The sequence below is a fragment of the Mesorhizobium sp. B2-3-11 genome (genome assembly GCF_006442215.1).
Lineage (GTDB): Bacteria > Pseudomonadota > Alphaproteobacteria > Rhizobiales > Rhizobiaceae > Mesorhizobium > Mesorhizobium salmacidum.
Genome location: NZ_VFVS01000021.1, coordinates 57672 through 115342 on the forward strand (window position 1 = coordinate 57672; position 57671 = coordinate 115342).

The 57671-nt window shown below is 60.3% G+C and carries 45 protein-coding genes and 2 pseudogenes (2 of these 47 cut by a window edge); 28 read left to right on the forward strand and 19 right to left on the reverse strand.

Annotated features, from left to right (window positions below; genetic code table 11):
* The 3 genes in view from nrfD to FJ960_RS24770 are tightly spaced (each overlapping or abutting the next) and all read right to left on the reverse strand, a layout consistent with a single transcriptional unit that may run on beyond the window.
* Positions 1-901, reverse strand: the 5' portion of a protein-coding gene (nrfD, locus tag FJ960_RS24760; RefSeq protein ID WP_140717493.1) for an NrfD/PsrC family molybdoenzyme membrane anchor subunit. The gene continues 479 nt to the left of window position 1, outside the view; only the first 901 of its 1380 coding nucleotides appear in the window; it begins with the start codon at positions 899-901; its stop codon lies off the left edge, out of view.
* On the reverse strand, positions 894-3872 hold the full coding sequence (locus tag FJ960_RS24765) for a TAT-variant-translocated molybdopterin oxidoreductase (RefSeq protein WP_140717495.1): 2979 nt from the start codon (positions 3870-3872) through the stop codon (positions 894-896). The genes nrfD and FJ960_RS24765 overlap by 8 nt, the downstream gene beginning before the upstream one ends.
* Positions 3856-4530: a cytochrome c3 family protein gene (locus FJ960_RS24770; protein ID WP_246672938.1), complete on the reverse strand. Its 675-nt coding sequence runs from the start codon at positions 4528-4530 to the stop codon at positions 3856-3858. The genes FJ960_RS24765 and FJ960_RS24770 overlap by 17 nt, the downstream gene beginning before the upstream one ends.
* 375 nt (positions 4531-4905) lie before the next feature.
* Here FJ960_RS24770 and FJ960_RS24775 point away from each other — a divergent pair, with 375 nt between their 5' ends.
* On the forward strand, positions 4906-6015 hold the full coding sequence (locus tag FJ960_RS24775) for a branched-chain amino acid ABC transporter substrate-binding protein (protein ID WP_140717497.1): 1110 nt from the start codon (positions 4906-4908) through the stop codon (positions 6013-6015).
* 42 nt (positions 6016-6057) lie between these two features.
* Here the strand turns inward: FJ960_RS24775 and FJ960_RS24780 are convergent, their stop codons facing one another.
* On the reverse strand, positions 6058-6987 hold the full coding sequence (locus tag FJ960_RS24780) for an NADP-dependent oxidoreductase (protein ID WP_246672939.1): 930 nt from the start codon (positions 6985-6987) through the stop codon (positions 6058-6060).
* A 491-nt stretch (positions 6988-7478) separates the two neighbouring features.
* Between FJ960_RS24780 and FJ960_RS24785 the strand changes: the two genes are divergently transcribed.
* Positions 7479-8132 carry a hypothetical protein gene (locus tag FJ960_RS24785; RefSeq protein ID WP_246672940.1) on the forward strand — a complete coding sequence of 218 codons (654 nt, stop codon included), beginning with the start codon at positions 7479-7481 and terminating at the stop codon, positions 8130-8132.
* 97 nt (positions 8133-8229) lie between these two features.
* On the opposite strand, the gene FJ960_RS24790 is transcribed toward FJ960_RS24785, so the two are convergent.
* Both FJ960_RS24790 and FJ960_RS24795 read right to left on the reverse strand, forming a co-directional pair.
* Positions 8230-9405, reverse strand: a complete 1176-nt coding sequence (locus FJ960_RS24790) for an acetate/propionate family kinase (protein WP_140717499.1) — start codon at positions 9403-9405, stop codon at positions 8230-8232.
* Positions 9402-11813 (reverse strand): phosphoketolase family protein, encoded by a 2412-nt coding sequence (locus FJ960_RS24795; protein WP_140717501.1) that lies wholly within the window; start codon positions 11811-11813, stop codon positions 9402-9404. Before FJ960_RS24795 ends, FJ960_RS24790 begins: the two co-directional genes overlap by 4 nt.
* A 194-nt stretch (positions 11814-12007) precedes the next feature.
* Between FJ960_RS24795 and FJ960_RS24800 the strand changes: the two genes are divergently transcribed.
* On the forward strand, positions 12008-12418 hold the full coding sequence (locus FJ960_RS24800) for a hypothetical protein (RefSeq protein WP_140717503.1): 411 nt from the start codon (positions 12008-12010) through the stop codon (positions 12416-12418).
* A 65-nt stretch (positions 12419-12483) separates the two neighbouring features.
* Positions 12484-13674: an NADH-quinone oxidoreductase subunit D gene (locus FJ960_RS24805; protein WP_140509328.1), complete on the forward strand. Its 1191-nt coding sequence runs from the start codon at positions 12484-12486 to the stop codon at positions 13672-13674.
* 159 nt (positions 13675-13833) lie between these two features.
* On the opposite strand, the gene FJ960_RS24810 is transcribed toward FJ960_RS24805, so the two are convergent.
* Positions 13834-14055, reverse strand: a complete 222-nt coding sequence (locus FJ960_RS24810; protein WP_027145652.1) for a hypothetical protein — start codon at positions 14053-14055, stop codon at positions 13834-13836.
* Positions 14056-14255: 200 nt separating this feature from the next.
* Between FJ960_RS24810 and FJ960_RS24815 the strand changes: the two genes are divergently transcribed.
* The 3 genes and pseudogenes from FJ960_RS24815 to FJ960_RS24825 all read left to right on the forward strand — a co-directional run bounded on the left by FJ960_RS24815 (position 14256) and on the right by FJ960_RS24825 (position 15880).
* Entirely contained in the window at positions 14256-14744 is a 489-nt protein-coding gene (locus tag FJ960_RS24815) for an Hsp20 family protein (protein ID WP_140509329.1), read from the forward strand.
* Between the two features lie 76 nt (positions 14745-14820).
* Positions 14821-15327, forward strand: coding sequence for an Hsp20/alpha crystallin family protein (locus tag FJ960_RS24820; RefSeq protein ID WP_140509331.1), 507 nt, complete (start codon positions 14821-14823; stop codon positions 15325-15327).
* A gap of 189 nt (positions 15328-15516) precedes the next feature.
* A pseudogene (locus FJ960_RS24825) lies at positions 15517-15880 on the forward strand (SPW repeat protein).
* Between the two features lie 92 nt (positions 15881-15972).
* Here FJ960_RS24825 and FJ960_RS24830 read toward each other — a convergent pair.
* The 3 genes from FJ960_RS24830 to FJ960_RS24840 all read right to left on the reverse strand — a co-directional run bounded on the left by FJ960_RS24830 (position 15973) and on the right by FJ960_RS24840 (position 19802).
* Positions 15973-18183 carry an amylo-alpha-1,6-glucosidase gene (locus FJ960_RS24830; protein WP_140717505.1) on the reverse strand — a complete coding sequence of 737 codons (2211 nt, stop codon included), beginning with the start codon at positions 18181-18183 and terminating at the stop codon, positions 15973-15975.
* The gene (locus FJ960_RS24835; protein WP_140717507.1) at positions 18164-19279 is read right to left on the reverse strand and encodes a glycosyltransferase family 4 protein; all 1116 of its coding nucleotides are present in this window, start codon (positions 19277-19279) and stop codon (positions 18164-18166) included. Before FJ960_RS24835 ends, FJ960_RS24830 begins: the two co-directional genes overlap by 20 nt.
* Before the next feature lie 304 nt (positions 19280-19583).
* Positions 19584-19802: a hypothetical protein gene (locus FJ960_RS24840; protein ID WP_140717509.1), complete on the reverse strand. Its 219-nt coding sequence runs from the start codon at positions 19800-19802 to the stop codon at positions 19584-19586.
* Between FJ960_RS24840 and FJ960_RS24845 the strand changes: the two genes are divergently transcribed.
* Together FJ960_RS24845 and FJ960_RS30210 are read left to right on the forward strand one after the other, a co-directional pair.
* Complete coding sequence (locus tag FJ960_RS24845; protein ID WP_140509392.1) at positions 19801-20268, forward strand: YbhB/YbcL family Raf kinase inhibitor-like protein; 468 nt, start codon at positions 19801-19803, stop codon at positions 20266-20268. The two genes, FJ960_RS24840 and FJ960_RS24845, sit on opposite strands and share 2 nt — an antisense overlap.
* A gap of 39 nt (positions 20269-20307) precedes the next feature.
* A pseudogene (locus FJ960_RS30210) lies at positions 20308-20424 on the forward strand (hypothetical protein); the annotation flags it as partial.
* A 12-nt stretch (positions 20425-20436) separates the two neighbouring features.
* On the opposite strand, the gene FJ960_RS24855 reads toward FJ960_RS30210, so the two are convergent.
* Positions 20437-20856 (reverse strand): FCD domain-containing protein, encoded by a 420-nt coding sequence (locus FJ960_RS24855; protein WP_246672941.1) that lies wholly within the window; start codon positions 20854-20856, stop codon positions 20437-20439.
* A gap of 982 nt (positions 20857-21838) precedes the next feature.
* Here FJ960_RS24855 and FJ960_RS24860 point away from each other — a divergent pair.
* From FJ960_RS24860 to FJ960_RS24870, 3 genes are read left to right on the forward strand one after another with little or no spacing between them, the layout of a single operon-like run.
* Positions 21839-23053: a glycosyltransferase family protein gene (locus FJ960_RS24860; protein WP_140717511.1), complete on the forward strand. Its 1215-nt coding sequence runs from the start codon at positions 21839-21841 to the stop codon at positions 23051-23053.
* Between the two features lies 1 nt (position 23054).
* A complete protein-coding gene (locus FJ960_RS24865) occupies positions 23055-24299 on the forward strand; it encodes a glycosyltransferase family 4 protein (RefSeq protein WP_140717513.1) in 1245 nt (414 codons plus the stop codon).
* A complete protein-coding gene (locus tag FJ960_RS24870; protein ID WP_140717515.1) occupies positions 24296-25492 on the forward strand; it encodes a glycosyltransferase family protein in 1197 nt (398 codons plus the stop codon). The genes FJ960_RS24865 and FJ960_RS24870 overlap by 4 nt, the downstream gene beginning before the upstream one ends.
* A 119-nt stretch (positions 25493-25611) precedes the next feature.
* Here FJ960_RS24870 and FJ960_RS24875 read toward each other — a convergent pair whose 3' ends face one another.
* On the reverse strand, positions 25612-26283 hold the full coding sequence (locus FJ960_RS24875; RefSeq protein ID WP_140717517.1) for a class I SAM-dependent methyltransferase: 672 nt from the start codon (positions 26281-26283) through the stop codon (positions 25612-25614).
* 176 nt (positions 26284-26459) lie between these two features.
* On the opposite strand from FJ960_RS24875, the gene FJ960_RS24880 reads away from it, so the two are divergent.
* From FJ960_RS24880 to FJ960_RS24890, 3 genes are all read left to right on the forward strand, one after another.
* Entirely contained in the window at positions 26460-29174 is a 2715-nt protein-coding gene (locus FJ960_RS24880) for an ABC transporter ATP-binding protein (protein ID WP_140717519.1), read from the forward strand.
* A gap of 79 nt (positions 29175-29253) precedes the next feature.
* Positions 29254-29703: a cyclic nucleotide-binding domain-containing protein gene (locus FJ960_RS24885; RefSeq protein WP_140661343.1), complete on the forward strand. Its 450-nt coding sequence runs from the start codon at positions 29254-29256 to the stop codon at positions 29701-29703.
* Between the two features lie 168 nt (positions 29704-29871).
* Entirely contained in the window at positions 29872-30726 is an 855-nt protein-coding gene (locus FJ960_RS24890) for an MBL fold metallo-hydrolase (RefSeq protein ID WP_140717521.1), read from the forward strand.
* Here the strand turns inward: FJ960_RS24890 and FJ960_RS24895 are convergent.
* Entirely contained in the window at positions 30706-31458 is a 753-nt protein-coding gene (locus tag FJ960_RS24895; RefSeq protein WP_246672942.1) for a polysaccharide deacetylase family protein, read from the reverse strand. The two genes, FJ960_RS24890 and FJ960_RS24895, sit on opposite strands and share 21 nt — an antisense overlap.
* A 29-nt stretch (positions 31459-31487) precedes the next feature.
* Complete coding sequence (locus FJ960_RS24900; RefSeq protein ID WP_140717525.1) at positions 31488-32576, reverse strand: glycosyltransferase family 4 protein; 1089 nt, start codon at positions 32574-32576, stop codon at positions 31488-31490.
* Positions 32577-32668: 92 nt separating this feature from the next.
* Here FJ960_RS24900 and FJ960_RS24905 point away from each other — a divergent pair, with 92 nt between their 5' ends.
* The 8 genes from FJ960_RS24905 (at position 32669) to FJ960_RS24940 (ending at position 43706) form a co-directional block, all read left to right on the forward strand.
* Complete coding sequence (locus FJ960_RS24905) at positions 32669-33829, forward strand: DUF3095 domain-containing protein (protein WP_140717556.1); 1161 nt, start codon at positions 32669-32671, stop codon at positions 33827-33829.
* A gap of 114 nt (positions 33830-33943) precedes the next feature.
* Positions 33944-35287 carry a nucleotide sugar dehydrogenase gene (locus FJ960_RS24910; RefSeq protein WP_140717527.1) on the forward strand — a complete coding sequence of 448 codons (1344 nt, stop codon included), beginning with the start codon at positions 33944-33946 and terminating at the stop codon, positions 35285-35287.
* Positions 35288-35546: 259 nt separating this feature from the next.
* Complete coding sequence (locus FJ960_RS24915) at positions 35547-36887, forward strand: adenylate/guanylate cyclase domain-containing protein (protein ID WP_140504465.1); 1341 nt, start codon at positions 35547-35549, stop codon at positions 36885-36887.
* Positions 36888-37048: 161 nt separating this feature from the next.
* On the forward strand, positions 37049-38944 hold the full coding sequence (locus FJ960_RS24920; protein WP_140717529.1) for an ABC transporter ATP-binding protein: 1896 nt from the start codon (positions 37049-37051) through the stop codon (positions 38942-38944).
* Positions 38941-40839, forward strand: a complete 1899-nt coding sequence (locus FJ960_RS24925; RefSeq protein WP_140717531.1) for an ABC transporter substrate-binding protein — start codon at positions 38941-38943, stop codon at positions 40837-40839. The genes FJ960_RS24920 and FJ960_RS24925 overlap by 4 nt, the downstream gene beginning before the upstream one ends.
* Before the next feature lie 2 nt (positions 40840-40841).
* Positions 40842-41840 (forward strand): ABC transporter permease, encoded by a 999-nt coding sequence (locus FJ960_RS24930; protein ID WP_140504472.1) that lies wholly within the window; start codon positions 40842-40844, stop codon positions 41838-41840.
* The gene (locus FJ960_RS24935; protein WP_140504474.1) at positions 41837-43018 is read left to right on the forward strand and encodes an ABC transporter permease; all 1182 of its coding nucleotides are present in this window, start codon (positions 41837-41839) and stop codon (positions 43016-43018) included. Before FJ960_RS24930 ends, FJ960_RS24935 begins: the two co-directional genes overlap by 4 nt.
* A gap of 208 nt (positions 43019-43226) precedes the next feature.
* Entirely contained in the window at positions 43227-43706 is a 480-nt protein-coding gene (locus FJ960_RS24940) for a class I SAM-dependent methyltransferase (protein WP_140504476.1), read from the forward strand.
* Positions 43707-43831: 125 nt separating this feature from the next.
* Here the strand turns inward: FJ960_RS24940 and FJ960_RS24945 are convergent, their stop codons facing one another.
* Positions 43832-45247, reverse strand: a complete 1416-nt coding sequence (locus FJ960_RS24945) for an adenylate/guanylate cyclase domain-containing protein (RefSeq protein WP_140504478.1) — start codon at positions 45245-45247, stop codon at positions 43832-43834.
* A gap of 34 nt (positions 45248-45281) precedes the next feature.
* Between FJ960_RS24945 and FJ960_RS24950 the strand changes: the two genes are divergently transcribed.
* The 3 genes from FJ960_RS24950 to FJ960_RS24960 all read left to right on the forward strand — a co-directional run bounded on the left by FJ960_RS24950 (position 45282) and on the right by FJ960_RS24960 (position 48447).
* Positions 45282-46277, forward strand: a complete 996-nt coding sequence (locus tag FJ960_RS24950) for a hypothetical protein (protein WP_246672943.1) — start codon at positions 45282-45284, stop codon at positions 46275-46277.
* Positions 46278-46347: 70 nt separating this feature from the next.
* On the forward strand, positions 46348-46869 hold the full coding sequence (locus FJ960_RS24955) for a GNAT family N-acetyltransferase (protein ID WP_140717533.1): 522 nt from the start codon (positions 46348-46350) through the stop codon (positions 46867-46869).
* 384 nt (positions 46870-47253) lie between these two features.
* Positions 47254-48447, forward strand: a complete 1194-nt coding sequence (locus tag FJ960_RS24960) for a hypothetical protein (protein ID WP_246672944.1) — start codon at positions 47254-47256, stop codon at positions 48445-48447.
* 22 nt (positions 48448-48469) lie between these two features.
* Here FJ960_RS24960 and FJ960_RS24965 read toward each other — a convergent pair whose 3' ends face one another.
* Complete coding sequence (locus FJ960_RS24965; protein WP_140717538.1) at positions 48470-50233, reverse strand: adenylate/guanylate cyclase domain-containing protein; 1764 nt, start codon at positions 50231-50233, stop codon at positions 48470-48472.
* Positions 50234-50471: 238 nt separating this feature from the next.
* Here FJ960_RS24965 and FJ960_RS24970 point away from each other — a divergent pair, with 238 nt between their 5' ends.
* Positions 50472-53771, forward strand: a complete 3300-nt coding sequence (locus FJ960_RS24970) for an adenylate/guanylate cyclase domain-containing protein (RefSeq protein WP_181174311.1) — start codon at positions 50472-50474, stop codon at positions 53769-53771.
* A 19-nt stretch (positions 53772-53790) separates the two neighbouring features.
* Positions 53791-54471, forward strand: coding sequence for a redoxin domain-containing protein (locus FJ960_RS24975; protein ID WP_140717540.1), 681 nt, complete (start codon positions 53791-53793; stop codon positions 54469-54471).
* Positions 54472-54585: 114 nt separating this feature from the next.
* Here FJ960_RS24975 and FJ960_RS24980 read toward each other — a convergent pair whose 3' ends face one another.
* The 3 genes from FJ960_RS24980 to FJ960_RS24990 form a co-directional block, all read right to left on the reverse strand.
* Entirely contained in the window at positions 54586-55656 is a 1071-nt protein-coding gene (locus FJ960_RS24980; protein ID WP_140504488.1) for an adenylate/guanylate cyclase domain-containing protein, read from the reverse strand.
* Positions 55657-55659: 3 nt separating this feature from the next.
* Positions 55660-56154: a Rab family GTPase gene (locus tag FJ960_RS24985; RefSeq protein ID WP_140504490.1), complete on the reverse strand. Its 495-nt coding sequence runs from the start codon at positions 56152-56154 to the stop codon at positions 55660-55662.
* 11 nt (positions 56155-56165) lie between these two features.
* Positions 56166-57671 carry part of the coding region annotated (locus FJ960_RS24990) for an OmpA family protein (protein WP_140717542.1) on the reverse strand (this coding region is incomplete at its 5' end). 68 nt of the annotated region lie beyond the right edge of the window, so 1506 of the 1574 annotated nt are shown.

Below are 57671 nucleotides of genomic sequence, written 5' to 3' on the forward strand. Positions count from 1 at the left end.
GGCGCAACGTGATCAGGTCTTCGACCGCGAAGGCCCAGCGCAAGGGAATGGCGATGGTCAGCACCATGGCAAAGCCGGAGAGCAGCGCGCCGGCGACGAAGTAAGGCGGGAAGATCGTCGAGTGATAGCCCGGCGTGATGGCATAGGTGAAATCGAGCGCGACGATCGAATGCACCGACACGACGAGCGGTGTGGCAAGGGCCGCCATCAGGAAATAGACGGTCCGATAGCGCGCCCAATGGTAGGCCGAGCCGCGCCAGCCAAGCGCCAGGATGCCGTAGAAGAGTTGGCCGGCGCGCGATCTGGCGCAGTCGCGCAGCACGCCGAGATCCGGCAGCAGTCCCATGTACCAGAACAGCAGCGACACGCTGGCGTAGGTGGAAATCGCGGCAAAATCCCAGACCAGCGGGCTGCGCCATTGTGGCCAATGCATATGGGTGTTGGGCAGGGGCAGCAGCCAGTAGAAGAACCATGGCCGGCCGAGATGCAGGATCGGGTAGAGCCCGGCCATCGCCACGGCAAACAGCGTCATCGCCTCGGCGAAGCGGTTGATCGAGGCACGCCAGGGCTGGCGCAGCAAAAGCAGCACCGCCGAGATCAGCGTGCCGGCATGGCCGATGCCGATCCACCAGACGAAGCTGGAAATCATCGTGCCCCAGACGACAGGAATGTTGACGCCGTAAGCGCCCACGCCGACCGAGATCAGGTAGGTGATGGAATAGAGGAACAGCAGCACGAAGGCGAAGCAGACGAAGAACGCCGCCCAGAAGAAGCGCGGCAGCTTGCCTTGCAGGACGATCGCGCTGATACGGCCGCTGATCTCGGGAAAATCATGGCGCCCCCGCAGCACCGGCGCTTGCGGCTGGGCTTTTCCGGCTCTGAGGGCGACCGCTTCAGCCATCGCCGGTCTCTGTGCCTGGCTTGCCGCCGATCCCGGCGTTCGGATTGGTGATCTTGCCGAGATAGGTGGTGCGCGGCCGCGTGTTCAGCTCTTCGAGCAGGGCATAGTTATGCGGCGCGGCTTTCTCGCGCGATACCTGAGAACCCTTCCTGTTGAGGTCCCCAAAGATGATGGCCTGTGTCGGGCATGCCTGCTGGCAAGCGGTGACGACTTCGCCATCGGCGATTTCGCGGTTCTCGATCTGCGCGCGGATGCGCTTTTCGGCGACGCGCTGGACGCAATAAGTGCATTTTTCCATGACGCCGCGCGAGCGCACGGTGACGTCAGGATTATGCACGGCCTGCCGTGGCCCGGCGCTGTCCTTGTCGAACTCCTGGTACTCGAGGAAATTGAAGCGGCGCACCTTGTAGGGGCAGTTCTGCGAACAGTAACGCGTGCCGATGCAGCGGTTGTAGACCTGCGCGTTCAGGCCGTCATGGGTGTGGATCGTCGCGTTGACCGGACAGACCGCCTCGCAGGGCGCCTTCTCGCAATGCATGCAAGGCACGGGTTGGAAGAAGGTGTCGGGGTCGTCGACCGCGCCGGCGTAGTAACGGTCGATGCGCAGCCAATGCATTTCGTGACCGCGGGCGGCTTCATCCGGTCCGACGGTCGCGATATTGTTCTCGGCCTGGCAGGCCGATACGCAAGCCATGCAGCCGATGCAGGCCGAGAGGTCGATCGACATGCCCCAGGCTTCCTGGTCGTAGGTCCAGTCGCGGTACAGCGATTCCGTCGGCGCCGGCGGCACGCCGTCGCGAACGAAATGCGGATCTTGCCTGAAGGCGTCGAGCGTCGCGTGCCGCACGATCGCCCTGCCCTCCATCGCCTGATGGTGCTGGGTCGTCACCACCCGCGCCGACCCGTCGCGCGGGGTCAACACGAGGCCATCGGCAAACCACGGAGCCTCTGTGGTACGCAGAATGAAGGCATCGTAGCCACCGGACAACGCGGCGACCGAACCGATCTTGCGCCTGAACCCGAGCGACAGCGTCACCGTGTCGTCAGGCTGTCCGGGCATGATCCAGGCCGGCGCGTCGAGATCCTTGCCGCCTCGTGCCAGATTGACCACTTGCCCGTTTTCGAGCCCCAGGCGCTGTGCGGTCGCCGGCGAGATCAGCGCCGCATTGCCCCAGACGAGCTTGCTCAGCGGGCGGGGCAACTCTTGCAGCCACGGCGAATTGGCGTTGCGGCCGTCGCGAAGCCAGGGATCGGCCTCGAAGCGGACCTCCAGCCGATTGGCAACAGGAGCATGCGGCGCGGGATCGCCGATATCCGCCGGCATCGAGACGACGACAGGAGCAATGACGCTGTTCGGTATGACGCCATCGCGCAATGCCTTTCGCCAGCCTGCCTCGTCCATGTCAGCCCATGTCTGGCGCACCAGGGCTTGCATATCGGCATCGAACTCACCGCCGAGCGCCGCCAGCAGTTGATGCAGGCTCTTGCCTCCGAACAGAGGCTGGATCAGCGGCTGCACGATCGAGGCCGTGCCGTCATAGGCACGGATGTCGCTCCAGCTCTCCAACTCGTGCGCGGCGGGAATGTGCCACTGCGCCAGAAATGCGGTCTCGTCGCGATAGAGTCCCCAGTGGACGAGAAGCTTCAGCTTCAAAAAGGCCTTGCGCACATCGACGTCCGACGGCGCCGTGTGCAAGGGATTGGAGCCGAGCACGATGGCGGTGTCGACCGATCCGCTCGTGACGGCCTGGCAAAGCGCGGCAAGATCGCCGTCGATCGGCATGGCGTGCGGCGGCTCGATGAAATCCAGCGTGTTGCCGACGGCTCCGAGCCTGACATTCGCGGCAAAGGCCACCGCATGCACGAACAGCGTCTGGTGCGCGCCAGGCACCACCAGGGCGTTGCGGCCGGCCTCGCGGAGATCGTCGACAAGCGCGTATTCCATGCCGAGCGACGGCAAACTCGCCGCATCGTGCCCGCCTTCGAGAGCTGCCTTGATCGCCGCCGCAATGCCTTCCACCAGACTCGGTCTGACGGCACGGCGATGATCCGCCGCCGCACCCGTGATTGTGGGCGTCGACTCGACGACGTAGAGACGGTTCATCATGTCCGTCGGCTTGCGCACGCGCCGCCGCTGCGCGAAATCGCGGGCATAGGCCAGACGTCCCGGCCCTTCGCCGAGGAAATCGGCATCAAGGCTGACGATCACATCGGCGCGGTCGAAATGGTAGACCGGTGTCAGCGGCCTGCCGAACAGTTTGGCCGTTGCCTGCTCGTTCGCGCTGGCCGCAAGCGGATCGTGCCTGAAGACGCGAAGTTTGGGGTAGCGCTGCTTGAGCGATCCGATCTGCGCCTTGGTCGTCGGCGATGTTGTCGCCTCGATCAGCAGTGCCAAACCTTGCCCGCCCGAAGCGGCCAATCCGCCGGCAAGCTTCGCCATGTCTTTGAGAAAGTCGCCGTAACTCGCAGGCTCGCCTTGCCTGAGCGGGGTGCGAGACCGTTCGGGATCGAACAGCGACAGCACCGCCGCCTGCATGATGGCGTCGGTAGCGCCGCGCGAGGCCGGATGATCCGGATTGCCCTCGACCTTGGTCGGCCGCCCTTCATGGCTCTCGACAAGCGCGCCGATGCCGTAGCCATCGTTGGAAAGGGCCGTCGCATAATAGAGCGGCTTTCCGGGAATAATGTCTTCCGGCTGGCGCACGTAAGGCACGATGCGTTCGGCCTCGCTGCAGGCGGTCAGACCGGCCAGCGAGAGTGACGCGCCCATCAGCTTCAACAAGGTGCGTCGGTCGAGGCCGAACGGCAGGCGTTCGGCGATGGCCGGAAATTCCGCCTCGACGAAGCGCCGGAACTCGGCCGTATCGGCCAGTTCATCCAGGCTCCGCCACGGCTCGCGTCCCGTCGCAGCTCGCCGCAATGCCGCTAGATCGGAGACCGAGACTGGCTTGATGTCAGCGATGGCAGACATAGCAATCCGTCATCGTCTCGGGGTGGATATCAAGGATGCTGATCAGGGAACGCCTGACCTGTTCGATGTCCTGCGGCGGATTCCAGTGCAGCAGGAAAACGTCCTGCGGCGGACGGAGATTGGGACCGGGATCGCGATGACAGCCCAGGCACCATTCCATCGACAAAGAATGCGCGCGCTGCATCAGCGGCATGTCGTCGACATCGCCGTGGCAGGTCTCGCAGGCGACGCCCTTGGCGATGTGGATGGAGTGGTTGAAGTAGACGAAGTCCGGCACCGAATTGACGCGCTGCCATTGCAGCGGCTGTCCTGAGGCAAGGCTTGCGCGCACCGGCGCCAGCATGTCGGCATTGGTGAATATCTGCGAGTGGCAGGTCATGCACACCTCGGTCGCGGGCAATCCCGCGGACGTCGATGTCTCGACGCCATTGTGGCAATAGCGGCAGTCCAGCCCGATATCGCCGACGTGGTGCTTGTGACTGAACGGGACTGCCTGTGCCACGGGACGGCCAACACCGGTGATAAACCCCGAACGCAAAAGTGCCGTGCCGCCGATGGCCGCGAAAATCGCGAAGAAACAAAGTCCCCACAGTATGAAGCGGGCAATCCCGTTGGCATTGCTGGAAAAGACCTGCGGCATCCCCTCGCCGGTTTTCATTCATTTTTGGATCGAGCGCCTAACGGCTGCGACGTGACAAAGGTTCCGCAGGCGCGGACTGCTCACAAAATGGTGACCCTCGAGCACGCAGCCGAAAACCGCCGGGAATCGCAACCCTGCGCAATCCCCGGCGTTCGAAATCATCACGATCGATGCTACGCGGGAATGTTGCCATGAAGTCGGATGGGAACATAAACGCCGTACTTCGGTTAGACCGACAAACGCGCCACCACAGAGGCGACAGCCCATGAGACAGGACATAGTGCCGGGAGAGGCATTGCCTGACCATGTTCTTGCCGACCATGCAAAGGCGCCTCGTCGCCTGGCCGGGGCGGTCGCTCGGTACGCAGGCCGGGCCGACGAGAGTTGACCGCTTTGACCGACACACCACTGAAGATTGGCGTCGGCGTGCCGCTCGGCGGGATGGGCGAGACGCTCGGTCGCGAAATGGCCAACGCCATCCAGCTCGCTGTCGATGGCGCGAACGAGGCCGGTGGCATCAACGGCCACCGGATCGAAGCGGTCGTCCTCGACGACAAAGGTCGCGAGGAAGACGGCGAGCGGGTCGTGAAGGAATTCGTTCGCAATGCCGCTGCCGTCGCGGCGATCGGCCATTACAACAGCAATGTTACCCTGCACGTCGCGCCTCTCTATGCCGCGGCCGGTCTGCCGTTGATCGGTCCGATCGTCTCCAACCCGGCACTAACGCACTCCGGATGGAGCAACGTTTACCGTTTCACCAACAGTGACGATGCGACAGGGCTCGCCATCGCCCAATACATGGTCCGCCAGTTGGGCAAGAAAACTGTTGTCGTCATCCAGACCGACACCGTCTATGGAAGGAGCATGAGCAAGGAGTTCGCCGCCGCATTTGAAGCTGCCGGCGGCTCTGTTCTGCGGCGGCACACCGTTCAGGAAGGCGAAAGAAATTTCGCGGACCTCGTGGCCTCCTTGCCTCGGGAAGCGAGCGCCATCTTCTATGGCGGGACCTTCGAGGGTGCCCCTCTGGTGAAGGAAATGCGGACCCGGCAGGATGATCGCCTGTTCGCCACCGGCGATGGTTGCTGGGACGTCGGAAATTTTCTTGAGCCGGCCGGAGCCGCCGCCGAGCAGGGTGAAGGCGTGCTCGTTCTTTCAGCATGTCCGCAACTGGGTGAAATTGCCGGATCGCTGGAAATGGCCGATCGATACGAGCGGCGTTTCGGACGGATCAGGAATTATGCCGTCAATGCCTTTGACGCCGCGGCGACGTTGATCGATGCCATCCGGGTCGCCTCCAACAACGGCGACCCGACCCGGGATCGCGTCGCGGACGCGCTGCGCGGGGTACATCGCCAGGGGATTGCGTACGAACAAAAGATTTCCTGGGATGCCAACGGCGATAATCGCGCCGCGGTTACGGCCTTGCATAGGATCGAGAGCGGTCGATTCCGGCAGGTAGCCGTTGTGAAGAAGGAGGGCAACCAGGACGAGCCAGAAGACTGAGGCGCTTGTGAAGGACAGCCCAGGCTACATCTGGCCTCGAAATCAGGGCGCAACTTCGAGCACGATCTTTCCGCGCACATGCTTGTTTTCCAGCCAGGCTTCGGCGGCAGCGGCCTCCTGCAGCGGAAAGGTCGCGTCGACGTGCGGCCGCACCTTGCCTTCGTCAATCAGGCGGCCGATTTCGCCAAGCTGGGCTGCATTCGGCTTCGCCATGTAATGAATGCCGCTGGCGCCGGCTTTGCGTGCGCTCTCAATAGACGGTTCCGCCAGCGTCGACACGATTATCCCGCCAGGCTTTACGACGGCCCAGGAGCGATCCTGCGTCTCGCCAGCGACCAGATCGAAGACGAGATCAACCTTGCCGACAATATCCTCGAACCGCTCGTTTTTGTAATCGATGGCCTGATCGGCGCCCAGCGAGCGCGCGAATTCGAGATCCTCGCCGGAAACGGTGGTCGCAACGAACGCGCCCTTTGCCTTTGCCAGCTGGACAGCAAAATGGCCGACCCCGCCAGCCCCGCCATGGATCAGGACGCGCTGCCCGGCCGTCAGTGCACCATGGTCGAAAAGCCCCTGCCAGGCGGTGAGCGCTGCAAGCGGCACCGCCGCCGCATGCAGGTGGTCCACGGACTGTGGCTTGGCGGCCATTTCGATTGCCTTCACCACAACATATTCAGCTTGGCCACCGCGATCCGGTCCCAGCATCGCATAGAACGGATCGCCTTTTTTGAGCGTGTGCGCCCTCGTGCCGCAGAGTTCGACGGTGCCGGAAACGTCACGGCCAAGCGTCATCGGCAGTTGGTCCTTCTTTCCGCCTCCGGATCTGATTTTGTAATCAACCGGATTGACGCTGCTGGCATGGACCTTCAGCAAGACCTCATCATCGTGCGGCTGCGGAAACGGAGCGTCCTCGAGTGAGAGAACGTCCGGTCCGCCAAATTCGTGGATGCGAACGGCTTTCATGGTCGCCATCATCGTACTCCCGTGTCAGCTTTTTTCTCCCCCTCACCGCGAGCTATGGGCATGCGGAGAGCCGGGGCATGTGACCAAACAGCTGAGATGGCGGAAGGTTCAACTCGATCGCTGTTTTTGGAAGCCAGGCAAGGTCCTCGAAGCCGCCTGGAGGAGCGACCACCCGTCATTGCCAAGGGCTCCGCTTCCAGGCCGAACTCCTGACAGCAAGCCGGAGTTCCCTCTCCGCCTGCCATATGCGCGGCAGGTCAATCTTGGATTTGGAACCGATCCAAACGGCGCGACGTTGGGTCAAATCATGATTGGCAAGATCGGAACCCGAGATCTCCACATCACCCATGAAGAGATCGGCCCCGCGGCTGGGCGGCCGATCGTCTTGGTGCATGGCCGGCCGACAACATGCGCTGCTGGGTCGGCGTCACTTCTTCTGATCGGAGCGATAGGGACCTCCTTCTGAAGGGACGTCGCCGCGCGGCATCCAGGAGGCTACGGTGGCGAAGGTGGATGAAAGCGATCCCCAAATCCTGCAGATCATGACCACAGAGCATTTTGTTCTGCAGACCGCACGGGCGGCCACGATTCAGGAAGCGAGCCAGCGTGCGAACCTGTTCCTGACCACCGTTTCGAGCGCCGCGATCGCCCTCGGCTTCGTCGCCCAGGTCACCCGCATGGGAGGGCCGTTCGTGCTGTTCAGCCTGATTTTGCTCCCTTGCCTTTATTTCCTGGGTTTGGTCACTTTCGTGCGTGCGGTGCAAGTCGCCATCGAGGATATGGTGCATGCGCGCGGGATGGCCCGGATAAGGCATTATTACGTCGAGCATGCGCCCGTCATGGAGTACTATCTGATCCATTCCACCCATGACGATCAGTCGGCCGTGCGCGTCGACAAGGGTCTTAGATCTTCGCCATGGCAGTTCTTCGTGACTGCCGCAGGAATGGTGAGCGTGATCAGCAGTGCCATCGCCGGGGTTTTTTCCAGCGTGGTCGTGACATCGGTGATCGGCCCGGCGATCCCGCTCAGCGTGATCGTGGGTCTGTTGATATTCGGCGCGAGCATCCTTTTGCTGCGGCGATACCATCTACATTCCTGGGCGGCGGCGGAGCAAAAATTGGTGGTGCGCTTTCCCGACGCTTCAAAAGAATGACTTCTTACCTGACCTTTCGGGTGGATCGGCCGGACGTTCACTCGAGCGCAACCAAGGTTGAACAGGACTCCAGCTCGCGCAACTGAGTCGCGGGTCCTTAGACCTGCATCACCGCGCGGCTGTGGCGCGCGATGACGTTCTCCTCGTCGGTTGCAACCACGCGCACTTCCACCTTGCTGTCGGGACGGCTTATGATCTCTGCATGGATGTCATTGGCCGCCTCGTCGAGCGCCATGCCGAGCCAAGTCAATTTATCGCAGATCGTCTTGCGGATGGACGATGAGCGTTCGCCGATGCCGGCGGTGAATACGAGACATTCGAGACCACCCATGGTGTTTGCGAGCGCGGCTGCTTCCCTCGCGGCACGGAAGGCGAAAAGCTCAATCGCCTCGTGGGCGCGAGGATCACTGCTTGCCTCCAGCGTGCGCATGTCGCCCGAAATGCCGGATACACCGAGCAGTCCGGATTTCTCATAGAGCATTGTCTGCAACTCGTCCGCTGCCATGCCTCTCTCCAGCAGGAGGTACAACAGCACGCCGGGGTCGATGGCGCCGCACCGAGTGCCCATGACAAGACCGTCCAGTGCCGAAAAGCCCATGGTGGTATCGACGCTTTTGCCCTCGCGCAGAGCGCAGAGACTTGCCCCGTTTCCGAGATGAGCGACGATTGTCCGCTTCGCCGCGAGCGCGGGCGATATCTCGCTCAGCCGCCTGGCGATATATTCGTAGGAGAGGCCATGAAATCCGTACCGCCGCAGTCCCTCCCGTTCATATTCTTGCGGAATGGCAAAGCGCCGCACCAGCGGCTCGATCGTCTGGTGAAACGCGGTGTCGAAACATCCGACCTGTGGCAGATCCGATTGCAATGCAGCTATCGCACGAACCGGCGCGATACTGCGAGGCTGGTGCAAAGGCGCGAGTGCGGTCAGCCTGTCCAATGCCTCGATGGTGGCGGGCGTCAGACGGACAGGTTTGCTGAACTCCTTTCCGCCATGCGCGATACGGTGGCCGGCGCAGATCAGCTTTCTTCCACCAAGTTCCCCCTGCACCAAACTCAGTATTTCGCCTATGCCCGCCTCGTGCGGATCGTCCGCGGTGAACTGCCTGTCGCACTGCACTGTTCCATCGGCCGCTTTCGCCGTGAGCCTGGGCGCGTCGCCCAAATCCAGAGTGCCGCGCGAAACGAGCTGCTGGCCGTCTGGCGAGGCAAGATCGTATAGGGCGAACTTGACACTGGACGAACCGGCATTCAGCGCCAGGATCGATTGGCTCATCGACCAGCCTTTCCCCCGCTCGCAGCCGGCCAACTCCATTTCTGGATCTCGGGCATGTCTTCGCCGTACTCGCGGACATAGGCCTTGTGCCTTGCCAGCCTGCCGTCAAGGTCCGCGGCGAGGCTTTCCGCCCGTTCGGCCAAGCGCGGCACGCGTGCGATCGCGGCAAGTGCGAGATGGTAGCGATCGAGTTCGTTGAGCACCACCATGTCGAACGGCGTCGTCGTGGTGCCCTCCTCGCGAAAGCCGTGCACATGCATGTTGTCATGGTTGGCACGACGGTAGGTCAGGCGATGGATGAGATAGGGATAGCCATGATAGGCGAAGATGACCGGCGTTGTCTTCGTGAACAGCGCATCGAAAGCCTGGTCGGTGAGGCCGTGAGGATGTTCGGTGTTCGACTGCAACGTCATCAGGTCGACGACATTGACGACGCGGATTTTCAGATCGGGAATTGCGGAGCGAAGAAGGTCCGTCGCAGCCAGCGTTTCCAGCGTCGGAACATCGCCGGCACAGGCCAGCACCACATCCGGCTCCTCGCCTTTCGAAACAGTGCCGGCCCATTCCCAGATACCTGCGCCGGCCTTGCAGTGCGCTTCAGCGTCTTCGATGGACAGCCATTGCGGCGCCCGCTGCTTGCCGGCGGTGATGACATTGATGCGGTTGTAGGTTCTCAGGCAATGGTCGGTAATCCACAGCAGCGTGTTGGCATCCGGCGGGAAATAGAGCCTGACCGTGTCAGCCTTCTTGTTGGCGACAAAGTCGGCAAAGCCCGGGTCCTGATGGCTGAAGCCATTGTGATCCTGCCGCCATACATGAGAGGTCAGCAGGTAATTGAGCGAGGCGATCGGCTTGCGCCAGGCAAGCTCGCCAGAAGTTTTCAACCATTTGGCATGCTGGTTGACCATGGAATCGACGATGTGAATGAACGCCTCATAGCATGAGAACAGACCGTGTCGGCCGGTGAGCAGATAACCTTCCAGCCATCCCTGGCAGAGATGCTCGCTCAGCACTTCCATGACGCGGCCGTCACGGGAAAGATGGACGTCGTAAGGTTCGATGCGCTCCATCCATATCCGATCCGTGGCCTCGAACACTGCGTCAAGGCGATTGGAAGACGTCTCGTCCGGTCCCACCAGCCGGAAATTCCGCGCTTTGGCGTTAAGTCGAAAGACCTCGCGAAGATAGCCACCGCAAGTCCGTGTCGCTTCGGCAGCGACGCCCCCGGGCCGAGGCACTTTGAGTGCCAGGCTTTTCCAGTCCGGTAGCACAAGGTCGCGCTTCAACAGCCCGCCATTGGCATGTGGAGTTGCGCCCATGCGCCTTGTTCCAGCTGGGGCAAGAGCCGCGAGTTCCGGCAGCAGATGTCCATCCTTATCGAACAGTTGTTCCGGTTCGTAGCTTCGCATCCAGGTTTCGAGGATCTTGCGGTGCTCGTCATTGCCGCGGGCGTTCGATACCGGCACTTGGTGCGAGCGCCAGAAACCCTCGACTTTTTCACCATCGACCTCTTTCGGCCCAGTCCAGCCCTTGGGGCTGCGCAGGACGATCATCGGCCATCGTGGGCGTTCGCCATGCCATCCTGAACGTCGGGCTTGCCCTTGAATGGAATGGATCCGATCGAGCACCGTGTCGAGCGTCCCGGCCATCGCCTGGTGCATGGCAACCGGCTCATGGCCTTCGACAAAGAACGGTTCGTAGCCGTAGCCGGTGAAGAGGTCGCGCAGCTCCTCGTCGTCCATGCGGCCGAGGATCGTCGGGTTGGCGATCTTGTAGCCGTTGAGGTGCAGGATCGGCAGGACGGCGCCGTCCGACGCCGGGTTCAGGAACTTGTTTGAATGCCACGCCGCGGCGAGTGGACCAGTCTCGGCTTCTCCATCGCCGACTATGCAGGCGACTGTCAGATCCGGATTGTCAAATGCGGCGCCGAAAGCATGGACCAGCGCATATCCGAGCTCTCCACCCTCATGAATGGAGCCGGGTGTTTCTGGCGCCACGTGACTTGGCACTCCACCTGGAAAGGAAAACTGCCGGAACAGTTTTCTCAGGCCGTCTTCGCCTTGACCAATATCGGGGTAGATCTCGCTATAGGTGCCCTCGAGCCAGGTGTTGGCGACCATTGCCGGACCGCCATGTCCTGGGCCGCAGATAAACAGCACATCGAGATCACGCTCGCGGATAATCCGGTTGAGATGCAGGTAGACGAAATTGAGCCCCGGCGTCGTGCCCCAATGGCCAAGCAGCCGCGGCTTCACATGCTCGGCCTTCAAGGGTTGGCGCAGCAGCGGATTGTCGAGCAGATAGATCTGGCCAACCGAGATGTAATTCGCGGCGCGCCAGTAGCGGTTCATGAGGTCGATCCGTTCGAGGCTGATCACCTGCGTCGTCGCGGCGGTCTTGTTGTCCATCACTCAGTCTCCAGCCTCGGTTCGCTGGATTTAACTGGAGCGGCTTGGCGCCCGAGCAAGGCCAAATTGGCAGCAAGCGGAAACGATTGAACAATTGGAAACGACTGAAATTGCCCAGCGGCCGTCGTGCGTACGGAACCATCGCCCGGCACACGGGTTGTCTTTGACGTTTCGAACTAATCCAGGGAACGACGATGCGGATGTTGATGATAGTTGCCGCGCTTTCCGGAGCGGCCCTCACGCAGTCCCTCTACGGGCAAGCCATCAGCCCGCAGGTTCCCCGGATAACGCCTGTTCCTCAGATGACACCCTTGGAGCCCCAGCCGGACCAGATACCGCAGCCCGGGCAAGGGGCTGCTGGCCAGAATTTCACTAATATTGCCGTTGTCGCCGTCGAGGATCTGCCTGCGGAAATCAAAGCGCAGGCGGAAGCGGTGATCACCCAGACCAGTGCGGGAGATCTGCTGCGGCTGCAGAACTCCATCGATGCATCGCCCCAGGCAACAACGGCGCTGAGGGCGAACGGGCTCAACTCTTCACAGGTCGTGGCCGCCAACATCGATGGCGATGGCACGCTGACCCTGATCATCCAGACCACAACTTGATCGGCACCCGGAACGATGCGGTCGCGCCGTGAAGCAATGAAACGCAGATATCGCCGAGAGCCGCCATGGCCGAAGCCGCTGTTCGCAACTTCACCATCAATTTCGGACCGCAGCATCCGTCGGCTCACGGGGTTCTGCGGTTGGTGCTGGAACTGGATGGCGAGATCGTCGACCGTGCCGATCCACATATCGGCCTGCTCCATCGCGGCACTGAAAAGCTCATAGAGTACAAGAACTATCTGCAGGCCCTGCCTTATTTCGACCGGTTGGATTACGTCGCGCCGATGAATCAGGAGCATGCCTTCTGCCTCGCCGCCGAGAAATTGCTCCAAATATCGGTGCCAAGGCGTGGGCAACTTATCCGCGTTCTGTTTTGCGAAATCGGCCGGCTTCTGTCGCATCTCCTCAACGTCACGACCCAGGCCATGGACATAGGCGCCCTGACGCCGCCGCTCTGGGGTTTCGCGGAGCGTGAGAAGTTGATGGTCTTCTACGAGCGCGCCTCCGGCGCCCGTATGCATGCGAATTATTTCAGGATTGGAGGCGTGCACCAGGACCTGCCTGCCGCGCTTCTTGACGACATCCGGGATTTTTGCGACCCGTTCCTCAAGGTCTGCGACAATCTTGACGGCCTGCTCACCAACAGTCGTATTTTCAAGCAACGCAATGTCGATGTTGGCGCGATTGGCCTCGATGACGCCTGGGCCTGGGGCTTCTCCGGCGTAATGGTACGCGGATCCGGGGCGCCATGGGACCTGCGCAAGGCACAGCCATACGAATGCTATCCCGAGATGGATTTCGATATTCCCGTCGGCAAGAACGGAGACTGTTATGATCGTTACCTGGTTCGCATGGAGGAAATGCGCCAGTCGGTCCGGATCATGAAGCAATGCCTGGAAAAGCTGCGCGCACCTGAAGGCCAAGGGCCTGTGGCGATTCCGAACCAGAAGATCACACCGCCACCGCGCGCCAAGATGAAACGATCGATGGAAGCGACCATCCACCATTTCAAACTTTATACCGAAGGCCATCGCGTGCCGGCCGGAGAAGTCTACGCCGCCGTCGAAGCGCCGAAAGGGGAATTTGGCGTCTATCTGGTTTCGAACGGAAGCAATGTTCCCTACCGATGCAAGATACGTGCGCCGTCCTTTGCCCACCTGCAGGCGATGGATTTCCTATCCAGGGGTCACATGATCGCCGATGTCGCCGCAATCATCGGATCCCTTGACATCGTCTTCGGCGAAATTGATCGCTGACCAATGCGCGGATCCGATCGATTGCCAATCTCCGATTTCGGCCGGCGGAATTTTTTCGTAGGCCGAAAACGTGAATGCTCCCGCATTTCCTCCCGCTACAACTTTGTACCGGCGCTCCCGACCCTGCCATCGATGGCTTCATCGCACGCTTCGGATCCCTTATTCCTCGTCATCCGGCTCCAGCAGGCCGATCAAGGCGGCCACGCGGGTCCCGGGCAGCGGCCGTCCTTCGCTCATCAACGCCTCGTCTTCATTGAGCCAAGCCCAGGCTTCGCGAAGCTCCTCGGCGGAGGCGCCGGTTGCAATGATTTCCGCGACGGTAGCCTCCTCGATTGGTCCGAGCACTGAAGTCACGTCGTCCTTTGTCAAAGCCGTGCGCATGTATGATTCCCTCCGGGGTGATCCAGGGATCAACGCCCGCGAACCATCTGCCGTTCCGAGGGAACAAATTTTAACGAACAGCTCTTGACGGAAAAAAGGCGAATTACCAAATCGATTTCGCCGACGCCCAACGGGTCGGCAAGTCAAGGGGCGCCGCTTCCTTGGCGCTCCTCCTATGTTGCTCAATGGAGGATATAGCTATGAGAACCGCTTTCGACTTTTCTCCCCTGTTCCGATCGAGCATCGGCTTCGACCGGATGTTGAACGCTCTGGATGCCGCCAGCCGCATCGAAACGATCGACAACTGGCCTCCCTATGACATCGCCAAGAACGGCGAGGACGACTACCGCATTACGATGGCGGTGGCTGGCTTCTCGCAGGAAGAACTGACCCTCACCCAGGAGCAGAACATGCTCGTGGTGTCTGGTCAGAAGACTGGCGACGATAAAGGCGACGACAACAGCCAGTACCTGCATCGCGGCATCGCCGGGCGTGCGTTCCAGCGTCGCTTCGAACTGGCCGACCACGTCAAGGTCGTCGGCGCTGCCCTGGTCAATGGTCTGCTGACGATCGATCTCAAGCGCGAGATTCCTGAAGAGATGAAGCCGCGCAGAATCGAGATCGCAGCCGACACGACGCTGCCCAAGGGCGCGACGAAGCAGATCGAGGCCGAGAAGAAGGCCGCCTGAGATCTCCGCACGGTGCCGGGCATCGCCCGGCACCGCCGAGATGATTTTGTCACCGAACGACCGAAAGGAGAAAATCATGAGTGTCCGTGATCTGATTCCTTGGGGCCGCGGCAATGGCGACCAGGCCCCCAGCCTTTTGCGCGACGGTGAGCGCGATCCGTTCCTGTCGCTGCATCGGGAAGTGAACAGGCTGTTCGACGATGTTTTCCGCGGCTTCGGCACAGGCCTGCCGTCTGTTGGCAGGACCGTGTTTGGCCGAAATTGGCCGAGCGTCGAGATCTCCGACAGTGAGAAACAGATAAAGGTCACCGCCGAGGTGCCCGGGCTGGAGGAGAAGGATATCGAGGTACTGCTCGAAGATGGTGTGCTGACGCTCAAGGGCGAGAAGCAATCCGAAACCGAGGACAAGGACAGGCAGTTCTCGGAACGCTACTACGGCCGCTTCGAGCGCCGCATCCCGCTCGGCTATGAAATCCGCGGAGACCAGGTCGAAGCCCGCTTCAAGAACGGCGTGCTGACCGTGGCCTTGCCCAAGACGGAGAAGGCGCAATCGCAGGTCAAGCGCATCGAAATCAAGAGCTGATTGGACAAAGGAGCTGACAAGCTGGTTCAGGTCGAACTCGAATGGCGCGCTGGTTGAACTCGCCGGGCCGGACCGCCGGCCATCCTTACGATCGCCGGCAGCATCTTTTGCGGCGAGGAGCTTCAGCGGCGCGCCGCCTCCCCCACGGAGACCGCACATCGACAATGAACCAAGCAAAGGGGGGTGACCATGCCGAAACATCAGTTTTCCGATAACCGGATGGCTTTCGACATCGCCAATATCGTGGCCGGTCTTGTCTCCTGCTGTCACCCTGGTTTCTTGGCTTCACGGGAACCTCCCATGCCACATGGAATGCTTGGATCGTGGGCGTCGCCGTAGTTGTCGTCGCCGGGGCCGCACTGTTTGCCTTCTACGAGCGGAAGAATGGATCAACCTGGTCCTCGGCGTTTGGGCCATAATCGCGCCGTGGGTCCTGGGCTTCTCAACAGTAGCGGCTGTGATGTGGGCACATATCATCGCCGGTATCGTAGTCGCGCTTCTGGCCGCTGCAAGTCTCTGGTTCGCCAGTAATCATCCACTGTCGACCGCCTGAGGTGGCGAGGGTCCGGGATTCTTGCCGGGCCCGCCGCTTGTGAAGTGAACAAGACCGCTGAGAGGGTTAGGGGCCTGATGAGACGCCGTTGATCAGCTCTTCGCCACGACTCTGATTGATCCAGTGCGGCCAAGAACGTCAACGACCACCTGAGAGCCGGTACGACGGAGCGCCACGTCCACCGATCCGGCACCCAGCGAAAGCCGCCTCAGGACGATTTGATCCAGGAATCTCGGCAAGACAGGAGCGTCAAAAACGACAAACTGCGATTTCGGATCGAATTCGAGGCCGAGGCAAGCTTGCACGAAAAGCAAGGGCGCAGCGGCCGCCCATGCCTGGGGATTGCAAGCGACCGGATAGAAGGTCGGTGCTTGGGCACTTTGGCGAGGGAAGCCGCAGAATAGTTCTGGCAAGCGGCGCAGATCGAGATATGTCGAGGCGGCGAACAGACCTTCGAATATCTTTGCGGCTTCATGTCGGAAGCCATAGCGAGCGAAGCCGGCGGCAATCAGCGCGTTGTCATGCGGCCAGACAGAGCCATTATGATAGCTCATTGGATTGTAGCGGGCCTCTGTCGCAGCGATGGTTCTGATACCCCAGCCTGTAAAAAAGGCGCGCTCCGTGAGACTCTGCACCACAGACTTTGCTCGCTCGGCACGTGCGAGACCGGTGAAAAGTGTATGGCCGGCATTTGACGAACGTACCCTGCAGGGGCGCTTGTCCCCGTCGAGCGCAAGCACATATGTGCCGAGTTGCTCGTCGAAAAAGCAGACGTCGAAGCGATCGCGCAGGTCCGATGCCTTGGCTTCGAGCTTGTTGGCTCGCGCCGAATTGCCGAGCCGACGAGAGATCGCGGCCGCCGCGCACCATGCTCCGTAGACGTATGCCTGCACCTCGGCGAGTGCGATCGATCCCTTCGCAAGTGTTCCGTCCGCGTGAAAAACAGAATCGCTGCTGTCCTTCCAACCCTGGTTTGCCAAACCATCGGGCGTCAACCGCTGGTACTCAACGAAGCCGTCTTTGTCGCGGTCACCGTAATCGTCGATCCAAGCGAGAGCAGCTTCGATATTGGGCATCAGACGCTGCAATGTGTCGAGATCGCTTGTCCTCTCCAAATAGGCACCTGCCAACATGATGAAGAGGGGCGTCGAGTCGACGCTGCCATAGTATCGACGAAACGGCACCTCCCGAAGCACCGCCATTTCGCCATGCCGCAACTCGTGAAGGATTTTGCCAGGTTCCGCATCCGACACATGATCTACCTCGGTTGCCTGATTGGCTGCGAGATAGAGGAGCACGCCGCGTGCTATCGAGGGGTCCAGCCAAAGCATCTCCATGGCAGTGATGAGAGCGTCACGCCCGAACACGGTGCTGAACCATGGAATGCCAGCATAGGGATAGGGTCCCTCAGGTGTTTGTGTGATCAGCATGTAGAGGTCCGACACACTTCGGTGCACCGCCTCATCAAAGATTTCGTTGGAGGTCGTTATGACGGCGGCCTTCGATGTGGAATGACGCAGTGCCCGCCGCGCATCGCGAAGCGCAATAAAAAAGGTGCGGCGAGGCGACTCGTCGCCAATTTCCTTCTTGTCACAGCCGACATCCAGGAAAAGCGAACGTGTCTCGTGAGGTGCGAGTTCTATCACAAACGTGGCCTGTTCACCGGTGAGCGTCGCCGGCACGGGATCGAAGGACAAAATGGTAGCGCGCCGCACGCCATCCAAGCCCACGTAAGCAAGCGCGACCCGGTTACCGGCCACGTCCGGTTGACAATCCTCTCCGCGCTGGGGCCGCGGCGTGCCCCGGACTTCGAACAGGTCCGCGAAATCGGATGCGAAAACCAGCTCAAGCTGGAGACGATGCCGAACTTCATCGAAATTGCGCACAGCCAGCCGCTCGAAGCATCGGGCGCCCCACAATAATCGTGACCGGCGGAGATGAATTAAGTCGTGCTTCAGCACGCGAACGCCTTCAGCATCGAAAATGTCTGGATTGGTTAGATCGCAAGTCAAGGTCGCATTGTCGTCGCGCAATGTCGAACTGAGCAGCATAGGCCTGGCGCCATTGATTGTCAGACCAAGATGCGAGAGATAGCGTGTGTCGCGATAATAAATCCCATCCGGGCTACCAGGTCCCGAGAGGACGTCGCCGTTACGGTCGAAGACGCCGAAAATGTCGTCATGCTTGAGTGTTCGGGGCCGGCGCTCCTGCAGTGAGGGGACGAAAAGCTGGGCAAGATGCGTGACGCCAGATCCCCCGGGAAAAGGTGCATGGGAGATCGCTTCAGCACTCACGGATTGCATCGCTGAGACCTCTAACTTCAGCTGACACTTGAGCGCCCCTGGCGCGAGCCATCGCAGCGCCTGATGATAGCGCGACAAGGCGATCATAAATCGACACGTAGTCGAATGCCATACGCTCGGCCGAGAACCGTTCTTCGAAAACAGCCCGGATCCGTCGCCGATCCAAATTGCCGGCCGATCTTATCGCCTCAATTCCCTCGTCGACAGTTCTTACGACAAACCCCGACACCCCATGGTCAATCACCTCGGATACCGCGCCTCGATCGAACGCGATTACGGGGGTTCCGCACGCCATGGCTTCGATCATCACCAACCCAAAGGGCTCGGGCCAGTTTATAGGAAAAAGCAGTGCCCGGGCGTTGCCAAGGAAATCAGCCTTGTGGTGTTCATCTATTTCGCCGAGGAATTCCACATTGGGATGTGTGGCGATCATGGGCGAGATTACGTTCTCCCAAAATAACCTGTCCTGCTTGTCGATTTTGGCCGCGATCTTCAATGTCATGCCAGCACGCCTGGCGATCTCGATCGCTGTCTCTGGACCTTTTTCCGGAGAAATACGGCCGAGAAACGCCAAATAATCGCCCGAGGGATGCATCGTCATCGGCAGTAGATCGCGCGGTAGTCCATTATAGACTGTTCCGGCCCAGTTGACGGGCGGCATCGGGCGACGTTGTTCTTGCGATATCGATACCAGCGGCACGTCGGGAAAGCTTTGATAGAACGGATACAGGTCAGGAAGATCAAGACGTCCATGCAGGGTCGTGAGCGCAGGAGTTTGGAGGGTATTGAGCAGAGGGAACTGCAACAGATCAGTGTGAAAATGAATAACATCAAACTCGTCGGCAACCCGCCGAACGCGATCGAGCATTACAATGTGATGAGGAATGGGATCCAGAACGGTCGGATCAAGCCTCAAGGCCCGGTCGCAGCATTTTACCAGCCGCGCCGAGCTGTGCGAATCCCCACTTGCGAAAAGCGTGACCTCATGACCGCGACGGACAAGCTCCTCGGCAAGATACGACACGATCCGCTCGGTACCACCATAGAGTTTTGGGGGAACACTTTCTGTTAAGGGTGCGACTTGGGCAACCCTCATCGGTCCAGTCCATTTGTATCGTTCACCCAATTCGGTGCACCCACTTCCGGCTTTTCCGAACCGAACACCGCAGAATCCAGATTGTTCCGGCGCTGAGCGCGCCTGTCTTGCCGGCGGCCAGATGCTCGCGGATCGGCAGAAGCGGTATGCGGAACATCAAAACCTCGTCTCCAGGCGCGCTATTTTCTGGAGCAATGAAACAATTGACCTGAGCCGTAGTTCTTATGTCCAGCAATGACGATGGGTCGGCAGCGGGAGCACTGGCGGAGCTTCCCACGCGGATGTGCGGTTCTGACCAGGAGGATCAATCATGTTCGTGAATTCGACGAACGGTCATGAGCTTCAGTCCAAAATGCGCGGTTTCCGCCTCGACCGATTTCGAGGCAATCCCAAGCTGGCCGCGAGAGGCCCCGCCTGGAGCTTTTGTCGATCCTACTGGAACTCGCTCCAGGCCCATACGTTCCGAGTCGATCCAAGGACGACGCGAACGCTCAAAAATCACCACGACTGAGGTGAACGTCATGGCATTTTCGATTGAAAGTCCGGCCTTCCGGGACGGCGACAGGATTCCGGATGAATATGTGCGTGACGGGGAGAACCTGTCGCCCCCGCTGACCTGGAAGGAAGCGCCTCAGGGCACTCGAAGCTTCGTCTTGATCGTGGAGGACCCCGACGCTCCCTCCGGGATCTTCCGCCATTGGGGCATCTACGACATCCCTGCGGAACGCGACCGCTTGCCGGAGGGTACGACGGCCGGCGCCAAGACCGAAAGCCTTGGCTATGGCGTCAATGATTTTGGCAACCCGCGCTACGATGGACCGCAGCCACCCAAGGGCCACGGTGTCCATCACTATCATTTTCGCCTCGCGGCCCTCGATGTCGAAACGCTGCATTGTGGCGAGAAGGCCAAGGTCGCCGACATATTGGATCGGGCAAAGCCACATGTGATCGCACAGGCCGAACTTGTCGGCACCTACGAGAGGGCGTGATGCATCGCGTTTCGAGGCAAGTCCTGTTCAGTAGATAATCGCATCCCGCGCAGCAATGCTGGTTCCGCAGCTGTCCTATCCAGGGGTCACATGATCGCCGATGTCGCCGCAATCATCGGATCCCTCGACATCGTGTTCGGCGAGATCGATCGCTGACCAATGAGCGGATCACTTGGCGCTGTCTAAACCGGTGGCCTCACCGACATGGCGCATCATGCGACGAAAGCTCATCGAGATATGAGCGCGCCTTATGTGGCCGATCGATTCCCAATCTCCGATTTCCGCCGCGGCAAGGACTTCCTCCATCTCCCGGCGGAAGGCAGTGAATTCTTCGACAAGACCCAATTGCGGCATCATCTTCAGAACGACCCGCGCCACCTGAAAATACAGGCGCTCGCTGATCTCGCGCAGTGGCTGATTGCCAGTCATCGCGGTAAGTTCGTAGAGGAAATCCATGTTAAGGCGAAGGAAGGCGCGCTGGTCGGGGTTTAGAATATCGGAATCACAGCGCGTGATGAGCGCTCGAATCCGATCGAGATCCTCCGCCGTGCGCGAGATCGGGCGGGAAAGTCGGGGCCGAATGGGCACCCTCCTGAAGGCTCACAGCTAGATTCGAAAGGGCAAGGCAAGTCTCGCAGGTGCGAGGTCCTTCATGCTTGCTCGCGCCTCCCAAGGAGGCAGCAATTACCTCCGCTCCCCACCAATAGAGACGTGCCCCTTCCCGCCCAAGCCTTGAATGCGGCGGTGTGGGGCGTCGTTACCGGTTCGTGACAATTGACCCTTGGATGTCCCGGCCATCGGGTATTTTCCTGTGAAAGGCCGCAGGACGACTTGACGGACTCGCCGCTAGGTCTAATTTGGTGATCGTTCTCATGTGCCTAAGCCCGTCCTTCCCTGTGGCTTGGGTGCATCAACGGCGGTGATTGGGAAAATCACCGCCGTTTGGATTCGAGGCCCATCGCAACCGACAAGCAACTGGTCTTGCACACGCCCATCTGCGGGCGGTGCTTTGTCAGCGCTGGCATCCACTCGATTCTTGCTGAAATTCCGGCTAGCTTGGCGACAGATGACTCAGTTCTGGTCGGAGAATCACAATCAGACCGCCCGTCAAGAGATTGATGGGCAGCACCTTTGGTCCCCCAAGACCGAGGGCAATGGCGCACGAAGTGCGTCCCACAACAGATATGGGCCGAGCGACGCCTGGCGACCAACCAATTGGCTATATGGGCAGAATAGCGGAATTCGCCTTGACCGCTTCCAACCGATGGAGTTCGGAGACACCGGAACTTTTTGAAAGCAAGAGGGATGATTTCTGCCGATCTTTTGGATACCACATTCCCCTTCGATCCCTCCCAAAACGACAACAGGGAGTCTCGGCCCGCTCCCGCAAGGCTATATTCGCTACCCGTCAAGTTTCGGAGTTAGACAATCGGAAGGCCTGTCTGACAGGCATTCCACAGAAGCAGTACACTATTGAAATGGCGACCTCATATTTCAAAGCCAAGATGGTTTCGAAGCCGGCGCGTCGCTCACGGTCCCTCAAGGCGAGAATTCTAAGAGACGTTCAACAATGACCCAGCACGCAGAAAACGCTCGAATTCTCATGTACAGCCACGACACGTTCGGGCTTGGCCATTTGCAGCGCTGCCGAACAATCGCGCATTCGCTGGTCGAGGACTTCCGCGGACTTCAGGTGCTTATCATTTCGGGTGCGACTATCGCTGGCGCGTTCGACTACCGAGCCCGTGTCGACTTCGTGAAGATCCCCAGCGTCATCAAGTTGCGCAACGGCGAATACACCTCGCTGGAAAAGGATATCGATCTGCATGAGACGCTGAGAATGCGCCAGTCGATCATCCGCCACACAGCCGAGACCTTCCGGCCGGATATCTTCATCGTCGACAAGGAACCGCTCGGCCTGCGCGGTGAGATTGAGGATACTCTGTCCTACCTCAAGACGCGTGGCACCACGCTGGTGCTTGGCCTGCGCGAGGTGATGGATGCGCCGCACCTGCTCGAGGCAGAGTGGGCGCGCAGGGATGTGATGCGCAAGATTGGCCTGTTCTACGACAAGGTCTGGGTCTACGGGCCGCCGGATTTCTACGATCCGCTGACCGGCCTGGATGTGCCTCCGGCCGTCAGGGCAAAGATGAGTTTCGTCGGTTTCCTGCAACGAAGCTTGCAGCGCAACGAGTTGCCAGGCCACCGGCCCGAGGGCGATTATATCCTGGTCACCACCGGTGGCGGCGGCGACGGTGCCGAATTGATTCACGACGTCATCGATGTCTATCAGCAGGATCCGCAACTGCAGCACAGGGCGCTGATCGTGCTTGGGCCTTACATGCCGGCCCGCAAGCGCAACAAGCTGCTCAAAAAGGGGGCCAAGATCCCCTACATCAAGATGATCGAGTTCGACAACCGCATGGAAGACCTGATTGCCGGCGCCAAGGCGGTGGTGGCCATGGGTGGTTACAACACCTATTGCGAGATATTGTCTTTCGACAAGCCGGCGCTGATCGTGCCGCGCATCGAGCCACGCCAGGAACAACTGATTCGCGCTCGGCGCGCAGCCGAACTCGGCCTCATCGAGCTGCTTTTGCCGCACGAAGCCAAGGACTCCCAGCGATTCGCCGATGCACTAGTGGCGCTGCCGGAGCGGTCCCGCCCCTCACAGAGTAACCCGCATCTGACGCTGGAAGGGCTGCCTCACATTTCCGAGATTGTCGCGGAATTGCTCGACCGGCGGGCCGGCCATCACCTTTCTGTCGTTGAAGGAACGAACTGACTTGCAACGTCGCAAGATCGTCGTGGTCCTGAAGGGCTATCCGCGGCTGTCGGAAACTTTTATCGCACAGGAACTGCTCGGTCTGGAACGCGCGGGGTTCGATTTGATACTCGTCGCACTCAGGCGGCCCACCGACGCAAAACGGCACCCCGTACATGACGAGATCAAAGCGCCGGTCCACTACCTGCCGGAATATCTGCATGACGAGCCGCTACGCGTGCTTCGCTCGCTTTGTGCCTATTTGCCTCGGCCGAGCTTCTGGCGCGCGCTCGGATCGCTGGTAGCCGATATCTCCCGCGACTTTACGCGCAATCGCGCACGCCGCTTCGGGCAAGCGCTCGTGCTGGCGGCCGAATGGCCGGAAGAAGCGGGATGGTTGCATGCGCATTTCGTGCACACGCCGGCATCGGTGACGCGCTACGCCAGCCAGCTTCGTAGCCTGCCCTGGAGCTGCTCAGCCCATGCCAAGGACATCTGGACTTCGGCGGACTGGGATTTGGCTGGCAAACTTTCCTCGGCCCGCTGGACAGTCACCTGCACGAAAACCGGCTTCGATCGTCTGAAAAAACTCGCCAAAGGCAACTCGTCTGTGCATCTGAGCTATCATGGGCTCGACCTTGATCGCTTCGGAAGTTTTGGCGACGCGCGACAACAGTATGACGGCTCGGAGCGCGGCGGAGCGGTTGTCGTTCTGAGTGTCGGACGGGCCGTCGAAAAGAAAGGTTACGATACCTTGCTGGAGGCCCTTGCCCTCTTGCCTGGCGATTTGGCCTGGCGTTTCGAGCATATCGGCGACGGCGAGGAACTGGAACGGCTCAAGGCGCTGGCGAAGAAGCTCGGACTCGATGATCGCGTCTCCTGGAAAGGCGCGCTTGCGCAGGAGCAGGTGCTTGAGCACTACCGCTGCGCCGACATCTTCGCCCTGGCCTGCAGGATCACGGCGAATGGCGACCGGGACGGCTTGCCAAATGTTCTTGTGGAGGCAGCTAGCCAGCGGCTTGCATGCGTGTCCACCGATGTTTCTGGTGTGCCGGAGCTTATATCGCCCGATGAAACCGGGCTGCTGGTACCGACAAACAGCCCAATCGCCCTGGCACAGGCGCTGGAGCGCCTGATCCGGGATCCCGTCCTGCGCGCCCGCCTAGGCGACGCCGCAGAGCGGCACGTGCGCGGCAATTTCGATCATATGGCGAGCATTGGACAGCTCAAGGAATTGTTCGAGCGCGAGTGGCGGGCCGTCAATTGAAGCAACTGCGTGCCTTCCTCTATGTCCAGCACCTGCTCGGTATCGGGCATCTCGCACGCACCAGCCGCGTCGCGGCGGCTCTGGTCGATGACGGGTTTGACGTAACGATCGTGACCGGCGGAGCGCCGGTCGCGGGGTTTCCGGGACTGGGGGTAAAATCTGTCACCCTGCCACCTGTCACCTCCGGCGATGAAGGATTTTCCGGACTTGTCGACCTGCAGGGCAAACCCATCGACGATGATTTCAAGAAACGCCGTTCAGAGATGCTGCTGCAGGCATTCCAGGATTGCAGGCCTGATATCGTGATTGTCGAGGCGTTTCCATTTGGACGTCGGCAGATGCGTTTCGAACTCTTGCCGCTGATCGAGGCCATCGACGCGACGTCGCCCAGACCGCTACTGGTGACGTCTGTCCGTGACATCCTTCAGGAGCGCGTCAAGCCGGGCCGAAACGAGGAAACGGTTGATCTCGTCAATACGCATTTCGACCTTGTAATGGTCCACGGCGACCCGGCTTTTGCAACCGTCGACAAGACATTTCCGCTGGCTGGGGCGATCAAGGCCGAGGTCACCTACACGGGGCTCGTTGCCGCGCCGTCATCGCCCGCGGCCTCCGAGCGCTTCGACGTTCTGGTGTCAGTTGGCGGCGGAGCTGCCGGAAACAGCCTTGTAAGCTCCACCATCGCAGCGGCGCGGAATGCCAACAACGGTTGGAAATGGTGTTTGATCACCGGCCCAAACCTGCCCAAAGACCAGTTTGACGCGATCGCACACGACGTCACGCCGGGCCTGTCCATCTTCCGGTTCCGAGAGGATTTCGCCAGCCTGCTGACCGGCGCCCGCCTGTCAGTCTCGCAGGCAGGTTACAACACGGTCTGCGATGTCCTGCGCGCGGGTTGTCGCTCCCTGCTCGTTCCATTTGCAGCCGGCGGGGAAAGCGAACAGACGGTTCGCGCCCTGATGCTCGAAGAACTCGGTCTTGCAACGGTGCTGATGGAAAAGGACCTAACGCCTGAAGGTTTGGCGCAAGCGATCGAAGAGGTGCTTGTGGCACCGAGACCATCCGCGCATCGTCTCGATCTGGAAGGCGCCCGCCACTCGGCGCAGATCCTGCGCGACCGGTATCGAACATGGTCCCTAAAAAGGGGGCCCGGTTTCAGAGAAGCTCATGATCAAACGGACGATGGATCCTAAAACGGTCCATCGTTTCACGGAAAACGCAGAACCGCTCTATCTCGTGCGACGCGGGTCAAGCCGTTGTTTTTATGTATGTCGCAGCCCCAAAAGCGCCACGCACTGTTGGGCGAAATGCATTAGACAGTTCCAATCAGCATGAAGCGCGTATAGTTTTTTGTCGGCAGCTCGCCGGAGAAGCGCACCTCGCGTAGCGCCGCCATTGCTCCGAAGGCTGCCAGCGAAGCCACGCAGTTGACGTGCGTCGGCTCGCTGAAATAATCATTCGATTGCAGCAGAACATTCGTGCCCTGCGGAAGCAGCGCAAGCCAGGCGCGCAGATCGGCTATGTGTTCGCAGCTCGTATTGACGGTCAGGTCGGGACGCCCGGTCGCATAATCGAGTGCGTGCATATCTGCCGTCATGGCCCGGAACCGGTCGCCGGCGTCCCGGTTTAGCGTCAGGGCGACGGGCGCGACTTCGGGATCGATGTCAATGCTGTCGACCGCCGCGATGTCGAAGCGGACATCGTTGAAAAGCATCGCCGACAACACGCCATACCAACCACCCAGAACCCATATGCGCCCGAAGCGCCCGCCGCAGCTGTCGAACAGCCGATCGAGCGCCCACATCTTGCAGGCGACCTGCTTGTGGTTGAAGGCGTTGGCGATATCGGCCTTCGGGTGCTTGGCGATGACGCGCGCCAGCCCTGCCACGAGAGGGCTTTTGACATAGGCCGCAATCCCTCGGGTGAGGTCCAAGGCTTGCTCGTGCCCGTCCATGCCGGCATTGCGTGGTTGCGTGACATCCATCATATTCGCCTTGTATGTTGGGATTTCGGGCGACACAACGCAATCTTGCTGAGCGCAGCACTACTTCCGTGCACTGCAGCTTCGAGCTTGTCATTGGCGACGAAGAAATTGCCGATACGCCATTCGCCAGCAGGTGCTTTTGCATCCATCCTTCCAACTGAGGTCCACAGTCGCATATGGAACCCAGCCTAGCCCGCTATATCTGGACGCACACCAAGAAGCAGCAGGTCTGGATATTGCTGATCGTCGTGATCTCGATGATCCCGTATTTCATGTCCTTCAACCTGCCGAAGCTGATCGTCAACGGCCCGATCCAAGGCCGCGGCTTCGAGCAACCCGGCGCGACCCTGCCATTCATGAGGTTGCACTATAACCTGCCGTTTATTGGCGAGGTCCTGTTCTTCTCCGGTTTTCAGCTCGGCCGCAAGGCGACGCTGCTTGCCCTGAGCATTGTGTTCCTCTTGCTGGTCGTCATCAACGGCCTGTTCAAACTCTACATCAACACCTACAAGGGCCGTCTCGGCGAACGCATGCTGCGGCGTATCCGCTTCGATCTTGTCGATCGTGTGCTGCGGTTTCCGCCGATTTACTTCAAGCGGGTGAAATCCGCCGAAGTGGCGACCATGGTGAAGGACGAGGTGGAGCCCTTGGGCGGCTTCATCGGCGATGCCTTCCTGCAGCCGGTGCTGCTCGGCGGCCAGGCGCTGACGGCCATGCTGTTCATCATGGTCCAGAACGTCTGGCTCGGAATGATAGCGGTCGTGATCGTGGTGATCCAGATCGTGCTCATCCCGCGAATGCGGCGGCGGCTACTCGTGCTCGGGCGCCAACGGCAATTGACGGCGCGCGCGCTTTCGGGCCGTGTTGGCGAAATCGTCGATGGCATCGGCGCGGTTCACGTCCACGATACGTCAAACTACGAGCGCGCCGACATAGCTGCCCGGCTCGGGCTCATTTTCAAGATCCGCTTCGATCTTTACCAATGGAAATTCATGGTAAAGTTCCTCAACAATTTTCTCGCGCAGCTCACGCCCTTTCTGTTCTACATGATCGGCGGGTATCTGGTCATCGGCGGCCGGCTGGACGTCGGCCAACTCGTGGCCGTGATCGGCGCCTACAAGGACCTGCCCGGACCGATGAAGGAACTGATCGACTGGGATCAGGATCGGCAGGATGTCCAGGTCAAATACCAGCAGGTCGTTGAACAGTTCACCGTGGAGGGTCTCATTGCGCCTACAATCGGGGCATTGGCGATCGACGATCCCGATCCGATGACCGCCCCCCTGTCGGCAATCGGTCTGTCCATAGCAGACGATGGCGGTGCGATCCTTCTCAACCGTGTCTCCCTCCAGGTCAAGCCGGGTGAGACGGTAGCGCTGGTCAGCACCGCAACAGGCGGAGCCGAAGCGCTTGCAGAAGCCTTTGCGCGGCTGAACTGGCCCGACAGCGGAAGGATCGTTTCGGGCACCGACGACCTGCTTGAACTCCCCGAAGCGGTGACCGGACGTCGCATGTCGTATGCCTCGTCGGATGTTTTCCTGTTCCAGGCAAGCCTCCGCGATAACTTGCTCTACGGGTTGAAACACGCGCCGCTGACACCGGTGACTTATGACGGTGCAGCGGCAGACCAGCACCGCTGGAACATCGAAGAGGCGCGCCGGTCCGGCAATCCGGATCTTGATATCCGCAGCGACTGGATCAACTATGCTTCCGCCGGCGCTACCGGCCCGCACGACCTCTTTGAAGCCGTGCGCCGGGTGCTCGACGCGGTTATTCTGTCGCGCGACATTCTGGACCTTGGCTTGCGCTCTTCGGCCGACCTCAAGCGTCACACGGAACTTGCCAGGCGGATCGTCGAACTGCGTGCGGCGTTGCGAACCCGGCTTGAACAGGAAGGGCTGAGCGGACTGGTGGTTCCTTTCGAACCGGGCGCCTACAACAAGGAAGCGACGATCGGCCAGAACCTGCTCTTCGGCGCTGCGGCCGGCCCTGAACTGGCGGATAGGGCGCTGGCGGCCAACCCCTATTTTGCTTCTGTGCTCAATGAAGCCGGTCTCGACCGCACGCTCTACGAAATGGGCATGGAAATCGCCGAACAGGCGATCGAGCTGTTCGCCGACCTGCCAGCCGATCACCAGTTCTTCCAGCAGCTCGCCTTCATGAGCGCCGAGGAGATACCGGCCTACGAAACCTTGCTGCAACGGCTCAAGAACCGTCCCTACGAGGCGGTTTCGGAGACCGACCGCGCCATGATCGTTAGCTTGAGCTTTGCCTATATCGAGCCCCGGCACCGCTTCGGCCTGCTAAGCGATGAGCTGATGAGCAAGATCGTCACTGCCCGCAACCGGTTCTATGAAAACCTGCCGACCGAGCTGCATGACGCGATCGAACGGTATGATCCGGGCAAATACATCGCCGCGGCTACTGTCATGGATAATGTGCTGTTCGGGCGTGTGGGCAACAACCACCCCGACGCGCCGGACCGCATACGCTCCATCCTCTATGACCTTCTTGACGAGCTGGGGCTTTATGGCGAACTTCTCAATGTCGGCCTGGATTTCAACGTCGGCGCCGGCGGCAGGCGGCTGACCGGTGGACAGCGACAGAAGCTCGACGTTGCCCGGGCCCTGCTCAAGCGTCCCGATTTTCTCATTCTCAACCGGCCGCTGTCGGCGCTCGATCAACGCATGCAAGATAAGGTGTTGCGGAACGTTCTCGAGGAAGCCAGACGCGACGGCCATTCGCCGGCAATTGTCTGGGTGGTGACGAATCCGTCCATGGCGATGATGTTCGATCGCGTCATCGTGTTCGACTCGGGTGAATTGGTGGAAGACGGAACACACGAGACACTTTTGGCAGGCAACGGTGTCTTCAAGGAACTGGTGTCGTAGAGCGACGAAATACGGAACCAATTCCATCTGGGCGCGCGTTGCTCTAGTCTGGCAAACGCGAATTTTGAGGTTTGCGACAATGCTGCTCAAGGATGAAGTTGGAATGCTGCAACGCGTTCCCTTGTTTTCTGGCATTGAGTTGACAAAGCTCAAACTGCTTGCGTTCACATCCGATCGCGTCAGCTACGGCGCGGGCCAGATCCTTTTCCGGCAGGGCGACGAGGGAGATGCCGCCTATGTCATCCTTTCAGGCAAGGCAGATATTCTGGTTGATTCCGACAGAGGGCCGTTAAAAGTAGCCGAAATGGCGCCAAATTCGATTGTTGGGGAAATCGCCATACTGTGCAACAGCTCGCGCACAGCCACCGTCAGAGCGGCAAGTCAGCTGGAAGCCTTGAGAATCCGCAAGGATCATTTCCTGAGGCTCATGAAGGAGTCCCCGGAAATGACCATCGAGATATTGCGGGTTCTTGCCGATCGCCTAAGCCACACCACCGCCGATCTGATCGATGCACGAAGTGCCAAATAGCCAATGAGATGCGGTCGACGCTCCCCGTCATGATAGCGCAAGCCTCTGGCTGAGAGGGTCACTGGAGGAAATCGGCAAATTTCGGGCGGAAAACGGTTCACACTTTTCCTGGTGCTCTAGCGGCAGTTGTTTGGCTACGATGAGCAACGGGACTGCGAAGGGGCTACCATGGACGACGACGTTTTCCTGGTCAGGTTTTGGGGCGTGCGCGGCAGCATTGCGGTATCCGGGCCGGAATTCGTTCGCTATGGCGGCAACACAAGTTGCATTGAGATGCGATGCGGCAAGCATACGCTTCTATTCGACGCGGGCTCTGGCCTGCGGCCTGCCGGCAGGGCGTTTCAGGCGGCGGATGTGACCGATTTCGACCTGCTTTTCACTCATTGCCATTACGATCACATCATCGGGCTGCCGGCTTTTGCGCCGATCTTTGACCCGAGCGTCAAGCTTACCGTTTGGTCCGGGCATCTTGCAGGACGCATGACGACCCGACAGATGGTCGATGAGTTCATCCGGCCGCCGTGGTTTCCGGTGAAAATGGACGTCTGCAAGGCAAAGCTCGACTGCCGCGATTTCGTGTCCGGAGACGTGCTTCGGCCGCGCGAAGGGGTGGTGGTTCGGACCGGCAGCCTTACCCATCCGGGCGGCTGCATAGGCTACCGGGTCGAATGGCGCGGCCGCGTCGTGGCGGTGATCACGGACACCGAGCACGAGACGGGCAAACTCGATCAGTCGGTGCTCGGCCTGATCGACGATGCCGACCTCGTCATTTACGATTGCACCTATACCGAGAAGGAATTGGAACGCCGCCGCGGTAACGGCCACTCGACATGGCAACAGGGCGTCAAGCTCTGTGAGGCGGCCGGTGCGCGGGGGCTCGCGCTGTTTCACCACGATCCAGCACGCACCGACGAGCAACTGGACGAGATGGAGAAACTGGCCAAGGACAGGTTTGCCGGCGCGTTTGCCGCGCGGGATGGCCAGACCCTCGAATTTCCAGTCTCATCGCATAAAAAGCGCTGAGCTATTTCTTCTACCGGCGCTGCGCGCGATCAATGTCCTGATCGGAAGCCATGCGCAGGCTTCAGTCCGTGTGGTGACTGCGAACAGCCGTTCGAGGAAAAGCCACGCCGATTCATCATGTACGAGATGGTGGGTGAGCAGGCCGACCGGTTCGTCGTCGAATGCATGCTGCAAGTGCGCGATGATAGCCTGAACCAATAGGCCGTGATCGCGGCAGCCGCGCGTGCCATGCCAATCCATGATGTCTACATTGCTGTTGATGACCGCCAGTGGAGCCGCCTTCGGCGGCCCATAGACCGACAATGCCGCAAATCCTATCGATCCAAGGTCGGATACCAGGCCGGCGTCGATCCTGTTCCAGGGGGGCACCAGGATCGGAACGGCACGTGCGCCGTGCAGACCGGTTACGTGCGCCAGCCCGCGAGCCAGATCATCGAGCACCGCTTCGCGTGGCCGATGCGGGCCGAGCTCCTGCTTTTTCTGGTCCTCGGGCGCGTGATTTCGGTGCTCCCAGCCATGGCTGGCGACCGTGGCATGCGGCGCCTCGTCAAGCCGGGCGACAAGCTTCTCATCAGTGAGGGCCGGAATGACGGCCAGAGTGACCGGAACCGCGAATTCACCGGTGAGATCGAGCAGCCGATCAAGCGCAGGCGTCGGATCCACGGCATCATCGTCGCGCAGCCAGAACTCTGCCTTACGACCGGCCCGCTGCCGGCCCGCCAGTTCTTCCATCAAGGGTTGCCAGATCCGATCGGACGATGTCATGAAACCGGGACCTTCGGAAGGAGTTCGGCCAGATGCGCCGCTGCAACGCCGAGGGAACGTTCTTCAAGGATGAAACGTCTGGCTTCCGCAGCCATGATGGTTCTTTCGTCGTTACGGGCCAGAAGCCTTTCAATGGCAGAAGCGAACGCCGCCACATCGCGCGGCGGGGTGAGAAACCCGGTCTGGCCATCTCGCACGACTTCCGGCACGCCGGCGATGTCCTGAGCCACCACCGGAAGGCCGGCGGCCTGTGCTTCAAGATAGGCAACGCCATAGGCCTCGCCGTAACCCGGCCAGACGTAAATTCCTCCGCCATAAAGGACATCCGGCACGGCGGCTGGCTCCATCGCGCCAAGCCATTCGATCCGGTCGGCGGCAAAGCCGGCGAATTGCGCCTTGACCTCGTCACGGGCAGGCCCGTCCCCGACGACCGACATCGTCCAGGGCAAATGGCCAATCTGACCCAACGCTTGCGCCAGCATGCGATAGCTTTCGACTTTGTCGCCCTGGCGCATCATGGCAACAGCAACGAGGCGCGTCGGGCAACCTCGTGCCGGCAGTTCATGGAAGACCGATGTGTCGATGAAGGGTGACAACATATCAAGAGCGACCCCGGGTATCGCATCTGCCAGTCCCTGACGATCCCGTTGCGTGAAGCAGATGTTCAGCGCCGCCTGTTCGACCGCTTGCACCACCAACGCTTGTGTATCAGCCCACAAACCGGCATTGCGCCGCCTCGAATAGGAGGCTTCCGCCGTCACATATGGGACAGCAAAGGTCGACGCCAGCCCGGGCCCGATCAGGTCGGGCGCCTTGTAATAGGGATGATAGCAGAACCATAGATCGGGCTTGCCGTCACGATCCCAAAGCCTGGTCAGCCGCGCGGCTTCCTCTCGGGCCTCTACCTTGAGCGCATCGAAACTTTTCGGCTCCGGTTCGCGTAGATAGAAGCGCAATTCGGATGCCAGTTCGACGCTGTGTCCTCCATGCTCCAGCGCCTTGACCAGCGTGCGTGCCATCTGGCGGTCGCCGGAGGCAATGGAATGATTGGGTGACTTCAGCGGCGCGTAGAAGGCAATTCGCATTGCGCGACCCTATCATCGGAAAGCATGCGCAAGTCAATTTCGAAGCATCATCGACTTCACCTTCAAGCAGTGGAATGTGCTATCTGATGGTCATGGAAACAGCTGCCGCTTCGGACCCGTTTGTCGCTTCTCTGCCGGTCTTCGCAAAGTTCGAAAGCGTTGCCGATATCGACAACTATCGGCCTCTCCCCGATGGCTGGGCGCTGGCCACCGCCGACATTGTCGGCTCGACCAAGGCGATCGAGACTGGACGCTACAAAACGGTCAATATGGCCGGCGCCAGTGTCATTTCGGCCCTGCTCAATGCGCTGGGTCGGCAAGATCTTCCCTTTGTCTTCGGCGGCGACGGGGCGCTCGTCGCATTTCCCGGCTCGGCGGTGGAGACCACCCGCAACGCGCTGGCGGCTGTCCAGAGATGGGTGGCGGACGAACTGGACCTAACCCTGCGTGCCGCGATCGTGCCGATAAAGGATATTCGAGCGCAAGGCCTCGACGTTCGCGTGGCAAGGTTCCAAGCATCCGATGCGGTCTTCTATGCCATGTTCGCCGGCGGTGGCGGCAGTTGGGCGGAAGCCGAGATGAAAGCGGGGCGCTACCGCATCGATCCTGCTCCGGCCGGCGCACGGCCGGATCTGACCGGCCTCTCCTGCCGCTGGAACCCGATCGAAACCCGGCATGGCGAAATCGTCTCGATCATAGCCGTACCGGGGGCGTCGCGCGACCTGCGCGGTTTTCAGTTTCTGGCATCCGACATCATCGCCCTTGCCGGCAGGCAGGAACGCGATGGCCACCCTGTGCCGGTGAACGGGCCGGATTACAGCTTGCTGCCCGCCGGCCTCGATATCGAGGCGCGGGCCACGGCGCCGGCAGGACGGCGGTGGCTGTCGAAGCTGTGGATAGTGTTCCTGATGACGCTTACGGCCGTCACCGATAGATACGGCTGGACGATCGGCAGTTTCGATCCGAAGATCTACAAACGCGACGTGGCCAGCAATTCGGATTTCCGGAAATTCGACGACGGCTTGAAGATGACCATCGACGTTGACGCTGATGTGTTGCAACGGATCGAGAACCGGCTGAAACAGGCGGAAGAGGCGGGCATCTGCAACTATGGCCTGCACCGCCAGAAATCGGCCTTGATGACATGCCTCGTCGCCTCGCCGCTGCAGCGCGATCACGTTCATTTCATAGATGGCGCCGCCGGCGGCTATGCGATGGCTGCCGCAACCTTGAAGGCAAAGTTGCCGGTCTGATGACGGCTTGCGAGAATCCATTTTCCGCAATATGCCTCGGCCATGGTTCCTGGGACCATGGTAAGCCGCGCCTGGCAGCGGCCAGCCTATCCGAATTAACGGGAAAGCAGATTTTTGGACGCTTCACGATCGGCATATGACCGTCTGCTGAACCGTATCTCGACGCACGCCGCGCAGGTCGGCGTGATTGGATTGGGCTATGTCGGGTTGCCGCTGGCAATTGCGGTCGCACGCGCCGGCTTCCCGGTTTTCGGCTTCGACATCGAAGCCCAGAAGGTCGAGAGCCTGAACAACGGCCAATCCTACATTGAGGCGGTGACGTCGACAGCCCTTGCCGGCCACGTGGCGAGTGGACGGTTCCGCGCCACAGCGGATTTTGCCGAACTGTCCGTCTGCGATATCATCATCATCTGCGTTCCGACACCGCTGACGAAAAACCGTGAGCCGGACCTCTCCTTTGTCAGGAACACGACTGGCGTCATCGCAAAACATCTGCGTCCCGGCCACCTCATCGTGCTGGAATCTACCACCTATCCCGGCACAACCGACGACGTGATCAAGCCCATACTGGAAGAAACCGGCTTGCAGTCGAAGATAGACTTCTTCCTCGGCTTCTCGCCCGAACGCGAGGATCCCGGCAACCGCAACTTTGAAGTCGCGACGATCCCCAAAGTCGTGGCAGGTGACGGCATTGAAGCGGCGACGCTCGTGCAGGCTTTCTACCAAGGCGTGGTCAAAACCGTCGTTCCGGTTTCCAGCACGGCGACCGCCGAGGCAGTCAAGCTGACGGAAAACATCTTCCGTTCGGTCAACATAGCGCTCGTCAACGAATTGAAGGTCGTGCTCGGCGCGATGGGCATCGACATCTGGGAGGTGATCGAGGCGGCCAAGAGCAAGCCCTTCGGCTACATGCCTTTCTATCCTGGCCCCGGATTGGGCGGGCACTGCGTTCCGATCGATCCCTTCTACCTGACGTGGAAGGCGCGCGAGTATGAACTGCCGACCCGCTTCATCGAGCTGGCGGCAGAGATCAACACCGCTATGCCGCGTCATGTGGTCGATGAACTGGCGAAAGCGTTGGACCGGCGCTGCGGCAAGGCGCTCAGCCGCTCGCGCATTCTCGTCATCGGGCTCGCTTACAAAAAGAATGTGCCCGACATCCGCGAAAGCCCCTCATTGCGGCTCATTGAACTCATCGAGGAATGGGGCGGCAAGGCGGAATTCCACGATCCGCATGTTCCCGAGATCCCGACCACACGAGAGCATATGGCGATCAAGGGGCGCCGCTCGGTCGAATTGACCGAGGCGGCCTTGAAGGATTTCGATGCTGTCGTCGTTGCAACCGACCATGACGCGATCGACTATCAGACAATCGCTGATCACGCCGTTCTGATCGTCGACACACGCAATGTTTTTGGCCGTCTCGGGCTGCTCCGAGAGACGGTGGTGAAGGCCTGACGACGTCCCAGCCGGCAAATTTTTTGCCCGATGTCAGGATCGAGATTGCACTCCGGCCGCAGCTTCGCCACATACGCCACAAGACATGACTGCAGTTAAGCCTGTTCCTTGGTTGCAAGGACAGTCATTCGGGTAATTCCTTCGCCGTTCTGCCGCCGAAGCCGACCCCGTTGACTTTGGGCATCTTTGGCTCGCCGGCGGACTGTGTTATGGCGGATCGAAGGATAATGGCTCCGTCTTCGACGGGTTTCGAGGTAGTATGAGCACGGCGCAAGCAGAAATTTCCACAATTCTCATGGATAAAGTTGCCGACTGGCTGACTCAGTCGGCGCTGGCCGGCAATGAGCTGGAAACATTGGTAAAGGGGTTTTGCGAACGGCTGGCTGCTGCCGGCCTGCCGTTGAAGCGGGTGCATTTGAGCTTTTCGATGCTTCATCCGCTTTATGACGCGCTTGGCTTCACCTGGATTCGCGGCCAAGGCATGGAAGTGGAAGGCTTCCGCAAAAAGGACGGCGTTCATTCTGACAGGTTCCTGACCAGCCCATACTACTATCTGCTCAGCAACAAGCTCGACCATCTGCGGCGTCGGCTCGACCCGTCGGTCCCGTCGGAATTTCCTGTTTTCGATGAACTCAGGCTTATGGGCGTGACCGATTACATGGCTTTCGTCCATCCCTTCAATGGCAATACCAGTCAGGGCATGATCGGGTCCTGGTCCACCGACAGTGCTTCAGGTTTCAGCGAGGGCATGATTTCGGCGCTGCTGCGTATCCAAAATCATCTCGCCATCGCAACCAAAATGGCGGTGCTCACCAAGTTGGCCGACAATATGATGACCACTTATCTCGGCGGCGACGCCGGCAGACGCGTGCTGGACGGCCAGATCAAGCGCGGCGAGGGCGACACAATCCGGGCCGCACTGGTCATGGCCGATATGCGGGGGTCGACAAGGCTTGCCGAAACTTCCGGCCGCGAAATCTACATCGATACGCTGAACCAGTTTTTCGATGCCATTGCTACACCTTTCAATCGCAAAGGCGGGCAGATCATGAGTTTCATAGGTGATGGCTTCATTGCCGTCTACCCTTGTGAAAGACATCGCTCGCATTCCGAGACCGCCTGCCAGTCTGCTCTGGCGGCAGCGCACAAGGCCACTGCGCGCATGGTGGATCTCAATCTGCGAAGGAAGGAAAAGGGGTTGTCCGACATAAAATTTGGCATCGGCCTGCATGTCGGCAACGTGATGTTCGGCAATGTCGGGCTTACCGACCGGCTCACATTCTCTGTCTTCGGCTCGGCTGTAAACGAGGTCCAGCGCCTCCAGACCCTGACCAAGAAATATCCGCACCGCGTTCTCGCCAGCAAAGACTTCGCCAGCTATTGCGGCGCCAGCAGCTGGCTGACGCTCGGCAGCGAGGAACTGGCGGGGATCAAGCAGAAGCTGACGGTGCTTTCACCCGATCTGTCGGGCGCTCTCGCACTCGATGAAGACGGTGCGCTGGAGCCGATTTACGACCGGAGATCGGAGGCCGAGCAGGTCATGCTGCTTCATCGCGATGCCGCACGGCAGTCGGCGGGCGACCCGAGGAAGCTCCAGTAGCCCACCCCAATCTGATACGAACGCCTTTGGTAAGCAGTCCGGTCGCCGGTTCCGCCGCTGGCGACCGTTTCGAATCCAAGTTGCTCTAGGCTGGCAATGCGCTAGTCTCGCTTTTGGGTCTGCCGCCCGGGCAGGCCGGCAGGAGTGGGGCTGGTGTGAGAATGAATTCGGGCGTTGATCTACTACGGGTCGAAGATCTTGGCATCTCTTTTGCCATTATCGGGGGACCGTTGCACGCCGTCAGGCGTGCAAATCTTCGCGTCCTTCCCGGCAAGGTTACCGCGCTTGTGGGCGAGTCCGGTTCCGGAAAATCGGTTCTTAGCCAGGCAGTGATGGGCATTTTGCCGAACACCGCCCATGTTCGTGGCCGTATCCTGTTTTCCGATCCTGAAAAGCCCGGCACGACACAGGATATCCTGCAGATGCCGCGTGATGGACCCGAAATCCGGGCGTTGAGGGGCAGCCGCATCGGCAAGATCTTTCAGGAGCCGATGATATCGCTTTCGCCGCTGCACACGATCGGCAACCAGGTCAGCGAATCCCTGCAGATTCATACGCCAATGGCTCGGGCAGAGCGCAAGGCGCGGACCGAGGAAATGCTCGGCCTTGTCGGCTTTCCCAATCCCAAGCGCGCCTATGACATGTATCCGTTTGAACTTTCGGGAGGATTGCGTCAGCGCGCCATGATCGCCATGGCGCTTATCTGCCGGCCCGCCCTGTTGATTGCCGACGAGCCGACGACGGCGTTGGATGTCACCATCCAGGCGCAGATCCTGCAATTGCTGCGCGGGCTTCAGGCCAAGCTGAATATGGCGATGCTGCTGATCACGCACGACCTCGGTGTTGTCGCCAATGTCGCCGACGAGGTGGTGGTCATGTATCATGGCGAGATCATGGAGGCGGGACCTGTCGAGGCGATATTCCGCCGACCAGGTCACCCTTACCTGAAGGGCCTGATGGCAGCCGTTCCGCATTTCGACCTGAAGCCGGGCGAGAGGCTAAAGGCGCTCCGCGAGGTACCGGTGAACGTCGGCACCCTGCTGGGCAAGCAGACGGCGCCGGCATCGAAGGGGCCGGACGACATCCTGTTGTCGGTCAGGGATCTGACAAAGGTTTTTACCACCCGCAAGTCCGGATGGTTCGGCGGGGATCGTCAAACCTCTGTTCGCGCCGTGGACGGCGTGAGCTTCGATATCAGGCGGGGCGAGTGCCTGGGCCTGGTCGGCGAAAGCGGTTGCGGCAAAACCACCGTCAGCAAGATGCTCATGCGGGCTGTCACGCCTAGCGGCGGCTCTGTGATCTTCAATGGCCGCGATGGACCGATCGACGTATTGGGAGGCGACAGAGATGCCCTGCGCCTGCTGCGCGCGAAAATCCAGATGGTCTTTCAGGATCCGGTTTCGTCGCTTTCACCTCGCATGACGGTGGAAAATATCTTGAGCGAGCCGCTGGAAATCCATCAACGTGGCAATGCCGCGTCCCGACTAGCCACCGTCAAGAGCCTGATGCAGGCAATCGGGCTCGATCCGCGCTTCATCAAGCGTTATCCTCATAGTTTCTCCGGCGGGCAGCGTCAGCGTATCGGCATCGCGCGCGCGTTGGCCCTGGGGCCAGAACTCCTGATCTGCGACGAGCCGGTTTCGGCGCTCGATGTCTCTGTCCAGGCGCAGATCCTGAACCTCCTGAAGGACCTGCAGAAGGAACTGGGCCTGACCTACCTGTTCATATCCCACAATCTGGCGGTGGTGGACTACATGGCGGACCGCATCGCAGTGATGTGCGGCGGGCGTATCGTCGAGCTTGCGCCGCGCGAAATTCTGCTCAGGAAACCGGTCCACCCCTACACGCGCTCACTGGTCGCCGCAGTGCCGTTTCCCGATCTCGACAGGCCGATGGATTTCAAGACGCTGAAGCTCGGCGGCGCTTCCGACGCCAGCGCATGGGGACCTCAATTCCACGACGAGGGCGAAGAGGATGTGCTGTCGCCGATCGATCTTGGCGGCGGCCACCTCGTGCTGGCCCGACGTTCGGCCGATGTCAGTGAGTTGCGCCATTGATCAGCCGTCGCGCCCTCCTTGGACTCATGGCTTCGGCACTTCTGCCGGGCACGTCGCGCGCTGGCGATCTGGAGCCGGATTTTCTTCAGCCGCAGCTGAAAGCCAGGGCTCTGCCGGCACTCGCAGAGCGCCTGCCCAAGAGCCCGCGCGCGTTGAACCTCGCTGCGATGGGCCGGCAACCCGGCCAGTATGGCGGCACGCTGCGTACCATCATCGGCAGCCAGAAAGATATCCGGATGATGACGATCTACGGATATGCCCGCCTGGTCGGCTATGACGAAAAGCTTAAAATGCAACCCGACATCCTCGAAAGTTTCGAGGTGGCGCATGATCGCGTCTTCACGTTCAAGATTCGGGAAGGGCATAAATGGTCCGATGGCAGCCTGCTGACGCCGGAGGATTTTCGCTATTGCTGGGAAGATGTCTGGCTGAATGATGAGCTTTCGCAAGGCGGGCTCGCCCCTGCCCTGCTGGCGGACGGCAAGCCGCCACGTTTCGAGATCGTCGATCCGTTGACTGTCCGCTATAGTTGGGAGGCGCCCAATCCCGACTTCCTGCCCAAGCTTGCCGCTGCTTCGCCGACACCGCTTGTTTTGCCGGCCGCCTATCTCAAGCAGTTCCACAAGAAATACCAGGATCCATTCCGGCTCGCCGGCCTGATGAAGGAGAACCGGGTCCAGAAATGGACGCTCCTGCATATCCGCATGTCGCGGCAGTATCGCCCGGAGAACCCGGAGCTGCCCACGCTCGATCCCTGGCAGAACCGGACCAAGCCGCCGGCTGAGCAGTTCATCTTCGAGCGAAACCCGTTCTTTCATAGAATAGACGAGAATGGCCGGCAACTGCCCTATGTCGACCGGATTGTCATGAATGTCAGCTCGTCGGCGATCATTTCCGCCAAGACCGGTGCGGGTGAGAGCGATCTGCAAAGCATGGGAATTGACTTCGCCGATTACTCTTTTCTGAAGGATGCGGAGAAGCGTTACCCCGTGAAGATGCATCTCTGGAAACGCACACAGGGTTCGCGGCTGGCGCTGTTGCCCAATCTGAATTGTGGCGACCAGGTGTGGCGTAGCCTTTTTCGTGACGTGCGCGTGCGCCGCGCACTTTCCCTCGCTGTGGACAGGCGCGAGATCAATTTGGCTGTATTCTACGGATTGGCGCAGGAAAGCGCCGATACGGTCCTGCCGGAGAGCCCGCTCTACCGGCCGGAATTCGCGAAGGCATGGATCGCCCATGATCCCGACCAGGCCAACGCCCTGCTCGACGAGGTCGGGCTTCAAGCGCGCGACGATGATGGCCTGCGGGTACTTCCCGATGGACGCCCGGCGCAGATCATAGTGGAAACGGCCGGCGAAAGCACGCTGGAAACCGACGCGCTCGAACTCATCACCGATCACTGGCGCCAGATCGGCATCGCCCTGTTCGTCCGGACTTCGCAGCGCGACATCTTCCGCAGCCGCGCACTTGGCGGCCAGATCATGATGTCGATGTGGTCGGGCATCGACAATGGCGTGCCGACCTCAGACATGAATCCGTACCAGTTGGCCCCCACCATCGACGACCAGCTGCAATGGCCGCTCTGGGGCACTTACTATCTGTCCCATGGCACGATGGGTGAGGCGCCCGATCTTCCCCCTGTGGTCGAGTTGATGGCTTTGCTCAAGCGCTGGAATGCATCGACCGAGGCCGCGGAGCGCGCCGAGATCTGGAATTCGATGCTGTCGATCTACACCGATCAGGTGTTTTCGATCGGCACGGTGAACGGAACGCATCAGCCGGTTCTGGTGTCCTCACGGCTGCGCAATCTGCCTGACAAGGCGCTCTACGGCTATGACCCGACCGCCTATTTCGGTGTCTACATGCCGGATACATTCTGGCTTGGAGAGTCCTGAGCGTGTTTCGATATATTGTCTGGCGCATCGCTGTGATGGTTCCAACGCTGCTGATCATATCGGCGCTGGTGTTCACGATCATCGAACTTCCCCCAGGCGATTATTTCGACAGCTATGTTTCCGAGCTTCGGGCTCAGGGCGAAGCGGTGGATTCCGATCGCATCCAAATGATGCGGAAGGAATATGGTTTCGACCAGCCGCCGGTCATTCGCTACTTCTACTGGGTCGGCGGGATGCTGCACGGCGATTTCGGCTATTCCTTCGAGTATGAGCTGCCGGTTCGCGACGTCGTCGGGGACCGAATGTGGCTGACCGTGCTGGTTTCCTTCGTCACGATCATCTTCACCTGGCTCATCGCCTTTCCCATCGGCATGTACTCCGCCACGCATCAATACAGTTGGGGCGACTATGGCCTTACGCTCTTCGGCCTTCTCGGCCTTGCCATTCCGAATTTCATGCTGGCGCTGATCCTGATGTATTTCGCCAATATCTGGTTCGGCACCTCCATCGGCCATCTCATGGACCCGCAATATCTCAGTGAGCCGATGAGCTGGGCCAAGGCGAAGTCGATCCTCGCCCATCTCTGGATCCCGGTCTTGATCATCGGCACCGGCGGCACGGCAAGCATGATCCGGCGGCTGCGCGCCAATCTGCTCGATGAGCTTCACAAGCAATATGTCGTGACCGCGCGCGCCAAAGGCCTTCATCCCTTCAGGGCGCTCGTCAAATATCCGCTGCGCATGGCGCTCAATTTCTTCATTTCCGACATCGGCTCCATCCTGCCGGCCATCATCTCCGGTGCCGAAATCACGGCGATCGTGCTGTCTTTGGAAACGACCGGGCCGATGCTGATCAAGGCGCTGCAAAGCCAGGACATGTATCTGGCGGGGTCTTTCCTGATGTTCCTCGCCTTCCTGACGGTCATCGGCGTGCTGATTTCCGACCTGGCGCTGGCGCTGCTTGATCCACGAATTCGTTTGCAGGGCGGCAGCACCAAATGAACAAGGAATCGCCCCTGCCCGCTCCGGGTGCCCCACTGCAACACTTCGTTTCCATCGCACCCTTTGACCTGCAATCAGTCGAGGCGATGACGGCGGAGCAGTCGAAGGTCTTTCAGGCGTCGCAGTTGCGGCTGATGTGGTGGAAATTCCGGCGGCACCGGCTTGCCCTTGTATCCGGCATATTTCTGGCAACGCTCTATTTCGGGATACTGATCTGCGAGTTCCTGGCGCCCTACAATCTGCACACGCGCAACATGGACTACATCTATTCGCCGCCGCAGCGGGTACACCTGTTCCATAACGGCCAGCTTGTCGGGCCGTTCGTCTATGGTCGCCAGATGACGCTGGATATGGACACACTCAAGCGGAACTACATCGACAAACAGGATGATGTTCAGCGGATTCGTTTCTTCTGCAAGGGCGACAGTTACCGGTTCTGGGGCCTGGTCGAAGGTGACTGGCATTTTGTCTGTCCTGCCGAAAACGGCCAGCTCTTTCTGGCCGGCACCGACAGGCTGGGGCGCGATGTGCTCTCGCGTATCATCTATGGCGCACGCATTTCACTGACAATCGGCCTTGTCGGCATCAGTTTCAGCTTCCTGCTCGGCATTGTCATAGGCGGACTGGCTGGCTATCACGGCGGTATCTTCGACCTGATCGTTCAACGCATAATCGAAGTTCTGCAATCGATCCCCAGCATTCCGCTATGGCTGGCTCTGGCGGCGATCATGCCGATAACCTGGAGTCCAATCCTGATCTATTTCGGCATCACCGTCATCCTCGGGCTGCTCCACTGGACCGGACTGGCGCGGGCCGTGCGTTCAAAGCTTCTGGCCTTGCGCGAGGAGGATTACGTTCTGGCCGCGCAATTGATGGGCGCCAGCAGCAGCCGCATTATCCGGCGGCACCTCATTCCGGGTTTCATGTCGCATCTGATCGCGACGGCGACGATCTCCATACCCGGCATGATCCTGGGCGAGACGGCGCTGAGCTTCCTTGGGCTGGGCCTGAGGCCACCGACAACCAGCTGGGGCATCCTGCTAACCGAGGCGCGCAGCGTCAGCGTGATCGCGTTCTATCCATGGCTGCTTTTGCCGATGCTCCCCGTCGTTCTCGTCATCTTGGCGTTCAACTTCCTCGGCGACGGCTTGCGGGACGCCGCAGACCCCTACAAGTGAGATCGCTATTTCGCCGCGCGCCGGGCCGCCGGCTCCACCCGGTATGGTCCCTGCCGGCCGCCCGTACGGTTATTGCAGTGTTCATCGTCCGCCCGTATATGTGCCGACACGCAATCGAGATTAGCGCCTCGCCTTCGGGATGCACTCGTGAATAATTCTTCGCGGGCATTGCCGATCTCTTGATCTGGTTCAGGACACACAAAAGCATATGAGTCGTCTCGAGAATTTCATCAGCAGGATGACCGCACAGCGTGACATTCTCGATCACGTCTGCCCCGAGGTGGCGAAGATGGAGGGGCTTGTGCTCGAGTTCGGCCTCGGCAATGGCCGGACGTTCCACCATCTGCGCGAGCGCCTGCCCGGGCGTCGGATCGTGGTGTTCGACCGCGAAGTCGGCGCACACACCAGCTCAATTCCCGAAGCTGAAAACCTCGTGCTCGGCGAAATACGCGAGACGGCCCGCAGGTTCATTGGCATCGAAGCCGCCCTTGTTCATGCCGACATCGGCACCGGCTATGATGATCGCGATGCAGTGACCGCTACCTGGCTTCCCGATCTGATTGCGAGCCTGCTTCGCGTCGGCGGCTTCGCGGTCAGTGGCACGCCGCTCGATCACCCGCTGCTGCAACGCCTTCCGGCGCCGACGTCGGAGCCTGCCGATCGTTATTTCCTCTGTAAGCGCTTGTGAGCGGCCGAGAGCGCCTCACGGAAACGCTGCTCCAGCTCCTTGTTTTAACGCGATCGCCAAGCGAAATCGTAGCCATTCTCGCGGGAACCCATTTCACGCTTGTCCAGGAATTGCTCTGAAATTCCTCAGGGGATTGTATATACCGCGATCTCCCGCTCAATGCCGCGCAGCGAGACTTCGTGAGGCACGGGCGTCAGCGCGTTCCTGCGCAACAGATCGGCGGTGAGATTGTCGTCGACCACCGCGCGGGTGGCGAAGATCGCCTGTGCGTTGGCCAGGTTCTGGACCCGTGAAGCAATGTTGACCGTCTGGCCAAAATAGTCCTGCCGCTCGTTCATGGACACGGCGATGCAAGGGCCGGCATGGACTCCGATCTTGAGCAGCAGGTCCTCGCGGCCGCTTTTTCCATTGAGCCCACGCATGGCATCGCGCATCCTGAGGGCCGCGGCCACCGCACGATCAGGTGTCGCGAAGGTCGCCATCACCGCATCGCCGATCGTCTTCACCACCGCGCCCGCCTCGGCCGCGACGATCTCGTGCAGCACCTGGAAATGCTCGCGCACCAGATCGAAGGCTGACAGATCGCCCACCCGCTCGTAAAGCTCGGTCGATCCGCGCAGGTCGGTGAACAGGAAGGTCAGACTGGTGATCTTCAGCCGCTGGTTGATATCGAGCGTGTCCGTGCGATAGAGATCGCGAAACGTCTGGTTGGTGAGCAAGCGCTTGGCAGTCAGGAAGGGCCGGCGCTTGCCCAGGAAATCATGCAATGCGTGGCCGGCGATGAAGACCGTCGGCAGCACGCGGGTGTCGGTCCTGTTTTCCAGGGAAATGCGCAAAGGGCCTGGTTGCATCTCCAACGTCTGGTTCTGGACATGGTCGCGGTCGAAAACCAAAGAGAGGCTTCGGCGCTCCTTTGTTGGTTCGCCCTTAGCATCGATGAACTGCGCTGAATGCGTGACCGGCTCGAACACGATGACGAATTCAGGCGGAAGCTGTATGGGCAGAACCGCCTTTTCACCAGGCGCAAGCTCGATATCCTCCAGGGAGAACGCTTCCATCTTCTCCGCCAAATCCTCTTCCGGCAGATCGGCGCCGGACGCCAAGTAGATCTGGCGGAAATATTCCACCAACGGCAGTTCGTGTGGAGTGTGGGCGGCAATCTTGCGTATGCGTGGACTGACGGTGAATGTCACCTCGACCATCTCGTCGAGGGTTGGCGAATAGCCTTCGCAGCACAGCGCGCAGGTGTATTCGTCCTTCTGCATGGTTTTCAGCGTGGCGTTGGTGTCGAGCACGCCGCCGCAGCCGGGGCACAGAACATTCCAGGAGATGTCGAAGATGCCCACCCGCGCCGCATGCAGAAAGGCGCTGATGGTGCGTTCCTCGTCGATGCCATTCTTGCTGGCGAAGGCCAGCGCATTGATGCGGCAAAGCTCGCGGTCCTTGCCCTCGGCGATGGTTCGCCGGATCGCATCGATTGCCTGCGGATCGAGATCGGTCGATTGCCGCAGAAGTGAGAACAGATCCTGAGCTTCGGTCATCGTGCAGGCTCCGGAAAATGCGCCCCGAGGCGTATTGGCCGGACCGGGCTTCGGTCCGCGCACCCCATCTTACGCCGAAAGGGATCGAACGGCCATTCGAATGGATAGATCTGATGACAGCTCGATTTGCATGCGGCGGATTTTCACCGGCCGCAAGCGGCACTATGATGGGTGCATGGCGCATTCATCTTTGGGGCTTTCTCCCGTGCCGACATCCAACAACCCGCCACTTCCCGCGGCGCTACGGCTTTTCTCGGCAGGGGTCATTATCGTCCTCATCGTCGGCGCCGGCCTGTTTTTCGCGCCTGCGCTGGTCAAGCCGCGCTGGCCTTGGCCCGTCACGCCGTTCAGTGCCCGCTTTCTCGGCGGCTTCTACACCGCCGAAATGGCAGTGATGGCGGCGCTCTTGGTCTGGAATCGCTGGTCGCCGGGCAGGCTCGTGCTGGTCATGGCGTTCATCTTCACCGTAATCGTGTCGGCGGTTTCGTTGATCAATCTCGGCTATTTCAACTTTGGGCGCAAAGCGACCTGGCTCTGGTTTCTGGTCTATCTTGGTTCGGTCGCGGTATCCGGGTTGTTCCTGTGGCGGGCAAGGGCCCGTCCGTCAGCAAAAGGCGTGACCCTAAGCCCCGCATGGCGCAGCTACATGTTGGCGGAAACGGCGATCCTTGGGGTCTATGGCTTCGGCATGTTGCTGTTTCCCCTGATGGTCAGCAGCACCTGGCCATGGCCGGTCGATCCCTTCCACGCCCAGGTCTACAGCGCCATCTTCCTCGCCGGCGCTGGCGGCACCTATCTCGTCTGGAAAAGTGCGCCGCGCGAAGAATTGCTGGTGCTAGGCCTGGCGCAATTTCTGGTCGGCCTGCTTTCCATTCTTGGCCTCGTTATCACCGACGCCGCGGTGCACCGGATCGACTGGACGGCGGCCGCTACATTGGGCTGGCTCGCCCTTTTCGGCTGGATCGGCATCAGCGGCGCCTTCAAACTCTACACCGCCTCCCGGTATTTTGGTTCGCATTCGACAGCATAGGCGGAGACGGCTGGATTTTCAGGTGACGTCCGGTGCATCGTGCGGGGCCGATACATTTCGCCAGGAAGCCATGACCACCACGACCTCGCCATCCGAGAAGATCCAGCCGCAGCTCCGGGCCGTCCGGCGAAGCGATGCAGAGGCGCTTTGCGCGATCTTCAACATGCCGGGCTTCCGCTGGGGCACGCTCAGGATGCCCTTCGAGACGGTGGATCAGGTGGAGCGGCGCATCGCCAAGTCCGGCCAGGAAACCACCTGGATCGTCGCCGAATTGGACGGCAAGGTCGTCGGCCATGGCAGCCTGGTCGTGCAAAGCTCGCCGCGCCGTTCACATATCGGCGAAATCAATATCGGCCTAGACGATGGCTTTGTCGGCAAAGGTATCGGCTCTGCCATCCTTGGCGCGCTGCTTGACGTGGCCGACAACTGGCGCGCCCTGAAGCGGGTCGAATTGAGCGTCTATGTCGACAACGAACCGGCCATCCACCTCTACACCAGCCACGGCTTCGAGGTCGAAGGCCGGCATGTGAAGGCCGGTTTTACCGACGGCCAGTACCGCGACCTCCTGAGTATGGCCCGGCTGCGGTTCTAAGATCCGCTTTTATCAACGCTGCTGGCGACACGAGCGCGGTCGACAGCAGGTATCCTCGGAGTGCCGGGACAGCGACAACACGCAATCTGAGGCTCATTGCATCGTCCCCCACAACCCAGTTTATGGCGTTGACGTAGACAATTCGTGCCGGATCCGCTCTCACTTGGCGTTTGCCCCGCAAGCGGCTAGACGGGACCGATGACCGACGTCTTTGATGCAACCCCTGCGCCTCCGGCGGAAATTCTGGCTGTACTGTCGCTGCTCTGCCCGGAAGTCGTGCGTGACATCGAGCAGAACTGGAATGTTTCGGTTTCCGACTACGCCCGCCATCTGTGGCGGCCGGTCGCAAAGCCTGTGTCGGGCCCGGCGATCGCTGCCCGCTCGATGCTGCGCGAAGTCCTGCATCAGCGCCTCGGTGCAATTATGCAGCCCGAGGAGATCGGCAAGGCCCTCGACGAGTTCGAGTACAAACCGGTGATCCAGTCCGGTCTGCACTGCCTGCTTCTGATGGACCGGATCACCTTCGATGCCCTCCTGTTCGCCTGGCTCGGCGCGGTTGAAAACGAGCTGTCAGCCTTTGTCGGCTTCATGGGAACGACGATGACCATGGAGACAATTGGCCGGGAGGGGCCCGGATGGCTCGATGTCGGCGACGACAAGGTCAACCTGTTTGGCATGGGGCGCCACAAGTTGTGCCGCAAAAGCGCCTGCGCGGCCGGTCCAGTCACCCTCAACAAGCGCGCGCTCGAAGCGGTGGGCGATGAAAGGGATGCCAGCCGCTGGCTAGGTACACTGCTTGCCCGCCAGGATAAGGTCTTTGGAACCGCCGCCGATGCCATGACAGCGCTCAACGAGGATCTGGTCGCCAATTGGGATCGCTCCGGCATGGCCCTACCGGTTTTCATCGATGATCGGCTCGCCGCGGCTGCCATGGCGCGGCATCTACAATATGACGGCAGTCTTATTTCCAGGCTGCTCATGGAACCCGCAAGACGCCGGCGTCTCGAACATGCCTTGCAAGAGGCCGCATCGGGCCCATTCGGCAGGTTCCTCCCCAATGCCACGGACTATTTCTGGGGCATCCGCGAGGAGCGCGTGCGCAAGCTCGTTCTTGAGAACGGGAACCTGATCGAGCTTGACAAGCCGCATGGTCTGTCCATCCCGTTCGAGCGGCCACATCTCAAGCAGGCGCTGCTTGACGGCGTGCTGCTGCCGAACTTGTTCCTGACGTTCCTCGTTCTCGCCATCTTGCCGCGGGTCCGGGTTGTCGGCGGCCTGAGACAGATTGGCTATGTAGCGCTTTTCCACTCGATCCTCCTAGCTGCGTTGGACGAAACCACACCGGAAGAGCGTGATCTGGTTGCGGAGCTGCAGGTAAGGGAAAATGCTTGGGGCACCCGGGTCATCGATGAAAAGATTTCAGTCCGCGAGCAGCTTGCCCGCCTACCGGAAGGGGCGCTCTTCGCGGACCTGCTCCGGCAATACCGTTCGCGGACATTTGCCGAGGCCACCGACAACCTGAAACTGATTCGCGAAAACGCGCGATGGCGCAAGATCGGTCAAGCCTACAGCGTCTGATCCGGCCGCATGGCCTCACCTGTCATTGCTCTATACCGGCCTTGCGGAGCCCCTCCACCATGAGTTCGAAATCGGCAGGGTTCTTGTAGGGCAGGACTTTGCGACGGTATTCCAGCGAATAGTCGGGATTGACGCGAAGCACCTCCTGCCATGCCGCCTGGGCCTCGGCGAAACGGCCCAGATGGCCGTAGCTGGCGGCCAGAAGCGCCCGCGAGACGTCGGTGACAGCGTTGCGAGCCAGCCGCTGCATCAAGAGGTCAGCGGCCTCTTCGTACCTTCCAAGTTGAAACAAAGCCAAAGCCTGAAAGTGGAGAAGCACATCCGGGAAATATGGATTCAAGATTTTCCCCCGGGCAAAACTCTCGAGGGCGTCTTCGGATCTGCCCGAATAGTACAACGCCTCGCCGAGGGCAACGTGCGCTTCGGAGAAGTTCGGATTGAGGACTAGCGCGCGCTCGGCCTCGTCGATGGCCCCATCGTGTCGCCGTGTGTACAGCATGACAATAGCAAGCGCCCAGTGCGCCCAGGGATCGCTGCCGTCCAGCATTACCGCTCGCGTTGCGGCCTCTTCCGCTTGCGCCATCGATTCGGGGGGCGACGCACCCCACCGGTTCAGGTAATCGATGCCGTGGGTAAGGGCCAGGAATGCGTGGGCAGAGGCAAATTTCGGGTCCAGTTCGATGGCACGTTGCAAGAGGTTGCGAGCCGCGACGTTCGTCTCCCTCGTCAGCCGGTGCCACAGCTCCCTGCCCCGCAGGAAATAGTCATACGCCTCCGTATTGCGCGGGTACTCGGGCGCCAGCCGCTGCCGATCACCCGCGGTCAGATTAAGCGACAGCGCGCCGACGATCTGTTGCGTCACGTCGTCCTGCACGGCGAATATGTCGGTCAGGTCGCGATCGAACCGCTCCGCCCAAAGATGGCCGCCCGAGGTTGCGTCGATGAGCTGCGCGGTGATGCGCACCCGGTTCCCCGACTTGCGTACGCTACCCTCAAGAACATACCGCACGCCGAGTTTCGTGCCCACCTCCTGCACACGGACGTTCTGGCCCTTGAAGGTGAACGACGAATTGCGTGCGATGACGAAGAGCTGCGACAGTTTGGACAGGGCCGTGATGACATCCTCGGAGATGCCGTCGGCGAAGTAGTCCTGTTCGGCATCACCGCTCATGTTGGCGAACGGCAGTACGGCGATCGACAGCTTCGGCGGCACTGCCGTAGCCGGCCGGCTAGTAGCGCTTTCCGGGATCGCGGTCCCGGCGCTGCCAACTTGTAGCGAATAGACCCGGATCGGCTCGGCGATGTTCTTGAGCTGTGTGCTGCCGAGATCGCTGACGGAGAGGTCGAGCCTGGCCTTGACCTGGCGATAGGCATCCTCGGACAGGCAGATGGCGCCGGCCGCCGCGAGTCCCTCCAAACGCGAAGCGATGTTGACGCCGTCGCCCATCAGGTCGCCGTCGCTTTCTTCGACCACATCTCCCAGATGGATGCCGATTCTGAACTCGATACGGCGGTCTTGCGGCACGCCTGCATTGCGCTCAATCATACCATTCTGAACCTCTATGGCGCAGCGCACGGCATCCACCACACTGCGGAACTCAACCAGCGCCCCATCGCCAGTGCGCTTGATCACCCGGCCGTGGTGCACTGCAATGATCGGATCGATCAGGTCGCTGCGCAGTGCCCGCAACCTCGCCAATGTACGATCTTCGTCCGCGCTCGCGAGCCGGCTATATCCGACCACATCCGCAGCTAGAATTGCGGCTAGCTTACGATTCTCGCTCAAGGGTCCGTCTCCTTATCTTCACGATAGCAGGAAGACCGAACCAAGAGGGAACTTTCGCAATCGACAGCCACGCAGAACCGAATTGGCTGCGCGCTGTCACAGGCCCCACCCGATCGCCCGATGCCCATTTGCGCTGCCGCTTGCCCATCGACGGCTATGGGTTCATGCTTGTGAATACACCGGCCGGGAAATGCGTAGGGAGAACACGCCGTCACGGCCCCTAGTGAGGTCTGGCTCGATGGACTGCGCAGGCTGCGGTTTCGAGGTTGAGGGCGGTTACGCTTTCTGTCCGAGGTGTGGCAAGCGCCAGCCCGTGCCATGCGCCAGTTGCGGTTATCCCTGCGCATCTGATTTCGGGTTCTGTCCGAAATGTGGGGCAAGCGTCGGTGCGCCCGCAAAAGCCGTCGAACGGCTTGCTCCGACACCAAGCCGAACCATTGTGCCGCCCTCTCGAACTCCGTCGCTGCTTGCGAACATTGGTAACGACGAAGGGCTGCAGCCCATCTCTGACGCCGATCGCCGGACGGTAACCGTCCTCTTTGCCGACCTTTGCGGCTTCACGACACTCAGCGAGCAGCTCGACCCCGAGGTCATGCAAACGCTGCAGAACGAGCTGTTCAAGGAATTGACGGCGGCGGTGCGAAATTTTGGTGGGTTCGTCGACAAATTCATCGGCGATGCACTGCTCGCTTTGTTCGGTGCGCCGGTCGCGCATGAGGACGATCCGGAACGTGCGCTTCGCGCCGCTCTCGACATGATCGCCCGGACGGCGCGGCTCGGCGAAAGCACCCCCCACTCCGGCTCGCCTCTATTACTTCATATTGGCATAAACACTGGCCCCGTCGTTACTGGACGATTAGGCATCGGCACCGCCAAATCCTATTCCGTGACCGGCGACACGGTGAATACAGCACAACGCCTGCAATCGCTGGCCGCACCGGGTGAAGTGCTGGTAGGCGAACTCACTCACAGGCTGACCCGGCATGCCTTCTCTTACGAGTCGATGGGTGATGTCGTGCTTCGCGGCAAGGCTGGCAGTGTGCTCGTCCATCGATTGGATGCACCGCTTGCGGTGCCGCGTGCAGCGCGTGGGCTCGAGGCGCTCGGCCTCAGCGCGCCGATGATAGGTCGTGCTGCGGAGCTCAACAGAATGCTGGCGAGCCTTGACCAGGCGTGCGGCGGCACGGCCCAACTTGTCCGCCTCGTCGGAGAAGCCGGTATCGGGAAATCGCGGCTGGTGAAGGAGTTCGTCGCCCGTGTCGGCGACGAGGACCGTTTTCGCAACGTCGCCGTGCGACAGACCACGTGCTCACCACTGGGCGAACAATCATTTGGCGCCTTGGGCGCAGTGGTGCGCAGTGCTGCCGGGATGATGCAAAACGACGATGGGGACGATATGCGGGGGAAGCTCTCAGGCTTGCTTGCCGATCTCGGCCTGCAGGGCGAGGAGGCGAAGCGGCTGATGCCTTTGCTCTACCATGTGGTTGGGCTTGGCGACCCGGATGCCACCTTGCAGCATGTCGAACCCGAGCAGCTACGGCGGCAAATTTTCTACGCGGTCCGCACCATCATCGAACGGCGGCTTGCGTTGTCGCCGCTGTTAATTGTCGTCGAAGACCTGCACTGGGCCGACGCCGTTTCGCTCGAGGCACTACGTTTCGTGATGGACAGGTTGGAACGCACGCGGTTAATGGTGCTGGTCACGCATCGCTCGGCACCGGAGAGCGGCCAGCTCGACTCAAGTCGGGTCAGTCACACGGCGCTCAGGCTTTCGCCGCTCAACAGCGATGAAGGACGCAGCCTGCTGGCGGCGCTTTTCGGCGAGAGCTGGGTAAGCTCCGCAGCAGGGCTCGTCGATCAGATCCTCGACCGAGCGGGTGGCAACCCTCTTTTTGTAGAGGAGATTGTTCGCGGCCTTGTTGATCGCGGTGTACTGGTGCGCGAGGGGCAGCGATGGCGGACCGTAGCAGGCGAAGTCGCAACCGACATTCCCGCCACTATCCAGGCAATGTTGCTTGCTCGCGTCGACCGGCTGCCACAAGAGGTGCGCCGGTTGGCCCAGGAAGCCGCGGTAATCGGCGCGCGCTTCGATGCCACCCTTCTGAAGACCGTGACAGCCGACCCCGCCCGGCTAGAAGCAGGCTGCGAACTGCTTTGCGATGCGGAAATCATCGAGGAAGTTGCCGGATCAGGCTCCGTCTCGTCGCAAAGCTACCGCTTTACGCAAACCTTGCTGCAGGACGTGATCTACCAGAATCTGCTCCGGCAACGCCGGACCGAAATCCACGGGCGGATAGGTGCTGCCTTGGAGCAACTGTGCGGCGATAATCCGGAACGGCTCGAGGACTTGACCGTGCTCGGTCACCAGTTCGCACAAAGCGCCGAGCGGGAGAAGGGCGCGCGTTACCTGCAGGCGGCCGGCGATCGCGCCCGCATGATATACGCCAACGACGACGCCCTTCGTTTCTACGAGCGAGCACTGACTGCGTTGGAGGCGACCGGGCAAACACCGCTCAAACTGACAATTGCCGAGCGCATTGCCGATTTGAGCGGCTCGGCGGGCCGCCGCGAGATCGCGCACCACCACTACGAGGCGGCCTTGCAGGCATACCGTGAGTCGGCTGATCGCGTAGCCTCTGCGCGCGTTTTGCGTAAAATCGGTCGGCTGCTCTGGGACGTCGGCAAGCGGGACAAAGCAGAATTCCGCTACGCTGAAGCGGCAGCGCTCCTCGATGGAGCGGATGCTCCGGTCGAGCAGGCGCATCTCTGGCAAGAACGTGGCCGACAGGCGTTCCGCAACGGAGATCACGCTCTCGCGGCAAAATGGGCAGACGCGGCGTTGGATTGCGTACGCACCCGGACTACGGAGCATGTCTCCGAGGTGGGGCGTGATGCCACTCTCGTGACCGCCGAGGCACTCAATACCAAGGCTGTCGCACTGGCTCGCCTTGGGCGAAACCGTGAAGCCGTGCGTCAGGTCGAGCATAGCATTGAATTGGCCGAAGCCGCCGGTCTGCTGGGCGCGGCCTGTCGCGGCTACACCAATCTAGGCGTGCTTTACACGACCATCGATCCCGCACAGGCGATGGAGGTCTGTCGACGCGGTCTCGACGTCGCGCGCCATATTGGGGATTTGGGCTTCCAGGCGCGCCTTCTCGCCAATCTGGCGGTCGCTTGTTGTACTTTCACGGATCGCTGTCCAACAGAGGGCGTGCCTGCTGCCGAGAAAGCCATCGAGATCGACCGCGCACTCGACCAGCGAGAGCACCTGCCGGTGCCGTTGATTGTGCTTGGGCAAATCCACCAGTGCAACGGCCGTCCGGAACTGGCCCTTGGCTTGTTCCACGAAGCACTGGAGGTAGCGCGCGAAACGGGCGAGCCCCAACTGCTGTTTCCGTGCTATGATGGTCTGGCAACGCTTAATCTCGACTTCGACAATCTTGCCGAGGCCGAACGCTACTTTTCCTTGGCGCAGGGTATATGCGCCCAGCACGGGCTCGACCCGGAAACGCTTGTGGTGCTGCCCTTTCTCGATTAGCCGGGGTTGGAGGTTGGAAATGTCCGCGCGTAGTGACTTGGTACCGCTTCAACCGGGCGACCGTGCGCCGAACTTGGTCCTCGACGCCATTACCCAGGATGGCAAGATCGCGCTTGACGACTTTCGCGGACAAAAACCGGTGCTGGTTGGTCTGTTTCGAGGTCTGCATTGTGCGTTTTGCCGGCGCCATATCGCCGCTCAGGCGCGGCTTGATCCGGAGCTGCGCGAAAAGGGCGTGGAGAGCCTGACGGTGGTCAACACACCGATCGAACGGGCGCGTCTTTATTTCCGCTACCACCCGATGCCGACTCTGCTTGCGGCCTCAGATCCTGAACGCGCTTCACATCGTGCTTTTGGGCTGCCCAATCTCGAATTCACCCAAAACGAGACGAACTGGCCGTACAAGGTCTCGATCGCAGCGGCAAAGGATATGCTGGTCGATATGCCAAGCGAGTTGCCCGGTCCAATGGATCCTTTTGCGGCCACCGAAATCCTCAACAAAAGGGATAATTATGAAGTGACCGAAGCCGACGAGCAGATGATGGCGACGGGACACGGACAACTGATAGGTCAGTTCCTACTGGACCGGCAAGGGATCGTCCGCTGGAGCTTCACGGAGGTGCCAGAAGGTGGGCGATACATGTTTGGGGCGCCAAACCCGCAAGAGCTGATGTCAGCCGTGTCCCAAGTCGCCCAATAAGTTGTCGGAAGACTGGATTGCTGCCATCTGCAATGCGGACAATGAAGGCCAACTTCGCGTTACAGCTTGGGGCCTGAGATGCATGGGCCCAGGATCGGCACTGCTGCGCGGCAATCAGGCCGGGAGCCGCCACATTCGCACACGACCTGTACCACGCAATTCCGTTTCCTCGAGTGGGTCGCAAGCAAAATTTGGTCCAAGCATTTGGCGAGTTGCATCCGAAATGCGGATTTCATCGGGCTCCGCGGAGGTTTGAATACGCGAGGCAAGATTAACCGTCTCGCCCCACAGGTCATACGCGAACCGCCTCTTGCCTATGACGCCAGCGACGATTGGCCCTGAGTGAATTCCAATTCTGAGTCTCAGCGGTTCTCCTGCGAAGCGTTCGCGCTTGACCGCCTTACGCAGCTCAAGTGCATAGCGCGCGAGTGCCTTCGCATGATCGGCTCGCGCGGTGGGCAGGCCAGCGACCACCATCACACAATCGCCGATTGTTTTGATCTTTTCGCAGCCGTATCGTTCCGAGAGACGATCCGCCGCCTTGAAGAAGTAGTTTAAAATTGCGAGTGTCGTCACGGCTCCGACGCTCCGCGCTCGTTCTGTAAAACCGACGATGTCGGCAAAAAGCACACTTACTTCTGCGTGGTTGTCAGCAATTTTTTTGTGCGCCTTTAGCCGCTCCGCGATCGACGCCGGAAGTATGTTGAGGAGCAGGGTTTCGGCGCGCTGGTATTCACGCGCCAATCCCTCCTGGCTCTTCCTCAACGCCTCGTTCGTCGATTGTAATTTCTCGTTGAGTTGACGCTCCCTCTCTTGCAGGAGTGTCATTTCATAAGCCTTTTGTTGAAGCCGCTGCCTATTGTCGCGTTCGGCAGTCGCGTCAAGAAAGAGCAGCCACACGCAGGCACTGTCAGCAAAAAAATGAAGGTCAGCGACACGCCCGCTGGGCAGTTCGACCATGGCAATGTGAAAAGGAAGCTCCGGGCAAGGCAGCAAACCTTCCATGAATTCAAGCTGCTCGGCAACAGGCTCGCCAATGCGAAGCGATGAGAGCCCGTAATGCTCAACATTGCCGCCCTTCGCAGCCACGCAAAGCTGAGTGTCGATTTTCAGATACGCGACGGAGTTCCCATTGTAGAAGAAATTGAAAATCCAACTGCTAACTTCTTTGGGCAATCCGTGCATGGTCTACTTGGTTACCATCAAGGCAAGTTGACGAAACGCATCATCGACATTCTCACCCGACAGCGCACTCGTGAGATAGATTTGCCATCCACGCTGCCTGAGTTCGTTGATATCACTATCCGATATTGCCCACCGATCGGCCAGGTCGGATTTGTTGATCAGCACTACGAACGGCATTGGGCCAAATTCGGCCTCGGCCCGTTCGCGCAGCGTGAGCGCCACGGCAAGCGTCGCAGCGCGGGTTCCATCGACGACTAGCACAAGCCCGGTTGCACCTCGAACATAGCTGACGCGGAATGAGCCGATGTCGTCTTCGCCGGCCAAGTCCCACAAAATCAGATCGACGGTTTTATCCGGGAGTGCGACATTCTTCTTGTCGATTTTCACTCCCACCGTGGTCAGGTAGGTTTCTGAAAAGATGCTTTGCACAAACCTGCGAACCAGGCTCGTCTTTCCGACAGCGAACCCGCCCAGCATGCAGATCTTTTTTTGCACCATCTTGGGCCCCCCTAGTCCAGGTTTACCGTAATCGAAACCCGGCGATTGGTGGAGCTCCCGGCTTGACTGTTTTCAGGCACCAGCGGCTCAAAAGTGCCCGCGCCCCGAACCAGCAGCAGTTCCGGAGCGACGCCGCGTTTGTTGAGAAGCGCACGAACGGTCTCGGCGCGGGCTGCACTGATCGACGCGTTGGCCGTCTCACGGCCAGTGGCGTCCGAATGCCCGGTCAACATGAACCGTGCTGTTACGCCTGACTTGCGGGCATCTTGGGCGAATTCCTTTATTTGATTCGCCAACCTGTTGAGAACCGGCAACTGCTCAGGTCCCGGCACAACTTTGCCGGAAGAGAAGAAAATATCGGTCGTCTGGATGGCCTCTCTCAAATAATTAAGGTCCGCAAGGTTCAGCTCGTGCAGCTGCGAGACATCCAGAACCACTCCGTCCGCCGAAAGCTGTTCGGCGGCGGCCTGCGCCCGGTTGATCCAGCCGGCAGGAGCCTCCCCCACGACTAGGATGCGACCTTGGATGATCGAAAGCTGAACCGATTTCGGCGGGGACAGCGACGCCGTCAGCCGCTTCACCACGAACTTTGGATCAAGGCTCTGAAAGAATTGCCACTGTGAATGAACGCGGGCAGGATCAACCTGCGTTCCGGACAGCAGAGCTTGCGGGTCGGCGGCAAGCGGGTCTCTCAGGCCGGAAATGTAGAATTGGCCGCCCCTAACCGTCTGCTGGGCGACGATGATCCCCGATTGGGCCTCAAGTCGCGACACATAATACTGCCAGTGCTCCGCCTCGCGTGCTTCGGGGCTCACATCACGAACCTTGGAGATGTCGAATTCCGGTCCGCCTACCGAAAGCTGTCGGGCCGCGGCGCGCGCCCGATCTATCCAAGTGTCGGGAGCCTCACCCTCGGCCACAATGCGATTGTCGACGATCGAAAGCCGAACCGATTTCAGCGGATACAGCGACGCCGTCAGCCGCTTCAACACGAACTCCGGTTCAAGGCTCTGATAGGATTGCCATTGCGAATGGACCTTGCCGGGATCGACCTGCGTTCCCGACAGCAGGGCTTGCGGGTCGGCGGCAAGCGGGTCCCGCAGGCCGGCAATATAGAATTGGCCATCGCGTATATTTTGTTCGGCAACGATGATGCCCGGCTGGCTCTCCAGGCGCGACACATAGGCCTGCCAGTGCTCTGCCGCGCGTGCTTCGGGGCTTACATCGCGGACCCTTGAGACATCGAATACCGGGCCTCCCGCCGAAAGCTGTCGGGCCGCTGCGCGCGCCCGATCTATCCAGGTGTCGGGAGCCTCACCCTGGGCAACGATGCGCCCATCGACGATGGCAAGCCGTACTGACTCCGGCGGAGCCAGCGATGCCGTCAGCCGCTTCAACACGAACTCCGGTTCGAGGCTTTGATAGAATTGCCACTGCGAATGGACCCGGGCAGGATCGACCTGCGTTCCCGACAGCAGGGCTTGCGGGTCAGCGGCAAGCGGGTCTCTCAGGCCGGC

What these genes read in the sequence shown, in the direction of transcription:
- FJ960_RS24960 (WP_246672944.1), top strand. Translation starts at nt 47,254, where the DNA reads ATGCTGCGCGAAGTCCTGCATCAGCGCCTCGGTGCAATTATGCAGCCC.
- FJ960_RS24770 (WP_246672938.1), bottom strand. Translation starts at nt 4,530, where the DNA reads ATGAAAACCGGCGAGGGGATGCCGCAGGTCTTTTCCAGCAATGCCAAC.
- FJ960_RS24975 (WP_140717540.1), top strand. Translation starts at nt 53,791, where the DNA reads ATGTCCGCGCGTAGTGACTTGGTACCGCTTCAACCGGGCGACCGTGCG.
- FJ960_RS24840 (WP_140717509.1), bottom strand. Translation starts at nt 19,802, where the DNA reads ATGACGTTCACCTCAGTCGTGGTGATTTTTGAGCGTTCGCGTCGTCCT.
- FJ960_RS24980 (WP_140504488.1), bottom strand. Translation starts at nt 55,656, where the DNA reads ATGCACGGATTGCCCAAAGAAGTTAGCAGTTGGATTTTCAATTTCTTC.
- FJ960_RS24920 (WP_140717529.1), top strand. Translation starts at nt 37,049, where the DNA reads ATGAATTCGGGCGTTGATCTACTACGGGTCGAAGATCTTGGCATCTCT.
- FJ960_RS24880 (WP_140717519.1), top strand. Translation starts at nt 26,460, where the DNA reads ATGGAACCCAGCCTAGCCCGCTATATCTGGACGCACACCAAGAAGCAG.
- FJ960_RS24805 (WP_140509328.1), top strand. Translation starts at nt 12,484, where the DNA reads ATGGCCGAAGCCGCTGTTCGCAACTTCACCATCAATTTCGGACCGCAG.
- FJ960_RS24835 (WP_140717507.1), bottom strand. Translation starts at nt 19,279, where the DNA reads ATGAGGGTTGCCCAAGTCGCACCCTTAACAGAAAGTGTTCCCCCAAAA.
- FJ960_RS24885 (WP_140661343.1), top strand. Translation starts at nt 29,254, where the DNA reads ATGCTGCTCAAGGATGAAGTTGGAATGCTGCAACGCGTTCCCTTGTTT.
- FJ960_RS24765 (WP_140717495.1), bottom strand. Translation starts at nt 3,872, where the DNA reads ATGTCTGCCATCGCTGACATCAAGCCAGTCTCGGTCTCCGATCTAGCG.
- FJ960_RS24935 (WP_140504474.1), top strand. Translation starts at nt 41,837, where the DNA reads ATGAACAAGGAATCGCCCCTGCCCGCTCCGGGTGCCCCACTGCAACAC.
- FJ960_RS24875 (WP_140717517.1), bottom strand. Translation starts at nt 26,283, where the DNA reads ATGGATGTCACGCAACCACGCAATGCCGGCATGGACGGGCACGAGCAA.
- FJ960_RS24795 (WP_140717501.1), bottom strand. Translation starts at nt 11,813, where the DNA reads ATGGACAACAAGACCGCCGCGACGACGCAGGTGATCAGCCTCGAACGG.
- FJ960_RS24970 (WP_181174311.1), top strand. Translation starts at nt 50,472, where the DNA reads ATGGACTGCGCAGGCTGCGGTTTCGAGGTTGAGGGCGGTTACGCTTTC.
- FJ960_RS24915 (WP_140504465.1), top strand. Translation starts at nt 35,547, where the DNA reads ATGAGCACGGCGCAAGCAGAAATTTCCACAATTCTCATGGATAAAGTT.
- FJ960_RS24790 (WP_140717499.1), bottom strand. Translation starts at nt 9,405, where the DNA reads ATGAGCCAATCGATCCTGGCGCTGAATGCCGGTTCGTCCAGTGTCAAG.
- FJ960_RS24820 (WP_140509331.1), top strand. Translation starts at nt 14,821, where the DNA reads ATGAGTGTCCGTGATCTGATTCCTTGGGGCCGCGGCAATGGCGACCAG.
- FJ960_RS24810 (WP_027145652.1), bottom strand. Translation starts at nt 14,055, where the DNA reads ATGCGCACGGCTTTGACAAAGGACGACGTGACTTCAGTGCTCGGACCA.
- FJ960_RS24800 (WP_140717503.1), top strand. Translation starts at nt 12,008, where the DNA reads ATGCGGATGTTGATGATAGTTGCCGCGCTTTCCGGAGCGGCCCTCACG.
- FJ960_RS24890 (WP_140717521.1), top strand. Translation starts at nt 29,872, where the DNA reads ATGGACGACGACGTTTTCCTGGTCAGGTTTTGGGGCGTGCGCGGCAGC.
- FJ960_RS24940 (WP_140504476.1), top strand. Translation starts at nt 43,227, where the DNA reads ATGAGTCGTCTCGAGAATTTCATCAGCAGGATGACCGCACAGCGTGAC.
- FJ960_RS24830 (WP_140717505.1), bottom strand. Translation starts at nt 18,183, where the DNA reads ATGCAATCCGTGAGTGCTGAAGCGATCTCCCATGCACCTTTTCCCGGG.
- FJ960_RS24895 (WP_246672942.1), bottom strand. Translation starts at nt 31,458, where the DNA reads ATGGAAGAACTGGCGGGCCGGCAGCGGGCCGGTCGTAAGGCAGAGTTC.
- FJ960_RS24905 (WP_140717556.1), top strand. Translation starts at nt 32,669, where the DNA reads ATGGAAACAGCTGCCGCTTCGGACCCGTTTGTCGCTTCTCTGCCGGTC.
- FJ960_RS24985 (WP_140504490.1), bottom strand. Translation starts at nt 56,154, where the DNA reads ATGGTGCAAAAAAAGATCTGCATGCTGGGCGGGTTCGCTGTCGGAAAG.
- FJ960_RS24945 (WP_140504478.1), bottom strand. Translation starts at nt 45,247, where the DNA reads ATGACCGAAGCTCAGGATCTGTTCTCACTTCTGCGGCAATCGACCGAT.
- FJ960_RS24900 (WP_140717525.1), bottom strand. Translation starts at nt 32,576, where the DNA reads ATGCGAATTGCCTTCTACGCGCCGCTGAAGTCACCCAATCATTCCATT.
- FJ960_RS24955 (WP_140717533.1), top strand. Translation starts at nt 46,348, where the DNA reads ATGACCACCACGACCTCGCCATCCGAGAAGATCCAGCCGCAGCTCCGG.
- FJ960_RS24815 (WP_140509329.1), top strand. Translation starts at nt 14,256, where the DNA reads ATGAGAACCGCTTTCGACTTTTCTCCCCTGTTCCGATCGAGCATCGGC.
- FJ960_RS24860 (WP_140717511.1), top strand. Translation starts at nt 21,839, where the DNA reads ATGACCCAGCACGCAGAAAACGCTCGAATTCTCATGTACAGCCACGAC.
- FJ960_RS24845 (WP_140509392.1), top strand. Translation starts at nt 19,801, where the DNA reads ATGGCATTTTCGATTGAAAGTCCGGCCTTCCGGGACGGCGACAGGATT.
- FJ960_RS24780 (WP_246672939.1), bottom strand. Translation starts at nt 6,987, where the DNA reads ATGGCGACCATGAAAGCCGTTCGCATCCACGAATTTGGCGGACCGGAC.